General features: G+C 66.9%; 48 protein-coding genes, 1 tRNA gene, 1 pseudogene and 1 riboswitch (1 of these 51 cut by a window edge). Of the genes and pseudogenes, 32 read left to right on the top strand and 18 right to left on the bottom strand.

Translation table 11 applies throughout. The features are described from left to right. The first annotated feature begins 518 nt into the window (after positions 1-518). From AB0B25_RS14585 to AB0B25_RS14565, 5 genes are read left to right on the top strand one after another with little or no spacing between them, the layout of a single operon-like run. Positions 519-2,126, top strand: coding sequence for an ABC transporter substrate-binding protein (locus AB0B25_RS14585; RefSeq protein WP_357178581.1), 1,608 nt, complete (start codon positions 519-521; stop codon positions 2,124-2,126). Positions 2,127-2,184: 58 nt separating this feature from the next. Next, complete coding sequence (locus tag AB0B25_RS14580) at positions 2,185-3,111, top strand: ABC transporter permease (protein WP_357178578.1); 927 nt, start codon at positions 2,185-2,187, stop codon at positions 3,109-3,111. Then, positions 3,104-4,063 (top strand): ABC transporter permease, encoded by a 960-nt coding sequence (locus tag AB0B25_RS14575; RefSeq protein ID WP_357178575.1) that lies wholly within the window; start codon positions 3,104-3,106, stop codon positions 4,061-4,063. The genes AB0B25_RS14580 and AB0B25_RS14575 overlap by 8 nt, the downstream gene beginning before the upstream one ends. Further along, complete coding sequence (locus tag AB0B25_RS14570) at positions 4,060-5,760, top strand: ABC transporter ATP-binding protein (protein ID WP_357178572.1); 1,701 nt, start codon at positions 4,060-4,062, stop codon at positions 5,758-5,760. Before AB0B25_RS14575 ends, AB0B25_RS14570 begins: the two co-directional genes overlap by 4 nt. 44 nt (positions 5,761-5,804) lie before the next feature. Next, entirely contained in the window at positions 5,805-6,551 is a 747-nt protein-coding gene (locus AB0B25_RS14565; RefSeq protein ID WP_357178569.1) for an oxidoreductase, read from the top strand. A 480-nt stretch (positions 6,552-7,031) separates the two neighbouring features. On the opposite strand, the gene AB0B25_RS14560 is transcribed toward AB0B25_RS14565, so the two are convergent. Further along, on the bottom strand, positions 7,032-7,841 hold the full coding sequence (locus tag AB0B25_RS14560; RefSeq protein WP_357178566.1) for an HAD-IB family hydrolase: 810 nt from the start codon (positions 7,839-7,841) through the stop codon (positions 7,032-7,034). Between the two features lie 367 nt (positions 7,842-8,208). On the opposite strand from AB0B25_RS14560, the gene ssd reads away from it, so the two are divergent. The 7 genes from ssd (at position 8,209) to AB0B25_RS14525 (ending at position 13,727) form a co-directional block, all read left to right on the top strand. Then, a complete protein-coding gene (gene ssd / locus AB0B25_RS14555) occupies positions 8,209-9,318 on the top strand; it encodes a septum site-determining protein Ssd (RefSeq protein ID WP_357178563.1) in 1,110 nt (369 codons plus the stop codon). A 7-nt stretch (positions 9,319-9,325) separates the two neighbouring features. Continuing rightward, a complete protein-coding gene (locus AB0B25_RS14550) occupies positions 9,326-10,513 on the top strand; it encodes a TadA family conjugal transfer-associated ATPase (RefSeq protein ID WP_357178560.1) in 1,188 nt (395 codons plus the stop codon). Continuing rightward, positions 10,510-11,301 carry a type II secretion system F family protein gene (locus tag AB0B25_RS14545; protein WP_357178556.1) on the top strand — a complete coding sequence of 264 codons (792 nt, stop codon included), beginning with the start codon at positions 10,510-10,512 and terminating at the stop codon, positions 11,299-11,301. Before AB0B25_RS14550 ends, AB0B25_RS14545 begins: the two co-directional genes overlap by 4 nt. 256 nt (positions 11,302-11,557) lie before the next feature. Then, positions 11,558-12,187 (top strand): type II secretion system F family protein, encoded by a 630-nt coding sequence (locus AB0B25_RS14540; RefSeq protein WP_357178553.1) that lies wholly within the window; start codon positions 11,558-11,560, stop codon positions 12,185-12,187. A 126-nt stretch (positions 12,188-12,313) separates the two neighbouring features. Then, positions 12,314-12,499 carry a DUF4244 domain-containing protein gene (locus AB0B25_RS14535; protein ID WP_357178626.1) on the top strand — a complete coding sequence of 62 codons (186 nt, stop codon included), beginning with the start codon at positions 12,314-12,316 and terminating at the stop codon, positions 12,497-12,499. A gap of 62 nt (positions 12,500-12,561) precedes the next feature. Further along, positions 12,562-12,876, top strand: coding sequence for a TadE family type IV pilus minor pilin (locus tag AB0B25_RS14530; RefSeq protein ID WP_357178550.1), 315 nt, complete (start codon positions 12,562-12,564; stop codon positions 12,874-12,876). A 215-nt stretch (positions 12,877-13,091) separates the two neighbouring features. Further along, complete coding sequence (locus AB0B25_RS14525) at positions 13,092-13,727, top strand: Rv3654c family TadE-like protein (protein WP_357178548.1); 636 nt, start codon at positions 13,092-13,094, stop codon at positions 13,725-13,727. Positions 13,728-14,014: 287 nt separating this feature from the next. Here AB0B25_RS14525 and AB0B25_RS14520 read toward each other — a convergent pair whose 3' ends face one another. Continuing rightward, positions 14,015-16,399: a DEAD/DEAH box helicase gene (locus AB0B25_RS14520; protein WP_357178545.1), complete on the bottom strand. Its 2,385-nt coding sequence runs from the start codon at positions 16,397-16,399 to the stop codon at positions 14,015-14,017. Between the two features lie 436 nt (positions 16,400-16,835). Here AB0B25_RS14520 and AB0B25_RS14515 point away from each other — a divergent pair, with 436 nt between their 5' ends. The 5 genes from AB0B25_RS14515 (at position 16,836) to AB0B25_RS14495 (ending at position 23,344) form a co-directional block, all read left to right on the top strand. Then, the gene (locus tag AB0B25_RS14515) at positions 16,836-17,042 is read left to right on the top strand and encodes a cold-shock protein (protein ID WP_011206895.1); all 207 of its coding nucleotides are present in this window, start codon (positions 16,836-16,838) and stop codon (positions 17,040-17,042) included. Positions 17,043-17,422: 380 nt separating this feature from the next. Further along, positions 17,423-20,284, top strand: coding sequence for a type I DNA topoisomerase (topA, locus tag AB0B25_RS14510; RefSeq protein WP_357178623.1), 2,862 nt, complete (start codon positions 17,423-17,425; stop codon positions 20,282-20,284). A 225-nt stretch (positions 20,285-20,509) separates the two neighbouring features. Beyond that, a complete protein-coding gene (locus tag AB0B25_RS14505; protein WP_357178542.1) occupies positions 20,510-21,715 on the top strand; it encodes a DNA polymerase III subunit delta' in 1,206 nt (401 codons plus the stop codon). A 62-nt stretch (positions 21,716-21,777) separates the two neighbouring features. After that, positions 21,778-21,853 (top strand) — tRNA-Thr (locus AB0B25_RS14500). 894 nt (positions 21,854-22,747) lie between these two features. Continuing rightward, positions 22,748-23,344: a hypothetical protein gene (locus tag AB0B25_RS14495; protein ID WP_357178540.1), complete on the top strand. Its 597-nt coding sequence runs from the start codon at positions 22,748-22,750 to the stop codon at positions 23,342-23,344. 356 nt (positions 23,345-23,700) lie between these two features. On the opposite strand, the gene AB0B25_RS14490 is transcribed toward AB0B25_RS14495, so the two are convergent. From AB0B25_RS14490 to AB0B25_RS14480, 3 genes are read right to left on the bottom strand one after another with little or no spacing between them, the layout of a single operon-like run. Continuing rightward, on the bottom strand, positions 23,701-24,846 hold the full coding sequence (locus AB0B25_RS14490; RefSeq protein ID WP_357178537.1) for a DUF6596 domain-containing protein: 1,146 nt from the start codon (positions 24,844-24,846) through the stop codon (positions 23,701-23,703). Then, positions 24,843-25,250 carry a YciI family protein gene (locus tag AB0B25_RS14485; protein ID WP_357178534.1) on the bottom strand — a complete coding sequence of 136 codons (408 nt, stop codon included), beginning with the start codon at positions 25,248-25,250 and terminating at the stop codon, positions 24,843-24,845. Before AB0B25_RS14485 ends, AB0B25_RS14490 begins: the two co-directional genes overlap by 4 nt. Before the next feature lie 48 nt (positions 25,251-25,298). Beyond that, on the bottom strand, positions 25,299-25,796 hold the full coding sequence (locus tag AB0B25_RS14480; protein WP_357178531.1) for a pyridoxamine 5'-phosphate oxidase family protein: 498 nt from the start codon (positions 25,794-25,796) through the stop codon (positions 25,299-25,301). A 459-nt stretch (positions 25,797-26,255) separates the two neighbouring features. On the opposite strand from AB0B25_RS14480, the gene AB0B25_RS14475 reads away from it, so the two are divergent. The 3 genes from AB0B25_RS14475 to AB0B25_RS14465 all read left to right on the top strand — a co-directional run bounded on the left by AB0B25_RS14475 (position 26,256) and on the right by AB0B25_RS14465 (position 29,935). After that, positions 26,256-27,521, top strand: a complete 1,266-nt coding sequence (locus AB0B25_RS14475) for a peptidogalycan biosysnthesis protein (RefSeq protein WP_357178529.1) — start codon at positions 26,256-26,258, stop codon at positions 27,519-27,521. 23 nt (positions 27,522-27,544) lie between these two features. Beyond that, complete coding sequence (locus tag AB0B25_RS14470; RefSeq protein ID WP_357178526.1) at positions 27,545-28,429, top strand: pyridoxamine 5'-phosphate oxidase family protein; 885 nt, start codon at positions 27,545-27,547, stop codon at positions 28,427-28,429. Between the two features lie 204 nt (positions 28,430-28,633). Beyond that, positions 28,634-29,935, top strand: coding sequence for a PepSY-associated TM helix domain-containing protein (locus tag AB0B25_RS14465; RefSeq protein ID WP_357178523.1), 1,302 nt, complete (start codon positions 28,634-28,636; stop codon positions 29,933-29,935). Positions 29,936-29,962: 27 nt separating this feature from the next. Here AB0B25_RS14465 and AB0B25_RS14460 read toward each other — a convergent pair whose 3' ends face one another. The 5 genes from AB0B25_RS14460 to AB0B25_RS14440 all read right to left on the bottom strand — a co-directional run bounded on the left by AB0B25_RS14460 (position 29,963) and on the right by AB0B25_RS14440 (position 33,575). Further along, entirely contained in the window at positions 29,963-30,436 is a 474-nt protein-coding gene (locus AB0B25_RS14460; protein ID WP_357178520.1) for a nuclear transport factor 2 family protein, read from the bottom strand. A gap of 323 nt (positions 30,437-30,759) precedes the next feature. After that, entirely contained in the window at positions 30,760-31,182 is a 423-nt protein-coding gene (locus AB0B25_RS14455; RefSeq protein WP_357178518.1) for a PPOX class F420-dependent oxidoreductase, read from the bottom strand. Positions 31,183-31,367: 185 nt separating this feature from the next. Beyond that, positions 31,368-31,775: a hypothetical protein gene (locus tag AB0B25_RS14450; protein ID WP_357178514.1), complete on the bottom strand. Its 408-nt coding sequence runs from the start codon at positions 31,773-31,775 to the stop codon at positions 31,368-31,370. 259 nt (positions 31,776-32,034) lie between these two features. Next, positions 32,035-33,087, bottom strand: coding sequence for an alpha/beta hydrolase (locus AB0B25_RS14445; RefSeq protein WP_357178511.1), 1,053 nt, complete (start codon positions 33,085-33,087; stop codon positions 32,035-32,037). A gap of 203 nt (positions 33,088-33,290) precedes the next feature. After that, on the bottom strand, positions 33,291-33,575 hold the full coding sequence (locus AB0B25_RS14440; RefSeq protein WP_357178508.1) for a hypothetical protein: 285 nt from the start codon (positions 33,573-33,575) through the stop codon (positions 33,291-33,293). A 307-nt stretch (positions 33,576-33,882) separates the two neighbouring features. Here AB0B25_RS14440 and AB0B25_RS14435 point away from each other — a divergent pair, with 307 nt between their 5' ends. Beyond that, entirely contained in the window at positions 33,883-34,341 is a 459-nt protein-coding gene (locus AB0B25_RS14435) for a DUF2752 domain-containing protein (RefSeq protein WP_357178506.1), read from the top strand. A gap of 92 nt (positions 34,342-34,433) precedes the next feature. Next, positions 34,434-34,622: a hypothetical protein gene (locus AB0B25_RS14430; protein ID WP_357178503.1), complete on the top strand. Its 189-nt coding sequence runs from the start codon at positions 34,434-34,436 to the stop codon at positions 34,620-34,622. Between the two features lie 8 nt (positions 34,623-34,630). Here AB0B25_RS14430 and AB0B25_RS14425 read toward each other — a convergent pair whose 3' ends face one another. Then, positions 34,631-35,968 carry a M1 family metallopeptidase gene (locus AB0B25_RS14425; RefSeq protein ID WP_357178500.1) on the bottom strand — a complete coding sequence of 446 codons (1,338 nt, stop codon included), beginning with the start codon at positions 35,966-35,968 and terminating at the stop codon, positions 34,631-34,633. After that, positions 35,968-39,882 carry a Pls/PosA family non-ribosomal peptide synthetase gene (locus AB0B25_RS14420; protein WP_357178497.1) on the bottom strand — a complete coding sequence of 1,305 codons (3,915 nt, stop codon included), beginning with the start codon at positions 39,880-39,882 and terminating at the stop codon, positions 35,968-35,970. Before AB0B25_RS14420 ends, AB0B25_RS14425 begins: the two co-directional genes overlap by 1 nt. A 390-nt stretch (positions 39,883-40,272) precedes the next feature. Continuing rightward, positions 40,273-40,386: riboswitch (SAM riboswitch) on the top strand. Between the two features lie 44 nt (positions 40,387-40,430). Here AB0B25_RS14420 and AB0B25_RS14415 point away from each other — a divergent pair. The 3 genes from AB0B25_RS14415 (at position 40,431) to AB0B25_RS14405 (ending at position 42,437) form a co-directional block, all read left to right on the top strand. After that, positions 40,431-41,750, top strand: coding sequence for an aminotransferase class V-fold PLP-dependent enzyme (locus tag AB0B25_RS14415; protein ID WP_357178494.1), 1,320 nt, complete (start codon positions 40,431-40,433; stop codon positions 41,748-41,750). A 77-nt stretch (positions 41,751-41,827) separates the two neighbouring features. Next, positions 41,828-41,989, top strand: a complete 162-nt coding sequence (locus tag AB0B25_RS14410) for a hypothetical protein (RefSeq protein ID WP_357178491.1) — start codon at positions 41,828-41,830, stop codon at positions 41,987-41,989. Then, positions 41,976-42,437, top strand: a complete 462-nt coding sequence (locus tag AB0B25_RS14405) for a Uma2 family endonuclease (RefSeq protein WP_357178620.1) — start codon at positions 41,976-41,978, stop codon at positions 42,435-42,437. Before AB0B25_RS14410 ends, AB0B25_RS14405 begins: the two co-directional genes overlap by 14 nt. A 5-nt stretch (positions 42,438-42,442) precedes the next feature. On the opposite strand, the gene AB0B25_RS14400 is transcribed toward AB0B25_RS14405, so the two are convergent. The 3 genes from AB0B25_RS14400 to AB0B25_RS14390 form a co-directional block, all read right to left on the bottom strand. Next, positions 42,443-42,994 carry a flavin reductase family protein gene (locus tag AB0B25_RS14400; protein ID WP_357178488.1) on the bottom strand — a complete coding sequence of 184 codons (552 nt, stop codon included), beginning with the start codon at positions 42,992-42,994 and terminating at the stop codon, positions 42,443-42,445. Between the two features lie 75 nt (positions 42,995-43,069). After that, positions 43,070-43,546 (bottom strand): YbaK/EbsC family protein, encoded by a 477-nt coding sequence (locus AB0B25_RS14395; RefSeq protein WP_357178486.1) that lies wholly within the window; start codon positions 43,544-43,546, stop codon positions 43,070-43,072. Between the two features lie 53 nt (positions 43,547-43,599). Further along, positions 43,600-43,920 carry a 2-oxo-4-hydroxy-4-carboxy-5-ureidoimidazoline decarboxylase gene (locus AB0B25_RS14390; protein ID WP_357178483.1) on the bottom strand — a complete coding sequence of 107 codons (321 nt, stop codon included), beginning with the start codon at positions 43,918-43,920 and terminating at the stop codon, positions 43,600-43,602. A gap of 193 nt (positions 43,921-44,113) precedes the next feature. On the opposite strand from AB0B25_RS14390, the gene AB0B25_RS14385 reads away from it, so the two are divergent. From AB0B25_RS14385 to AB0B25_RS14375, 3 genes and pseudogenes are all read left to right on the top strand, one after another. Continuing rightward, complete coding sequence (locus AB0B25_RS14385; protein ID WP_357178480.1) at positions 44,114-44,935, top strand: crotonase/enoyl-CoA hydratase family protein; 822 nt, start codon at positions 44,114-44,116, stop codon at positions 44,933-44,935. A gap of 87 nt (positions 44,936-45,022) precedes the next feature. Continuing rightward, entirely contained in the window at positions 45,023-45,535 is a 513-nt protein-coding gene (locus tag AB0B25_RS14380; protein ID WP_357178477.1) for a MarR family transcriptional regulator, read from the top strand. Continuing rightward, positions 45,532-47,216: pseudogene (locus tag AB0B25_RS14375) on the top strand (MDR family MFS transporter). The gene AB0B25_RS14380 and the pseudogene AB0B25_RS14375 overlap by 4 nt, the downstream one beginning before the upstream one ends. 89 nt (positions 47,217-47,305) lie before the next feature. Here AB0B25_RS14375 and AB0B25_RS14370 read toward each other — a convergent pair. Beyond that, complete coding sequence (locus AB0B25_RS14370) at positions 47,306-47,797, bottom strand: inorganic diphosphatase (RefSeq protein ID WP_357178474.1); 492 nt, start codon at positions 47,795-47,797, stop codon at positions 47,306-47,308. Between the two features lie 215 nt (positions 47,798-48,012). Between AB0B25_RS14370 and dacB the strand changes: the two genes are divergently transcribed. The 4 genes from dacB to hpt all read left to right on the top strand — a co-directional run bounded on the left by dacB (position 48,013) and on the right by hpt (position 52,404). Continuing rightward, on the top strand, positions 48,013-49,452 hold the full coding sequence (gene dacB, locus AB0B25_RS14365) for a D-alanyl-D-alanine carboxypeptidase/D-alanyl-D-alanine-endopeptidase (protein ID WP_357178617.1): 1,440 nt from the start codon (positions 48,013-48,015) through the stop codon (positions 49,450-49,452). Between the two features lie 13 nt (positions 49,453-49,465). Beyond that, positions 49,466-50,575, top strand: coding sequence for a zinc-dependent metalloprotease (locus AB0B25_RS14360; protein ID WP_357178471.1), 1,110 nt, complete (start codon positions 49,466-49,468; stop codon positions 50,573-50,575). A gap of 127 nt (positions 50,576-50,702) precedes the next feature. Continuing rightward, positions 50,703-51,803, top strand: coding sequence for a tRNA lysidine(34) synthetase TilS (gene tilS, locus AB0B25_RS14355; protein WP_357178468.1), 1,101 nt, complete (start codon positions 50,703-50,705; stop codon positions 51,801-51,803). A gap of 43 nt (positions 51,804-51,846) precedes the next feature. Further along, the gene (hpt, locus tag AB0B25_RS14350) at positions 51,847-52,404 is read left to right on the top strand and encodes a hypoxanthine phosphoribosyltransferase (protein ID WP_357070244.1); all 558 of its coding nucleotides are present in this window, start codon (positions 51,847-51,849) and stop codon (positions 52,402-52,404) included. Here hpt and AB0B25_RS14345 read toward each other — a convergent pair. Further along, on the bottom strand, positions 52,362-53,123 hold the full coding sequence (locus AB0B25_RS14345; protein ID WP_357178466.1) for a cyclase family protein: 762 nt from the start codon (positions 53,121-53,123) through the stop codon (positions 52,362-52,364). The genes hpt and AB0B25_RS14345 overlap by 43 nt on opposite strands. Continuing rightward, positions 53,120-55,319, bottom strand: the 3' portion of a protein-coding gene (locus AB0B25_RS14340) for a protein kinase (RefSeq protein WP_357178463.1). It continues 335 nt past the right edge of the window; 2,200 of the gene's 2,535 nt are visible here — the last part of the coding sequence; its start codon lies off the right edge, out of view; the stop codon is at positions 53,120-53,122. Before AB0B25_RS14340 ends, AB0B25_RS14345 begins: the two co-directional genes overlap by 4 nt.

Here is a 55,319-nt window from a genome sequence, read left to right as displayed (position 1 = left end):
CTCGGCCCAGAACGCTTCTCGGTCCTGGGCCGCGCGCTGGTAGAGGGAGGCATCGGCATTCGCCGCGGCAGCGAACTCCGCACTCGGCGGGAAGGAGCCCCCGTGGTCGGCGGTGGTTTCGGTCATCTCATCTCTTCTTTCCACGTAGCCTGAGCACACGAATCAACGCAGCCACGTTCGACAGTAATCAACTCGAAGCTGGGCCGCGTTCGGCGTGTCCGCCGGTTTTCGATGCGGTCAGGTCGTCGCGCGATGCACATCCGGTGGTCGACGGTGGTGCCACCGTATGGCTCCGGTGCAGGCAATGCTGTGGTCAGTGGGGCATTTTTGTGCAAGATTTGGCGTGTTTCGGGGATGTTTCCGGACTGATACAAGTGGAACGAACTTGGGTCAGTTCAGTGACAGTTCCCGTTTCGATGGATACTCTGCGAACCATCTAAAGCGGATCGTGCCGGCGTGCGCTTGTGGATTTCGTGCGCGTGTCGGCAGGTCCCCCCTTCTCGGACCGGGAGAATGCGTTGAGATTCCGCAGAGCGACGGCGCTGACCGCTGCTGTACTTCTGGCGACAGGCCTCGGGCTTGCCGCCTGCTCCTCGAACGACGGCGCCGACGCCGACATCGTCACCGTGAACGGCGCCGAGCCACAGAATCCGCTGGTACCTACCAATACCAACGAGAACATGGGCGGGCGTGTGGTCGACCGACTGTTCGCGGGCCTGAAACACTACGATGCCAGCGGCACGGCGCACGACGAAGTGGCGGAGTCGATCCAGACCGCGGATCGGCAGAACTATCGCGTCACTCTGCGGCCGAACTGGAAGTTCAGCGACGGCACCCCGGTCACCGCCAAGTCGTTCGTCGACGCCTGGAACTACGGTGCGTTCGGTACCAACGCCCAGTTGCAGAGCTATGTCTTCGCCCCCATCGTCGGCTTCGACGAGGTGTCTGCGGAGAACCCGACGTCCCGGACGATGTCCGGCCTGAAAGTGATCGATGACCGTACCTTCACCATCGAGCTGAAGGCGCCGTCGATCGATTTCGAGTCCGAACTCGGGTTCACACCGTTCTATCCGCTGCCAGAGGCGGCATTCAAGGATATGAAGGCGTTCGGGGAGAACCCGATCGGAAACGGTCCGTACAAGTTCGCCCGTGCCGGGGCGTGGGAACACAACGTCAAGATCGATCTGGTGCCCAATCCGGACTACCACGGCGGCCGCCCGGCCAAGAACAAGGGCCTTCGGTTCGTGATGTACCAGTCCTTCGACACCGCCTACGCGGACCTGCAGTCCGGCAACCTCGACGCACTGGACACCGTGCCCGACAGCGCTCTCACCTCCTACCGGCAGGACCTCGGTGACCGAGCGATCACGAAACCGACGGCACAGAATCAGCACATCGGCATCCAGTCCAATGTCGCGCACTTCTCGGGAATGGAAGGGCTGCTGCGACGCAGGGCGATTTCGATGGCGATCAACCGAGAACAGATCTGCGAGAACATCTTCCACGGCACCAGGATTCCGGCCCGCGACTTCACCGCGAGTACGCTGCCCGGCTTCGACGGGAACCTGCCCGGCTCGGAGGTTTTGGTCTACAACCCCGACGAGGCCAGGAAGCTGTGGGCGCAAGCCGACACGATCGCACCCTGGTCGGGTCGCTACGAGATTGCCTACAACTCCGACGGCGGCCACCAGGCATGGATCGAGGCAGTGGCGAACAGCGTGAAGAACACCCTTGGCATCGATGCCGTCGGCACGCCGTACCCGACGTTCAAGAACGTTCGCGACGAGATCAACGCGCGCACCATCGGCAAAGCGTTCCGCTACGGCTGGCAGGGGGACTACCCCACCATGCTGCAATTCCTCACGTCGCAGTACTACAGCTATTCCGACACCAACAACGTCGACTACAAGAGCCCCGAGTTCGACCATCTGCTCGACGCCGCCCTTGCCGCGCCGACGCAGCAGGAGTCCTACCGGATCGTCGCGCAGGCGCAAGCCCTGCTGATCAGGGACATGGCCGACATCCCGGTGCTCGACTACGTCGCGGCCGCGGGCCGCTCGGACAAGGTGCGCAAGGCCGACCTCGCCTGGAACGGTCTGTTCGACTTCGAGAACATCGAGAAGTAGCCGCTCGGCGATCCGCGGCGCCTCGGGTCCGCGGATCGCCGCTCACCCAGGAGGCGAAATGGCCTGGTACGTCGTGCGGCGTCTGCTCCAGATGATCCCCGTGTTCCTCGGGGCAACGCTGCTCATCTACGCGCTGGTTTTCCTGATCCCCGGTGACCCGATTCACGCGCTGGCGGGCGACAAACCGATGACACCGGCGGTCGAAGCCCAGCTGCGGGCGCGTTATCACCTCGACCAGCCTTTTGTCGTGCAATACCTGCTGTATTTGAAAGGGATCGTCACCTTGGACTTCGGCACGGCCTTCTCCGGAAGACCAGTGCGCGATGAACTCGCTCGTGCCTTCCCGATCACCATCAGGCTCGGCGTGCTGGCGTTGCTGATCGAGGCCGTGTTCGGCGTGGTGTTCGGCCTGATCGCCGGGCTGCGCAAGGGAAAGCTGTTCGACTCGACGATGCTGGTGATCAGCCTGATCGTCATCGCGGTGCCGGTTTTCGTCGTCGGCTTCCTCGCGCAGTTTCTGCTCGGTGTGAAATGGGGGATCGCGCCGGTGACCGTGACCGGGAAGGCGAGCATCGGCGAGTTGCTGGTTCCCGCCTTCGTACTCGGTTCGCTGTCGTTCGCCTATGTGCTACGTCTGACGCGGAACTCGGTGGCGGAGAACATGTCTGCCGACTATGTCCGCACGGCGACTGCGAAGGGGCTCAGCAGACCTCGCGTAGTCACCGTACACATCCTGCGTAATTCGATGATCCCGGTGGTCACCTTCCTCGGCGCCGATCTCGGCGCACTGATGGGCGGTGCGATCGTCACCGAGGGCATCTTCAATATCCCTGGCGTCGGCGGCACGCTCTACCAGGCCATCACCAGGGGCGAGCCACCCACGGTGGTCTCGTTCGTCACGGTGCTGATCGTGATCTTCCTGATCTCGAACCTGGTAGTCGACCTGCTCTACGCCGCGCTCGACCCGAGGATTCGCTATGCCTGATCTGGATAACGGCGCCGGCCCGGAGCGCGGTGGGCAGCGGCACTTCGTCGCGCCACCCGACGAGGTCGAGGTGCTCGCGACCGACGTCGTGGTGGATTCCGGTGTGCCGACCAGCATCTGGCGAGATGCCTGGCGGCAGCTGCGGCGCAATCCGATCTTCGTCGTCGCGGCATTGCTGATCGCGTTCGTGCTGATCGTAGTGATCTGGCCGGGGTTGTTCACCGACCAGGACCCGAGATACTGCAACGGCGATTTCAGCATGGACCCACGCGGCGCGGGGCACCCATTCGGTTTCGACAAGCAGGGGTGCGATATCTACGCCCGAACCGTGTATGGCGCACGGGCTTCCGTCTTGGCGGGTGTCGGTGCGACGGCACTGTTCTTGCTGGTCGGTGGCACACTGGGCGCGCTTGCCGGCTTCTACGGCGGACTGCTCGACTCGATCGTGTCCCGGGTAGCCGAGGTCTTCTACGCGATCCCGCTGATGCTGGCCGCCATCGTGCTGATGCAGTTGCTGGATTCGCGCACGATTTGGACCGTCATCGTCATCCTCGCATCGTTCACCTGGCCCCAGGCGGCACGGATCGCTCGTAGCGCGGTGATTCAAGCGAAGAACAGCGATTACGTCACGGCGGCACAGGCTTTGGGTGTCTCCCGAATACAGACGCTGTTGCGTCACGTGCTGCCGAACGCGGCCGGCCCGCTGATCGTGGTCACCACGCTGTGGCTCGGGGTCTTCATCGTCACCGAGGCGACTCTGTCCTACCTGGGCGTCGGGCTGCCGCGCACGGTCGTGTCCTGGGGTGCGGATATCGCCTCCGGACAGAAGGAGATCCGCACCTCGGCGATCCTGTTCTATCCGGCAACGGCGCTGGCGCTCACCGTGCTGAGTTTCATCATGCTGGGCGACGCGGTGCGTGACGCCCTCGACCCGAAGGCGAGGAAGCGATGAGCGATGCGGCGCAGGCACCGCTGCTCGAGATCACCGACCTGAATGTGGCCTTCACGGCCGAGGGCAGGCAGGTCTCCGCCGTCCGCGATGTGAATCTGTCGGTGTATCCGGGGCAGACTGTTGCTATCGTCGGCGAATCGGGCTCCGGGAAGTCCACCACGGCGCACGCCATCATCGATTTGCTGCCCGGAACCGGTCGGGTCACCTCCGGCTCGATCAAGTTCGACGGCACGGATCTCGCCACGGCCTCGAAACGGGACATCGTCGCCGTACGCGGCAGCGGTATCGGTCTGGTGCCACAGGATCCGATGTCGAATCTCAACCCGGTATGGAAGGTCGGCTTCCAGATCCGGGAAACGTTGGAGGCCAACGGCATCGCGAAGGGTCGGGCGGCCAGGCAGCGGGCTGTCGAGCTGCTCGCGGAAGCGGGGATGCCCGATGCCGAGCGACGAATGAACCAGTACCCGCACGAGTTCTCCGGCGGAATGCGTCAGCGCGCGCTGATCGCGATCGGGCTGGCCTGTCGTCCCAAGTTGCTGATCGCCGACGAGCCGACCTCCGCGCTGGACGTCACCGTGCAACGGCAGATCCTTGATCACCTCGACGGGCTCACCGCCGAACTCGGCACCGCGGTCTTGCTGATCACGCACGACCTCGGCCTTGCCGCGGAGCGGGCGGAACACTTGGTCGTGATGTATCGCGGCAGGGTCGTGGAATCCGGTCCCGCCCTACGGATTCTGCGGGAACCGCAGCATCTGTACACCAAGCGGCTGGTGAACTCGGCGCCGTCTCTGGCTTCGCAGCGGCTGTCGTCGGTGCGGCGACGGGCCGAGATTCGCGCGCAGTCGGTGCAGGTCGCCGAACAGACGGCCGCGGCGGACGATGACTTCACAGTCGTTCCCGACGAGGTGGTGGTGGCCGAACACCTCACCAAAGTGTTCCGGATTCGCGGTGGCGCGCCGTGGAAGACGACCGATTTCGCCGCGGTCGACGATGTGTCGTTCCGGCTGCGGCGCGGTACCACCATGGCAATTGTCGGTGAGTCCGGGTCGGGAAAATCGACCGTCGCGCAGATGGTGCTCGGGCTGCTCGAGCCGACATCCGGGTCGGTCGGCTTCGACGGCAAGGAGGTGGCAACGCTGGATCGGCGCGGTGTCTTCGCTTTCCGGCGGCGGGTGCAGCCCATCTTCCAGGACCCTTACGGCTCGCTGGATCCGATGTACTCGATCTACCGCACGATCGAGGAGCCGCTGCGCACGCACAAGATCGGGACACCGGCGCAGCGCGCGGCGAAGGTCAGGGAACTGCTCGACAAGGTGTCGTTGCCGTCCACCGTGCTGCGGCGTTATCCCAATGAACTGTCCGGTGGACAGCGCCAGCGCGTGGCCATCGCGCGGGCCCTCGCGCTGCAGCCGGAGGTCGTCGTGTGCGACGAGGCCGTTTCCGCACTCGACGTGCTGGTGCAGGCCCAGATTCTGCGGCTGCTCAATGACCTGCAGGCCGAACTCGGATTGTCGTATCTGTTCATCACGCACGACTTGGCCGTTGTCCGGCAGATTGCCGACGATGTGCTGGTCATGCAGCGGGGGAAGGTGGTCGAGGCGGCGACGACGAACGAGGTGTTCGCCGATCCGAAGCAGGAGTACACCCGCCGGCTCTTGGACGCGATCCCAGGACGTGACCTGCTGGCCGGATAGGGCAGGCCATTCGGTGCGCGCGGCCGCAAGTAGCCTCGTATGCCGTGACCGATCCGCTCCAGCCCCTCGTCGATCTGCCAGGTGTCCAGGACGCGGCAGACCGTGCCCGCGACGCGCTCGCCGAGGTGCACCGGCACAAGGCGAACCGGCGCGGGTGGCCGACCACGGCGGCGGAAGCCGCGGTGCGCGCGGCCCGATCCTCAGCGGCCATCGACGGCGGCAGCACCGAACTGCCCGCCGACGGCCTAGTGGCTGATCCGGTTCTGGCCGGTGCCCTGCGGGTCGGGCAGGCATTGGACGGAGACGCGCTGCGGAACTTGGTCGGCACCTGGCAGCGGGCGCCGTTGCAGGCGCTGGCGCGGCTGCATCTGCTCGCCGCCGCCGACCTCGAGCCCGGGGCGGACTCACTCGGACGGCCGCGCAGCGACCCGGGAGTGGCGCAGCGGCTGGACCTGCTGGTGCAAACGGTGCTCGGATCGAGTGTCCCCGCGCCGGTGATCGCCGCAGTGGTACACGGTGAGCTACTGGCGTTGCGACCGTTCGGAACGGCCGACGGGGTGGTGGCGCGGGCGGCCTCGCGCCTGGTTGCGGTGTCGAGCGGACTTGACCCGCACAGCCTCGGGGTGCCAGAGGTCTTCTGGTTGCGCCGGCGACGAGAGTATGTCGAAGGGGCCGCCGCGTTCGGGACGGGTGATCCAGATGCGGTAGGCGGTTGGGTGATCCTGTGTTGCGCCGCGCTCGAGGACGGGGCGCGCGAAGCAAGCTCGATCGCCGATTCGGCGGCGGGATAACAAGTCCGCACACGTCAAAGCGGGCGGCGTTGTCTTTCGACCTCACCGCCCGCTGGCACGGACTACCGGGTTACCAAGCGTGCTGGGTGGGTTGTGTTCTGCGGCCTCGGCGACCATCCGGACATCGCCGGTTCATCCCCGCAACCTGTGCGAGGCCCTCGCCGTCGAATACCCGGATTTCGCAGGCCCACAACGCTGTTGCCCTTGTCGCGGCGCGCTCCGCGTGGGTGCCTGGTGTCCGTGCACGGAGGGATAGGATGGGAGACAGTACCTTCTCTTCCGGCGCTGCCTTGGCCTTCCGGCCTTCCGTAATTACAGTTCTACACTGTGACCGCACTCACATCAAGAGGTTGGGAAACATTCAATAACCGGCATGTCGTTCGGCGTTTCGTGGTTAAATCCCCTGGTCACGCGGCCCTTGTGTGATGTCGGCAAACACCCGGCTGACACTGTGCGGCGGGCCGATGGGCAGGTCCGCACTCAGCGCCGACGGCGCAGCAGCCGGTAGCTGATCGCACCGGCCAACACCGCGCTCGCGCCGAGCGCGACCGTCGCCGCCAGCGTGGTGGATGACGGGGCTTGGAAGCGTGCCCACAGCGATACCGGGTTGGAGAAGGTCAGAATCGGCCAGCCGCGTGCCGTGGCTTCGCGCCGGAGGTTGCGATCCGGATTGACCGCGGTGGGATGGCCTACGGCGCGCAGCATCGGCAGATCGGTGATCGAGTCGGAGTAGGCGTAGCAACGAGACAGGTCATAGCCCTCGTCGGCCGCGAGCTTTTCGATAGCGGCGACCTTGCCCTCGCCGTAGCAGTAGAAATCGACCGCGCCGGTGTACTTGCCGTCCGCCACGACCATTCGGGTGGCCGCGGTGCGGGTGGCGCCGAGTGCGTCCGCGATCGGGCCGACGACCTCTTCGCCGGACGCCGACACGATCACCACGTCGTGGCCGCGAATCCTGTGGTCGGCGATGAGGTCGGCCGCCTCGGCGTAGATCAGCGGATCGACCAGCGCGTGAAGCGTCTCGGCCACAATGGATTTCACCTGCTCGACATCCCAGCCTGCGCACATGTTGGTCAAATGGGCGCGCATCCGCTCCATCTGGTCGTGGTCGGCGCCCGACAGCAGGAACAGGAAGTGCGCATAGCTGCTCTCCAGAACGGCCCGACGATTCAGGAGTCCCTGCGCGTAGAAGGGCTTGCTGAACACGAACGTGCTCGACTTGGCGATCACAGTCTTGTCCAGATCGAAAAAGGCGGCAACGCGTCCGTCGGTGGTGGCTGGATTGTCCACCCGACCAGGATAGGCATCCGCGAAATCCGGCGGGGGATGGGCGGTGCTGAGCGGCCTCGGTGGCGCGTTTGCCCCGCAGACGCCGGGGCCCTGATGGCCGCAAACTCCGCCCACGGCAGACTTGCGTTGTGGGCGGTGCTTGGGTGTAGTATTGCTGACACCTGGACATAGTCCAGGCGCGTTCAGCCCGACCCCCCGGGGCTGAACCCGACGGCCCCAGCCTCCTCCCCCCCCGGCTGGGGCCGTCCTCTATTTCGGAGACGTTTCCGCGACCGGACGCGCGTCACGTTTTCCACAGGCCGCGAGTTATCCACATTCGGCGCTTCGCCCCTTTTTTCCTCGACCGTGTTCAGCCACGCTGACCTGCATGAATATCGATGCTGCACCGACCGACGGTCCCGAACCGGCGCTCGTGCTCATCCACGACGATCGTCTGCGCGACGAAGTCCGGAGTGTCGCTGCTGCGGCCGTGCGGACTCTCGACGAACGGCCACACCCCGTCGGCCGGCACGCGTGGACCGGGGCGCCGCTGGTGATCCTGGATACCAGCGCCGCGCGGGACGCCGTGGCGGCCGCCTACGCGCGCCGGGCCGGTGTGGTTTTGGTAACCGACGGTGAGCCAGGATTGCTCGATTGGCAGGCGGCGGCGGCGATCGGCGCGGAGCGGGTCATCGCGTTACCCGGTGCCGCGGTGGGCCTGATCGAGATGTTTGCTGAGTACGGCGAACGCCGGGCGGGCGACGGGATCGTCGTCGCCGTCGCGGGGGCGAGCGGCGGTGCTGGCGCGTCCACCCTGGCTGCCGCGACCGCGCTGCGCGCCGCCGCCGAAAGGTTCCGGCACGCGACGCTGCTGGTCGACGGCGCGCCTTTCGGGGGCGGTCTCGACCTGCTGCTCGGCATCGAGACCACGGCAGGGACACGCTGGTCCGACCTGGTCGTCGAGGACGGCCGTGTGTCCGCCGCCGCACTGCACAGCGCGCTGCCCGCCGCCGCTCCCGGCCTGGCGGTGCTGTCCTGTGGGCGCAGCGGTACGGGCAGGTTGCCACAGGAGCTCGGGTCGGCTGCTGTCCGCGCGGTGATCGAAGCAGGCCGCACGGCAGGTGACTTGGTGGTGTGCGATATTTCGGGCGAGCGCGGACCGCATGCCGACCAGATGCTCGATGCGGCGGATCTCGTCGTTCTGGTTGTTCCGGCGCGGCTGCGGGCGGTCGCGGCTGCCGAGGCGGTGTCCGCCTACATCACGCGGCGAAATCCCAACCAGGGTTTGATCGTGCGCGGACCTGCGCCCGGCGGTCTGCGCGGAGCCGAAGTCGCCGAGGTGCTCGATCGCCCGCTGCTCGCCGCCGTTCCCGGCCAGACCGGACTGGCGCACCACCTGGAGCGCGGTGGGCTCTCGGTGCGCCGCCGCGGACCATTGCGCGATGCCGCCGATGCTGTGCTCGCAGTGCTGAGCGCTCCGACGGTACAGCGGCGGTGAACAGACGATGACGAGCGCGTTGGTGACCTCCGAGCTGCTGGATCGGGTGCGGCAGCGATTGGCCACAGCGACAGGCGATCCGGATCCGGCGCAAGTTGCCGCTGCTATTCGGGCCGAAGCCGGCGGGGTGCTCGGCGACACCGACCTGCTGCGGGCGCTTCGGTTGTTGCAGACCGAGATGACCGGGGCGGGTGTACTCGAACCGCTGCTGCACGATCCGAACGTCGCGGATGTACTGGTGACGGGCCCGGATGCGGTATGGATCGATCGCGGTCACGGACTAGAGAAGACCTCGATCACGTTTTCGGACGAGAGCGCGGTCCGTCGGCTCGCGCAGCGGCTGGCACTGTCGGCGGGGCGGCGAATCGACGATGCGCAGCCATGGGTAGATGGGAGACTATCCGGAACCGGTGCGGCGCTGGGTGATTCGTTCGGAGTACGCCTGCATGCAGTGCTCGCCCCGATCGCCCACAGCGGCACGTGTCTGTCACTGCGCGTTCTCCGTCCGGCCACCCAAGGGCTTGCCGAACTAGCCGCGGCAGGTGCGGTGTCTTACGACGCGAAGCTGCTGCTGGAGCGAATTGTTCAGGCACGCTTGGCGTTTCTTGTGGTCGGTGGTACTGGAGCGGGCAAGACGACGCTCTTGTCCGGTCTGCTCGCCACGGTGGGGCCGACCGAACGGATCGTCTGTGTCGAGGACGCAGCCGAGCTCGCCCCTCCGCATCCGCATGTGGTCCGCCTGGTCGCCAGGACCGCGAACGTGGAGGGCGTCGGCGAGGTCACTGTCCGCGACCTGGTCCGGCAGGCGCTGCGCATGCGGCCCGATCGAATTGTGGTCGGCGAGGTGCGGGGAGCTGAGGTAGTCGACCTGCTGACCGCTTTGAACACCGGTCACGACGGTGGCGCGGGCACCGTGCACGCCAACTCGCCGCGCGAGGTGCCGGCACGACTCGAAGCCCTTGCGGCCCTGGGCGGAATGGACCGGTCGGCCCTGCACAGCCAACTCGCCGCGGCCGTGCAAGTCGTCCTGCATGTGCACCGCCGAGCGGATGGATCACGTGGGCTCCGCGAGATCGGCCTTGTGCACCGCGACGACGGCGACCGCGTGCGGATCATTCCCGCTTGGCACGCTACGGGCGAGGCCCCCGCTGCCGAGGAGTTGTCCCGGCTACTAGCCGAACGGCTCGACCGATGAGTGCGGCGATGGTGTGCCTGACACTCTCGGTGCTTGTGCTTCCGGCATCGCCTGCGCGCAGGCGGTTCGCGCGAATGTTCACCGCACGCGGCCAGCATCGAAAGCCGCTACAGCGCATGGTGTTCGGAACAGTTCTGCCCGTGTGCGGCGCGGCGTTACTTGCTTTCGGGCTGGGGCCGTTTCTCGCGGCAGGATTGGTTGTGGGGACCGTCGGCATTCGTGTCCACCGGGCGACGCGGGACCGGCGCACGCACGCCGAGCGCGGGTTCCTGCTCGATGCGCTGGAGGCCATGATCGGTGAGCTGCGGGTCGGTGCGCATCCGAGTGCCGCGGCGGAGGTGGCGGCGCGGGAATCACGGGGTGAATCCGCACGCATGTTCGCCGTCTGCGCCGCGCGCAGCAAGCTCGGCGGCTCGGCCGCAGCGGGGCTGCGGCAACCGAATTCGGCTGTTGCGGTGGAACTGTCCCGAATCGCCGATGCATGGCAGGTCGCCGAACGGCATGGTCTTGCCTTGGCGGAATTGCTGTCCGCGGCGCGCACCGATCTGGCGGGCCGCATTAGGTTTCGCGGTCGCACGATGGCGGCGTTGGCAGGTGCTCGCGCGACCGCGGCGGTTCTTGCGGGTCTGCCGTGTCTGGGAATCGCCCTGGGACAGCTGATGGGCGCGTCGCCTCTTCGTGTCCTTTTTGCCTCGCCGGCGGGGACGGTATTGCTGCCGCTCGGCGCCGGCCTGGCCTGCGCTGGTCTGCTGTGGACCGACATGATTGCTCGAAAGGTGCTGATATGAATACATGTTCACAGATGGCGTCATCCCAGGAGCTGATGGGCGTCGGGCAGGTGTGTGCGGTACCTCGTCGCCACCGAGCACGCACGCGGAACAGCGCAAGCCGATGCAAGTCGATATCGACGCGCCGATCACCGGTCAGGTCTGGTTTCGCCGGTGAGTTCGGCTGTCGGCCTCAACCGGGCACGGTCTGATCGATGGTCGATTGTGCAGTCGGCGAGGTGTTCTCGCACAGCGGTTCTCATGACGGGGGTTGGAGATGCAGTTCACCACGGAGAATTGGGCATGGCCGCTGCTGTTGGTGGCGGTCGCGTCGGCGCTCCTTCCTGGACGGGTTGCGGTGAGTCGCCGCCTTCATGCCCTCGGCCCTCCGGATACCGGACGGGACAAGTCGGCGTGCGCGGCAGTCCGGAAGACGGATGATCCGTTGACGATTGCATCGGTCTTCGACCTGCTGGCCGCCTGCCTACGGGCTGGGCTGCCGATGACAGCCGCGGCGCGAGCGGTGGCGCCCGTCGCGCCAGGATCACTGGGGGAGGCTTTGCGGCGGGCGGCGGATCTCCTCGCACTCGGCGCCGACGCGGCCACGGCGTGGGAACGGGTCGGCCGGGACGATGCCGGGCGCGCGGGAGCCGAGGAGGTCGAGTCGCTGGCCCGCATGGCACGGCGCTCAGCGCGATCCGGTGCCTCCCTGGCGGTCGCGGTGGCGGAGTTGGCGCAGCAGCGCCGGAGCGCGCTCGAAGACGTGGCCGCCGCGAAGGCAGCGCGGGCGGGGGTGTTGATCGGTGGTCCGCTCGGGTTGTGCTTCCTGCCCGCCTTCGTGTGCCTCGGCATCGTGCCCGTGGTGGTCGGACTGGCGGGCCGGGTGCTCGGAGGTGGTCTGCTGTGACGCCGCGGCGAAACTGCCGTACGGGAACGCGCTCGTGCGGAGGGACCGCGCGGGTCGGAGTGAGAGGGGAATCAAGTGCGAATCGATCGGGTCACGAGGTCCGAGCAGGGGTTGCGGGCTGCATATATGGGCTTGCGTTGGCGCGTTATGCGGGCTGTGGTCGCGGAGGACGGTATGAGCACAGCCGAATACGCGATCGGCACGATCGCGGCGGCGGCGTTCGGCGCGGTGCTTTACGGCGTGGTGACGGGCGACAGCATCGTGAACGCGTTGACGAAGATCATCGACCGGGCGCTCAACACGACGGTGTAGGCACCGGTGCGGGTGGCCGACAGCGCCGCGGTGGCTTCGAACTCGCCGAGGAGCGCGGGGCGGTGACAATCGAGGCTGCGATCGCGCTCACCGCGGTCGTCGCAGCGATCGTGTTGTGTCTCGGTGCGCTGCTGGCGGCGTCGACGCAGATCCGCTGTGTCGACGCCGCTCGCGAGGCGGCTCGCCTTGCCGCCCGAGGTGATCGGGTGAACGCCGTCCCGGCAGCACAACGCATCGCCCCACCCGACGCGGAGATCGCTGTCCGGATCGAGAGCACCCGTGCCGCTGCGGTGGTCTCGGCTCATACTCCATTGCTGCCGCTGCTCACACTTCGCGCCGAAGCCGTCGCAACTCTCGAGCCCGGGGTGACACAGTGAGCGCGGCATGCCGCGGCCGTTCGGCGGCGGGCAGGCACCGGAGAGGCGCCGCGAGTTGGATACCACGCGGCTGGATCGGTTCGCGGACGCGGTCGAGGCGCAGATGCGCGCGGGATCCGATGTGGTGGTGGCACATCACATCGATGGGCGGAGGCTCGGCTCGGCCGCGCGCCGATGTCGGTGATGGAGTGGATCGCCATAACGGCACCGTAAGGATGAACAACATCACGTCGATCGTGGGTGGTGTGGATGGCGGCTCGGTCGACCGAAGTGCTGACGCTGTGGACAACGACGCCGCTGGCCTCGTCGACGTCGACGTCGCTACCTCTGCTGCTGTCGCTGACCTCGCTGTCGTTGACGCCACCGCCACCGCCACCGCCACCGCCACCGCCACCGCCACCGCCGCCACTGACGCCGCCGCCGCCGCCGACGCCGACGCCGCCGCCGGCGGCGACCGCGCCGCTCAGCGGGCGCGACAGCGATTAACGGCGCGAGCTCGTGTGGTGTCCAGGGAGGACGGCGTGGCGACCGTATTCGTGTGTCTTGGGCTGGTGGCGCTGATCGCGGCGACGCTGGCGATCGGAAACGTCGGGACCGTGGTAGCGGCACGACATCGGTCGCAGGCGGCGGCGGACCTGGCGGCGCTGACGGCGGCGGGCGCATTGGTGGATGGCGTGGAGATCGCGTGCGCCGAGGCGGAACAGGTGGCGTTGCGGATGCAAACCCGAATCCGGGTCTGCGAGGCCACGGAGTGGGACGTGACGGTCACTGTGGAACGGAATATACCAATAGGTCTGTATAGCGATCGGGTCGTTCGCGCAGTTGCGCGAGCGGGGCCCAGCGAAGAGTGAACAGAGTGCGGTGCCTCTTCGGTAGGTCGGTGTCGAACTAGCGGAAATCGGGAATTGTGCTGGCTGAATAAATGCGGGTCACACAATTACCCCGGCGGGCGCAGATAGCTGAAACAAATGAATGCGCGTGTTCGCAAATGGCACCGTGGCAATAGCCTAGTTAACATGAATATATTCCTTTTTATTCGGAAGGGGTGAAGTGGTTCCATTCCACTCTGGAGTCCGGTCGAGTTATGTCGACGACATGCTGGTCGGATAGCAGCCGGCCGGGTGCGACGGTTGCGCCGTCACCCGCCGTATACAGCGGTTTCGCTCGACGGCAGCACGGACAGCACCGCCGTGAGCAGGCGCGCCGAGCCCGCCTTGTCCAGCGGATGGTTCCCGTTGCCGCACTTGGGCGATTGGACGCAGGAAGGGCACCCGGCCACACACCCGCACGACTCGATGGCCGCAAGCGTCGCCGAAAGCCAGTGCCGCAGTCGGGCGAATCCACGCTCGGCGAATCCCGCTCCCCCTGGCTGGCCGTCGTAGACGAAGACGGTGGGCAGTCCGGTGTCGGGGTGCTCGGCGGTGGAGACGCCACCGATGTCCCAGCGATCACAGGTCGCCACCAGGGGCAACAGACCGATTGCCGCGTGCTCGGCCGCGTGCAGTGCACCGGGGACGTCGTCGAATTCGATTCCGGCCTGCGCCAACAACTCCGGCGTCACGGTGTACATGACTGCTCTGGTGTGCAGCGTCTGCGCGGGCAGGTCGAGTTCGACCAAATCGAGTACCTCTCCGGTGACCAGCGTGCGCAGATAGCCGACCACCTGGCTGGTGACCCGCACCTGGACCAGTCCAGTCGTCACGTGACCGTGGCGGTGTTGCTCGACCACTGCGTCGATGGCGATCGAGGTGACCTGGCGGGCGCTGGTGGTCCATCCGGGTTGGGCTGCCCGCACGAAGGCGACGCCGTCTTCGAGATCGAGGTCGTCGACCACGTATGTGTCGCCTTGGTGCAGGTGAACGGCGCCTTGGTGCAGGGTCGCCGGTGCCCGTCCCGCGTCGGCGGTGCCGAGCAGCCTGCCGGTCTCGCCGTCCACGATGGCCACGGGAGTCCCGATGCCGCCGCGTACATCGACCGCGTCGTGTGGCTGCGTCTCGGCGGTCACATACCACCGTCCGCCTTTCTTCCCGGCTCGCCACCGGATCAACCCTTGCTCGGCCAGATCGTGCAGCACCGCACGTGCGCCGAGCTCGTCCGCCTCGGTGTCGGTGAGCGGCAGTTCCAATGCGGCGCAGAGCAGTTGCGGCCCGAGCACATAAGGATTGCGCGGATCGGTGATGGTGGCCTCGACCGGCTTGTCCAGCAGCGCCGCGGGGTGGTGCACCAGGTAGGTGTCCAGCGGATCGTCCCTGGCCACGAGCAGAACCAGCGATCCCTGGGTTCGGCGGCCGGCGCGGCCGGCCTGCTGCCAGAACGACGCGACGGTGCCGGGAAAACCGGCGATTACCACGGCGTCCAAGCCCGCGATATCGACGCCGAGTTCCAGGGCGGTGGTGGTCGCGGCGGCGAGCAGCGACCCGTTGGACAGTGCCGTCTCCAGATCGCGCCGATCCTCCGCCAGGTACCCCGCGCGATAGGACGCCACCCGCTCGGCCAGGGCTGGATCGACGTCGGCCAACAGCCTGCGAGCCTCCATCGCGGTGAGTTCGGCGGCCCGCCGCGAGCGCACGAACGTCAAGGTCCGTGCCCCTTCCGTCACCAGATCCGCCATGATCCCGGCCGCCTCCGCGGTGGCCGCCCGGCGCACCGGTGCACCGTTTTCGCCGGTAACCGTGGTGAGCAGTGGTGGTTCCCACAGCGCGACGGTCCGAGCTCCCCGTGGCGAGCCGTCTTCGGTGACCGCGGTGCAGGGCGCGCCGATCAGTCGCGACGCGGCCGCCGCCGGTTCGGCCGTGGTCGCCGAGCACAGCACGAACACCGGGTCGGCGCCGTAGCGTGCGGTGATCCGCCGTAGCCTGCGCAACACCAACGCCACGTGCGAGCCGAAAACTCCCCGGTAGGCATGGCATTCGTCGACGACCACGTAGCGCAATCCGCGTAATACGCGGGCCCAACGCTGATGCGACCGCAATATCCCCAGGTGGAGCATGTCGGGGTTGGTGCAGATCCAGCGCGCGTTGGCGCGCACCCACTGCCGGATCTCGGCCGGGGTGTCGCCGTCGTAGGTGGCCGGATGGATATCGCGCAACGGCCCTTCGCGGGTGAGTGTGCCGAGGGCCCGCAGCTGATCGGCACCAAGCGCTTTGGTCGGCGCCAGATACAGCGCGGTGGCCTTTGGATCCGCCTGCAGCGCGCTGAGCACGGGAAGTTGATAGCCGAGCGACTTTCCCGACGCGGTTCCGGTGCTGACGACCACATGCTTTCCCTCGAAAGCCAGGTTCGCTGTCTCGATCTGGTGAGTCCACGGTGCATCGACCCCGGTGTCTTTCATCGCCGCAACCACTTCGGGCGATGCCCAGGTGGGCCAGACAGTGACATCGGCGGCACGCGCGGCGAGTTCGACGACATGGGTCAGCCTCGGATCGTTATCCGGTAGCCCGGCTTGGACACGATTCAGCAACGATGTCCCGTAGCTGGGGTCGGTTCGGGGTTCGGATCGGGGCGCAGACTCCAGTGGATTCATGAGGCGGGCTCCGTGATGCACGCGGTTAGTGTGAAACGTGTGCGCTTGGGAAGTCCTACCTGCCATTTCGATACCCAATAGCGACCTGGGTCACAGCCTGTTTGCCGAACGTCGACTCGGTTATCAGGGGGCAAACGAACCCCAAGTCTGGATTCCGCCATTGTGTCCCTCACCTGCGCATTCGCAAGATCAACTTTTTTGCAAATTGTCGGTAACGCGACTGTTGAATTGCCGGAAGACATGGTTCACTGGTTCCTGGTCGCAAGCTTCTGTGTTCGAGGGACGGATCCAAAGTCCAAACCGTCAGCAGGATCGATGTTGCGAACGCTGTGCTTGGTGCTTTCCTGCAGGGGGAACCAACAGTACAACGGTCGGAACGGACCCGGTGGACGAACCCAGTTGTCCGCCGTTCCGGTAAGAAAAGAGAAGGAACAGAATGGCACAGGGAACTGTGAAGTGGTTCAACGCGGAGAAGGGGTTCGGCTTCATCGCGCCCGAGGACGGCTCCGCTGACGTCTTCGTCCACTACTCCGAGATCCAGGGTTCGGGCTTCCGCACCCTCGAGGAGAACCAGAAGGTCGAGTTCGAGGTCGGCCAGGGCACCAAGGGCCCACAGGCCACCGGAGTTCGCGCGCTCAGCTGAGCGACGCAACTATCTATTGCCCGTCCCTCACCACCGGCAACGGGGGTGAGGGACGAGCTATATCCGGGGTAGGAACACGACACGCGCAATCGGCGGTACCTCCCGCCGCGGACGCCGCGGCGTCGGTGTGGGCCACGCGACAAGGCATACTGACTCGAACCGACGCGCGTACGCTCAGTGGTTCGAGTCGCAAGCACTCGGCCGCATGCGGTGTCGAGGTATAAACGGTGTCTGGTGGCAACGTCCAGCCGTCGTAGCCGCTTGCCCCAGCCGCGCACAGCGCGAAACAACGCAGCGCGGGTCGATAAGGAAAGGTGTATTCGCCGGTGGCAACACGAGACCGCGGTGCAGCCGACCAGGGCCGTCCCCTGCGTCGTCTCGTGATCGTCGAGTCCCCGACCAAGGCCCGCAAGATCGCGCCCTACCTCGGTCGTAACTACACGGTCGAGGCGTCGGTCGGCCATATTCGGGATCTGCCGCGTGGCGCGGCGGATGTTCCGGCCAAGTACAAGGGGCAGTCCTGGGCGCGTCTCGGCGTGGACGTGGACAACGACTTCGAGCCCATCTACGTCGTGAGTCCGGACAAGAAGGCCAAGGTCACCGAGCTCAAAAGCCTGCTGAAGGACGCCGACGAGCTCTATCTGGCCACCGACCCCGACCGCGAGGGCGAGGCCATCGCCTGGCACCTGCTCGAGACGCTCAAGCCCAAGGTGCCGGTCCGGCGGATGGTGTTCCACGAGATCACCGAGCCCGCCATCCAAGCCGCCGCCGCGGACACTCGCGAACTCGACAGCGATCTGGTCGACGCGCAGGAGACCCGCCGCATCCTGGACCGGCTCTACGGCTACGAGGTCAGCCCGGTGCTGTGGAAGAAGGTCATGCCGCGATTGTCGGCGGGCCGCGTGCAGTCGGTCGCCACCCGCGTGATCGTGCGGCGCGAACGGGAGCGCATGGCGTTCCGCTCGGCCGAATACTGGGATATCGCCGCGAAGCTGGATGCGGGCAACGGCGCTGACAGTGCTACCACCAACCCGAGGACTTTCGGCGCGCGGCTGGTCACCATCGACGGCGCCAGGGTCGCCTCCGGCCGCGATTTCGGTTCCGATGGACAGCTCAAGGTCACCACCGGTGTCATCGTGCTGGACGAGGGGTACGCGCGGCGGCTCGCGGAGTCACTCGACGGCGCCGACCTGGTGGTCTCCTCCGCGGAGGCCAAGCCGTACACCCGCAAGCCGTATCCGCCGTTCATGACCTCGACGTTGCAGCAAGAGGCCGGGCGCAAGCTGCGCTTCACCTCCGAGCGGACCATGCGGGTCGCGCAGCGGCTGTATGAGAACGGCTACATCACCTACATGCGTACCGACTCGACCACGCTGTCGGAGTCGGCGATCGCCGCGGCGCGCGCGCAGGCGACGCAGCTCTACGGCGCCGAGTATGTGCACCCGACCGCGCGGCAATACAACCGCAAGGTGAAGAACGCCCAAGAAGCACACGAGGCGATTCGGCCCGCCGGCGATACATTCGCTACGCCAGGCCAGTTGCACTCACGGCTGGACAACGACGAGTTCCGCCTCTACGAACTCATCTGGCAGCGCACCGTCGCCTCGCAGATGGCCGACGCACGGGGCACCACGCTGACGTTGCGCATCACCGGCGTCGCGGCCACCGGCGAGGAGTGCGTGTTCTCCGCTTCCGGCCGCACCCTCACCTTCCCCGGCTTCCTGAAGGCCTACGTGGAGAGCGTGGACGAGGAGGCCGGCGGTCAGTCCGACGACGCCGAATCCCGCCTGCCCGCGCTGGCGGAGGGGCAGGGCGTCACCGCCGTCGAGCTGAATCCCGATGGGCACAGTACGAATCCGCCGGCGCGCTACACCGAGGCGTCGCTGATCAAGACACTCGAAGAGCTCGGCATCGGCCGTCCTTCGACTTATTCATCGATCATCAAGACGATCCTCGACCGCGGGTATGTGTACAAGCGCGGTAGCGCGCTGGTGCCGTCCTGGGTGGCCTTCGCGGTGATCGGCCTGCTGGAAGAACATTTCGGCAGGTTGGTCGACTTCGACTTCACCGCCGCGATGGAGGACGACCTCGACGCCATCGCCGGCGGACGCGAGCAGCGCGGAAACTGGTTGTCCAGCTTCTACTTCGGCGGCGAGCACGGCGTGGAGGGTTCGGTCGCGCGGTCGGGCGGACTGAAGAAGATGGTCGGCGAGCGGCTCGATGACATCGACGCGCGAGAAATCAACTCGATCAAGCTGTTCAGCGATTCCGAAGGACGCGATGTCGTCGTCCGGGTCGGCAAGTACGGACCGTATCTGGAGCGTCTGGTTGCCGATCCCAATGACCCCGAGGGGGATTCGGTATCGCAGCGGGCCAACCTGCCCGACGATCTTCCGCCGGACGAACTGACTCCCGAGGTAGCCGAGAAGCTGTTTTCGACGCCGCAGGAAGGGCGTTCACTCGGTGTCGATCCCGCGTCCGGGCACGAGATCGTGGCCAAGGAAGGGCGCTTCGGCCCGTACGTCACCGAAATCCTGCCCGAGGCTGCCGTCGAGGACAGCCCAGCGCCTGCCAAGAAGACCGCGAAGAAGGCCGCCGCGCCGAAACCCCGCACGGGCTCGCTGTTCAAATCGATGGACCTGGCGACCATCACACTCGACGACGCGCTCAAACTGCTGTCACTGCCACGCGTGGTCGGCGCCGACCCGGCGAACGGCGAGGAGATCACCGCGCAGAACGGTCGGTACGGACCGTATTTGAAGAAGGGTACCGACTCGCGGTCGCTGAACACCGAAGATCAAATCTTCACGGTGTCGCTGGAGGAGGCGCTGAAGATCTACTCCGAGCCGAAGCGGCGCGGCCGGCAGGCATCCAGTGCGGCTCCGTTGCGTGAACTCGGCGACGATTCGGCCACCGGCAAGCCGATGGTGATCAAGGACGGCCGTTTCGGCCCGTATGTCACCGACGGCGAGACCAATGCGACCCTGCGTAAGGGTGACGAAATCGAGTCGATCACGCCCGAGCGGGCGATGGAGCTGCTCGCTGATCGGCGGGCGCGCGGCCCGGTGAAGAAGGCGGCGAAGAAGACCGCGGCGAAGAAGACCGCGGCGAAGAAGACCGCCGCCAAGAAAGCCACCGCGAAGAAGACGGCCGCGACCAAGGCGACCACCACCAAGACGGTGGCCAAGAAGACCACGGCACAGAAGTCGGCGGCGAAGAAAACCGGGGTCGGAAAGTCGTAAGCACTCGGCTGGTGGCGTCGGCCATGACCTGATCGACTGGCAGTCGGTGCGCTGCACGGTACGGCATATCTCGCGCAGCCATTCCGGTCACGTCGACCTCACTCGCGCGGCGCTCGACTGCGCGAACAGCGCATATCAGATTGCCTCGTAAACCGCATATCGGGTGTTCGCAACCAGGGCGATGTGCGAACCGATGTGTCGGCGCAGACGGCTAGGGTGTACTGCGTGGCGGGTGTCTTCGATCGGTTGGTCGGCCAGGATGCGGTCGAGTCCGAGCTGACGGCTGCCGCGATCGCGGCCCGCAACGGCGTGGTCGAGGGTGCGATGACGCATTCGTGGCTGTTCACCGGCCCGCCGGGATCGGGCAGATCCGTTGCGGCACTGTGCTTTGCGGCCGCATTGCAATGCACCGACCCGGGAACGCCCGGGTGCGGCAGGTGCCACGCTTGCGCGACCACCATGGCCGCCACGCACGGCGATGTGCGTCGGGTGGTGCCAGAAGGGCTGAGCATCAGCACCAAGGAGATGCGCGAGATCGTGCAGGTCGCCTCGCGCAGGCCGAGCACCGGTCGCTGGCAGGTGGTGGTCATCGAGGATGCTGACCGGTTGACCGAGGCCGCAGGCAATGTGCTGCTCAAGGTGGTCGAGGAGCCGCCGGACCGGACGGTCTTCCTGCTGTGCGCGCCCTCGGTGGATCCGGAGGACATCTCGGTCACGCTGCGGTCCCGCTGTCGACATGTGCACCTGGTGACGCCGTCGGTACCCGCCATCGCCCGGGTGCTCCACGAACGCGACGAGTTGGACGAGGAGACCGCGAACTGGGCCGCCGCCATCAGCGGCGGACACATCGGTCGCGCCCGGCGGCTCGCCACCGACGAGGAGGCGCGGTCCCGCCGCCGACGGGCACTGGCTTTGGTCGCCGCGGTCGGCAACCCCGGGGCGGTCTATGCCGCCGCCGACGAACTGGTGCGCGCGGCCGACGACGAGGCCAAGCAGATGAGCGCCGCCCGGGACGAACGCGAACGCGAAGAACTCGCCACCGCGCTGGGTGCGGGTGGCACCGGCAAGGGCGCGGCCGGCGCCACCCGCGGTTCCGCGGGCGTACTCAAGGACCTGGAGCGACGGCAGAAATCTCGCGCCACGCGCACTGGACGCGATGCGCTCGATCGTGCCCTGATCGACGTGGCAGGCGTCTTCCGCGACGCCCTGGCCGTCCGGTTCGGCGCCGCTCGCGGCGGTTCCGGCGTCGCGCTCACCCACCCGGACCTGTCCGACCAGATCCACGACCTCGCCGCACGGATACCGCCCACCGGCCTACTCAGCTCCATCGAGGCCGTCCTCGCCTGTCGCGAAGCCCTCGATCTGAACGTCAAACCCCGCTTCGCCCTCGCCGCCATGGCCGCGGGCCTGTTAGCCGCCCAATCACGCTGACGGTGACCACCCGTTTTCGCGATCCGGCGACAAGACGATAGACTCGCGTGGCCGAGAGGCACGCCGCCTTAGCTCAGTCGGTAGAGCGCTTCACTCGTAATGAAAAGGTCGGGGGTTCGATTCCCCCAGGCGGCTCCACAAGAAATCAGCTCTAACCAGCCGATTTCCCTTTGCGTCGACGCTTCCGGCGCGGTGACGGGCCACCCGTCTTGTCACGGTTTGTCACAACGGCCTCCAACCTGCCCGCTGCGGAGGCCAGCGCATCGCTCTGGGAGTGCACGTAGGTGCGCATCGTGAACGCGCTGTCAGCGTGCCCCAGCCACTCCGATATCACCGCGATCGGCACCCCTCAAGAGCGCCTGCGGCGCCGCTTACGCGGCGCCGCAGGCGTTTCGACGCGCAACGCTCGCTCGAAAAGGCCCCGCTCGCGGCGCGTCGGCGCGTCGGCACCGCGTTAGCGACATGGCAGAACGTTCCCTGATTCTGTCTGGCCACTTTCTCAACCTCCTCGCAGGGCTGGGCACGACGAGAGCCGTACCCGGCTGACCTCCCGCAGCCGATCACGAATCGGCCGGCACTCTGCCCAGTCAACCGGCTGTGGTCCCGATCGACCAGGACCAGCACACGACGGAACTTGCGATTCGAGAGGACATCCAGGGTTGGGTGTCCCTGCCTCCTCCTTGGCCCGATTCTCTGACTTCAGTCCGGCGAGTAAAGGGCGCTTCGCGTCACTGCGTGATGCCTGCGGCACCCTTGACTAGCCCTCCTTCAGCACAGGACGGCCAGTATGAGGAAGCAGGGGAAGAGAAGTTGCCGGGCGGATAGGCGATCTATCCGCGAACAGGGCAATGCCCGGTGTCGGTTGCCACCGTTGTGGGACCACCACGTTGCCAGTCATGGGACCACTGGCAGCGGTACAGGAGTGGAACGGGTTATCGCGCTGTTGATTGGCGGACCCCGCGTTCCCGAACGACCTATATGCGGCTACTTACAGTGCGTTGTCGTTGGTCGCCCGAATGGCATAGTGAGCGGGTGCCGAATCTCGACTTCTACGCCGTGGACGAGGACTGGTCGGAGGTCCTTGAAGTTGTTTTCGAGTTCGACCTGTTTCGCGTCTTCGAGTCCTACTCCGAACCGGGTCACGAGTTGCGGGAGTTTTCTGCTGCTGTTGAAGTCCCCGATACCTGGCTAGGTAGGCGGCTGATGTTGGTCGTAGCAGGGGCGGGGCCGGAACCCTTGGCAAGACGGATCGACTTTGCCCCGGATGTGGTCAGCGACGCCCCATTTCGCTACATCTGCGAGGGTTGGGGACTGATCCAGCTCGATTACGGCGGCCCTTTCGGCGACCAGGAGTTGCGCTGGACCCACACCAATCACAACACAGCCAAGCGTGCTGCGGCGTGGGCGGCAACCCTGCCTCGGCTGGGTAACCCCGCTGCCTGGGACTGGGCTGCGGTAACGAAGGCTTCGAGCAGACTCAACCGGGTGATCCGGCGGATGGCAGTCGGCAAGATCGGTTCGCATCCGGTACTGCCTCACGCGCAGCAATTCATCGCGCACGGCGGGTTGCGGTACGAGTACGGCACCGGTATCCGCGCAACCCCTGTCACTGGAACGAGCATCCGGTAACGACCAATTCCGCGGCCCGTTGTCACCGAGTTGTCACAAGTCACCCGGACAACCCCGGACACTGCGGAACTCCCACGGAGGCGTATCACCACCTCACGCAGGAGCACGGACATCAGCGAGACCAGCACGGACACGACGTATTCGACTCGTAATGAAAAGGTCGGGGGTTCGATTCCCCCAGGCGGCTCCATTTGAAGGGCCTCTGACATGCGTAATCGTGTGGAGGGGCTGTTTCTCAGGTCCACCTATGGCAGGATCTGGTTGGTCAGAAGGTTGGCGAGGTCTGTCGCGACCGCTCGGGTAATGCCGAATGGCGGGTGTTTCCTTGCGGGCATCTCTGGCGAGTTGGAGACCGATCACGAACGCAGCAACTTCCGTACCCGCGCTGCCTCGCGGGTGAGGTGGTCGCGCTCCGGCACGCTGGTGGCCGCGCTGGATGCCGCCGCATACAGCGCGGCGGCCTGTTCGTGGTCGCCGGCGCGTTCGAGGAGGTAGGCGCGAACCGCGGTGTACCGGGGCAGGTCGGGATCCGACTTGCTCAGTTCCGCCAATCCGGCCTGCGGACCATCGGCCTCGCCGACCGCGACCGCGCGGTTGAGTCGCACCACCGGGCTGCCCGTGAGGTGCAGCAGTTCGTCGTACCACTCCACGATCTGGACCCAGTCCGTCTCGGCGGTGCTCGGGGCATCAGCGTGCAGGGCGGCGATCGCGGCTTGGGCCTGGTATTCACCCAGCCGGTCGCGAGCCAACGCCGCTTGCAGAACTGCCACTCCTTCGGCGATAAGGGTGGTGTCCCAACGGGATCGGTCCTGTTCGGCGAGCGGCACCAGGCGCCCGCCCGGACCCGTGCGCGACGCACGGCGAGCATGATGCAGCAGCATCAGCGCGAGCAGCCCCGCGACCTCGGGCTCGTCGGTCGAGGCGGCGAGCTGACGGGTGAGGCGGATCGCTTCGGCCGCCAGGTCGATGGCACCGCTGTAGCCTTCGTTGAAGACGAGGTAGAGCACGCGCAGCACCGTTGTCAGATCGCCGGGTTGGTCGAGTTGCCGCCCCGCGATACGCCGCTTGGCCCGGCTGATCCGTTGTGCCATGGTCGCTTCGGGCACCAGGTATGCCGTCGCGATCTGCCGCGTCGTCAAGCCGCCGACTGCGCGCAGTGTCAACGCCACGGCCGAACCAGGGGGCAGCGACGGGTGCGTGCACAGGAAATAGAGCCACAGTGAGTCGTCGGCGCCTGGCACCGGACCTCTCGGCGGCTCGACCTTTACGGCGAGTTCCCGTTCCCGCCGTGCGGCATCGGCCCGGGCGGCGTCGAGGAACTTGCGCCAGGCGGCCGCGACGAGCCAGGCTTTCGCATCGCGCGGTGGATCGTCCGGCCAGCTCTCCAACGCGCGAATCAGGGCCTCCTGCACGGCATCCTCGGCCGCGGTGAAGTCGGCTCCGCGGCGGACGAGGACACCGATCACCGCAGGTACGAGTTCGCGCAGCAGCGACTCGTTCACTCGGTCACGGTGGGCATCGCGGTGAGGAACGGTCGTATCTCGAGCCACTCCTGGACCGGCTTCCCGCCCGCACCGGGCGCCGCGGACAGTTCGGCGGCCAGCCCGAGCGCCCGCTCGTAGGTCTCGACGTCGATGATCATCCAGCCGGCGATCAAGTCCTTGGTCTCCGCGAACGGACCGTCGGTGACCGGCGGGCGGCCCTCGCCGTCCGAGCGGACGAACGTGCCCTGCGGGGAGAGCGCCTGACTGTCGACGAACTCGCCGGTAGCCTCGAGTCGCGCGGCGAGATCCACCATGTACTGCACGTGGGCCGTCAGCTCGTCCGGCGTCCACTGGTCCATCGGCACCTCGTTGACGGGCGCAGGCGCGCCCCGGTAGTGCTTGAGCAGCAGGTATTTGGCCATGATGTTCTCCTCGCTTCGGTACGGCCCATTCTGGCCGCGTTGATAGGTTCAGGAGCGCTGACGCTCGGCTCGCTGCCGGACCAACTCCTCGACCGCGGTGGGGAGGGTGGTTTCGAAGTCGATCAGCTTGACCCAGGTCGGGGTGATGACTATCCGGACCATGCCGTCGTAGAGCGAGCGGACCTCGGCCTCCCACTCGACGCGCTGCTCGGGGGTCATTTCGTAGCTGCCGTTCATCCGCAGGTACTCCGCCGGGATGCCGTCCACCACGTCCAGCTCCGCTCGACCGCGGATGAGCAGGATCTTCGGCGGGTGGACAACGGTGTCGATCGTCAGCGCGACCTGGGGGTTGTGCCGCAGGGAGGGAAGTTTCGGGGCGTTTTTCGTGGTGCAGAGCACGATCTGCGAGCCGTTCCAGGTGAACCCGATCGGGATGTTGCGGGGTGTGCCGTCCTTGGCGACGTAGGCCAACCGGGTCAGGTCGAGGGCCAGCAGCTCCTGGCTGATCGGGCGGTTGAGGATCTCGGTGATCGCATGCTGTTCCATTACTGTCTCCTGTGTCGGTGTCCGGGAGCGGTCCGTTCTCGACTGCTCCTCCCCCTGGGACGGAGCCGGTCCTACGTTCTCGACATCCGCAGCGAAGAATTCTCCGGCTTTTTTCGGACCAACGGGGGGCGGCCACCTGAGGTCAACCGAGATGGCGCCAGGGAAGCACAGTCGCAACGCTGATTCGGAACAAGCTGACCATGGCTGACCAGTGTGCGCGCACCTGCAGGATTCCGCCGCGATTGCTTCGAATTCGCCGAGGTCCGTGGCCGGACCCGGTCGCTTGCGACGATCTGATGATGAAAAACGTTGCACCGCAACATTTCTCACGAACTCCGGACTGCGCGATACTCGCGCGGCGACAACACCTCGATGCGCAGACCGGGCTTTCGGCGTGATGGACGGAAGCGACTGCCGGCGGATGCTGACGCCCATCATCGCCGCAGGTGGCGATTCGGGATGAATCGTTCGGTAGACCTGTGCGATTCCCATGGCGCGCAGGCCCGCGAGCTGGGCGTCCGGCATAGACTGCTTGATTGTTCTACGATCCTGGTACGGGCTAGTACATCAGGAAGAGTGATGCGCGGGACATCTATCGGCACGCGGCTGGTCGAAGCTGTCGACGCGATCGGTGCGGTGGAATGGGATGGCCTGGTTCCGGCTGGTGAACTGTTCTGCAGTCATGCCTGGTTACGCCATCTCGATGAGGTGGCGGGCCCGCATCCGGTCCTGACGATCGGTACCGGTGAGCGGATTACGGGCGCGACGGCGATCTGGGATGGTGAGCGAGCTCCCGGGTTGTTCTATTTGCCAGATTTCTTTCCCGAACTCGCCGGTCCTTGGCAGCGCCCGTTCGTCTGGCTCGGCGCCCGTCGCTCGGTGCGCAACGGCCTGATCTGCACGACCGGGCCACAACGGTCGGCGTCGTTGTCCGGCCTGCTCGCCGGCACGCTCGATTACGCCAGGGACAATGGGCGTGCCGGGGTGGTGATGCCCTATCTCCCGATAAGTGCCGCACGAGAATTCGGGCGTGCGCATCCCGCCGCGCACGTGCTGCTGCATTCGGCCGAGGCTACGGTAGCGGTCCCTGCTCGGGGAACCGCAGACCTGCTCACACAGTCGAGCGGGCACAACCGCAAGCGCCGACGCCGAGAACTCCGGGATTTCACCGCCGCCGGCTTCATCCTGGAATGGGTCGACCTCACACCCGAGATCGAGGCGGCGATCGCACCATTGATCGCGGCCAACCGCCGCAGATACGGTAATAGCGACGGTGCTTCGTGGATACATCGTGTTTTTGCCGCCCAGCGGCAAGTTGGCCTGCTCGACGATGCCAAGGTGTTGCTGTGCTCTCGGGACGGCGCGCCGGTCACCGTCGCGGTATGTTACCGGCATGGCGACAGCCTGCACGGCCGGTATTTCGGCTCGGATGGATCGGTGAGCAGGGACGGCTACCCGTATTTCGTTACCACCTGTTATGCCCCCATCGATTACGCCGCGCGGAACGGGTTCCGTCGACTCTTCCTGTCGACGTCCGCGCTGGAAGCGAAGATCCGCCGTGGCGCGGTGGTGGAACCGCTCGCCGCTGTGGTGCTGCTTGATGATGCCGAACTCGACGTCGAACGCGTGCGTACGCACAACCGGGACCTGGCGCGCGGTTACTACGACCGATTTCCCGGGTACCTGTCCTCGTTGAGCCACGACTGGCTCGAATTCCTGTTCTGACTTCGAACGAAAGGCCCGGCGAAATGCTCCATCTGGTCTACCGGTTTCGGCCGACCGCAAAGGCCCGAGCTGATCTGCCAGGGTTCTGGCGGTGGATCGCAGACCGCCAGCTCTGGTTCTATGCCGACCTGGACATGGTGCTCGGCACCCGGTGGTTCACGGTGACCATCGGTGACGACGTGCACTGCCTCGAGCATCACGTCACGTTCGCCGACGAAGCCGAATGGGGCCGCTACCGTCGCGAAATCAGCGCACGGTCGCGAGATCCGGAATGGGAGAAGCGGCGGACCGGCCAGGACGAGTGGTATGAGATCCTCGACGCGCGAATCCTCACCGACCCGCCGCATCCGATCCCACTCCCCGCACTCGAGCAACCCGGCCCGCGATCGGATGCGGCGGTTCTCGCGCAGCGCAGCCGTGTCCTGCTCGATCGGGCCCGGTTCGTCACCCTCGCCACCAGCGGGCCGGCCGGTCCGTGGTCGTCCACCGTCAACTACGTCGTGCTGTACCAGCCGCTGCGGCTGCTCTGGTATTCGTTGCGCGACGCCCGGCACTCGACGAATATCGCCCGCTCGCCGCAGGTCGCGGGATCGATTTTTCGCACCGGGCTGACCGGCTCCGACGCACCGTCGGGCATACCGATCGACGGAGCCCAGTTCACCGGCGAGTGCCGCGAAGTCACGGCCGAGGAGCTGCCCGCCTATTACGACCGATACTACGAATCGAACTTCCCGGATCCCACGGTCCGGGCCGAGTGGATGCTGCCGCTCGAGGAATTCCGCACCGACGGTCCGCGCCGGTTTTATCGCCTCGACATCGACCGGTGGTGGCTCTACGACGCGCAGCGCTGGACTGAGGACAAGCACGACACCAGGATCGAAGTCCCGGTCGCCGCCATCGACCGGTGACCGCCTCGGCATCGGGCTGACCGGATCGCGCAGTGCGCCGACGCGCCTCCGGTGGTCGAGCGTCGCCGCACCGCCCCGTGTTGAAGTTGATGGTGTCATCACCGTCACGAAGGTGACATCGTCCGGTTGTTCGGCCGCGATGCCGTCCGGGGTGCTCAGTAGCGGCTCGACAAACCGAAAGGAATTTAGGTTAGCCTGTCCTGTGTGACGGGAGGGGATGCGCGCGACGTGAGCCGTGTCGAGGCGCGCCGGGATTCGCCGCCGCAGACGCCGATCGTCGGCCGCGCGGAGTCGAACCGTCCCGTTCGTCGTCGGCCGCGCGCACCGTTCCGTCGCACCCTGATCGTGGTCCACCGCTGGTCCGCACTGACTCTCGGTGTGCTGTTGGTTGTCCAGTGCACCTCCGGCGCGATACTGCTCTATCACGGGGAACTCTTCCGGGCCAGCCACCGATCCTTCTATCAGCACACCGACGCCCAGACGGTCATCACGACCGAGCAAGCCGTCGACATCGTGCGCACGGCGGACCCCGACTTCGACGTCGGATGGGTCGGCTCCGACGGTGGTGTCATCGCCGTCGGTGATCGCGCTCGCAGAACCGCCTATTCGGTGGACCCGGGCACCGGTCGAATCAACACGTATGCGGGAATTACCGAGGGCCCACTCGGCCTGCTCGTCAACCTGCACGACTGCGCGTTCGGCTGCCCGCGCTATGCGGGGCTGGTGCCATTGGTCAATGCGAAGGTGCCGGTCCTCGGCCTTACCTGGGCGCACTTGATTCTCGGCGCCGTCGGATTGTTGCTGGTACTGCTCGCGGTATCCGGCGCCTTCGTATGGTGGCCCGCGCTGAAGCGTTGGCGTCACGGCTTTCGTGTCCGGACGAACAAAGGCCGCTACGCCCGTGACCGCGACCTACACAATGTCATCGGCATCATCAGCGTCCCGTTCCTGCTCATGTGGGGGGTCACCGGTGCCGCGTTCGAATTCCCCGTCGTGGAGCGGGTCTGGCTCGCTCTCACCGGCGGCGAAGCAGTGAACGCGATGCCCCAGGACTCGTTCACGCCCCGGCCGACGTCAGGGCAGCAGCCGCCGGTGTCAGTGAGTGCCGCGAGCACTATTGCACTACAACATGTCCCAGGTCGACTCGCCTATTTGATGCTGCCGAGCGCCGACGCGGACTACTATCGGGCCGCGGTAGCGGGCGCGTATTCGCCCTACGAAAACCGTGCCTTCTACAGCGGTGACATCTTCGTCTACATCAACGCCGAAGACAGCGCCGATGTCGAGGTCGTCGACTCCAGCCACGGCCGGCCGGTGGCGAACACCTTCTACGACAAAGTCTTCCGTCCCGCGCATTTCGGTTGGCTGGTCAACGGCTGGTGGCGAATACTTTGGTTCCTTCTCGCCCTCACGCCATTGATGCTTGCTATCACCGGCGTTTCGACCTGGTTCGTCACCCTGAGAACTCGACGAAAAGCACGTACCCGCCGGGGACCAGCGGCGTAGGCCGGCCGCCGGGTCCGCTCAGCGAACTTACAGTCCGAGTTCGCTCAGGCCGGGATGGTCATCGGGGCGGCGCCCCTGTGTCCAGTGGTATTTGCGTTCGACTTCCTTGATCGGGAGATCGTTGATGCACGCGTAGCGGACGCGCATCAGCCCGTTGTCATCGAATTCCCAGTTCTCGTTGCCATAGGAGCGGTACCAGTTGCCGGAATCGTCGTGGCACTCGTATGCGAAGCGCACCGCGATGCGGTTGCCGTCGAACGCCCAGAGTTCCTTGATGAGTCGGTAGTCGAGTTCCCGACGCCATTTGCGGGTGAGGAAGGCGACGATCTCGTCGCGTCCGTTGACGAATTCCGCACGGTTACGCCAACGCGAGTCCACGGTGTAGGCGAGGGCGACCTTTTCCGGATCGCGGGAGTTCCAGCCGTCTTCTGCCTGCCGAACCTTTTCGATGGCGGTTTCTCTGGTGAAGGGGGGAAGTGGGGGGCGGGCTTCGTCGGTCATGTCAACTCCTTGGTCGGTCCTTTCGCCGTGGTATGACCAAGGCGAGGAGCATCATGCGTGGTCGAGGGCCACCTGCACCGAAGCGGGGGACAACCATTCGATACACGCCCGCGGGGCTGGCCGGGATCGGGGTGATGCGCGGAACACTTCCGTGAATATATTCCGGAGATATTTACCCGGCTTTGAATTGTCATGTGACGTTTGCTGGTACGGGTATATGCGTTGATGGCGTACCCGCCGCTCGAATAGACAAACGATGCCGTGTGGCAACTCCTCGCCGCACGGCATTCCAGGGCCGGCGTAGCTTGTCGAGCAGCCGCTCGTCACGACGTCCAGGGACCGATGCCGCCGATTTTGTCGATGCGGATACGGGTGAGCAGGCCAGGGGGTGATCCGGCAGGGGGAAACTCGACGTTCGGGCCGGTCAGGGTTTTGGCCAGTTCCGCGAGGAGTTCGGGTGCGCCGCCTTCGACGATGCGTGCGGTGCCGGTGACCGACAGGTAGGGCCGCATCAACTCGCCGCGTTCGGGCGCGAGGATCGTTGCCGCGACGCGGGGGTCGCGGCGGATATTGCGGACTTTCTGGTATTCGGCGAGGTGGGCGGAGACGAGTTCGTCGCCGTCGGGTGTTGATTGCAGCGCTACCCACACGACGGACACCTGCGGGCTACCGTCGGGGTTGATCGTCACCAGCGTGGCTTCGGCACCGGCGCCGATGAGTGCGCGAGCTGCATCGTCGAGTTCCATGTTTTGTTCTACCGCAGGGATGGCACTTTCATTCCCGGTAGGCGTCTGATCGCCGACCCGGTCGCGACCCACTCCGGTCCGCTTTTGTTCCTGCCGGTAGACCTCGTCGCCACCCGTTGTTCGACAACGGCCCGGCTTTTCACCGGGTCCGCGCTCCGCGTCGTCCTCCGCCCAGCTGGGGCTGACTACACGTCGATAAAGGTTCCCTTGCCGGGAACGTGTAGGAAGTTCGTCGCGAGCAATACCTCGAGTCGCCCATGACCGGCATCGATCGTGATCGGCACCCACTGGCCGTCGGTGTTCTCGCTGGCGGCGGTGTTGTCGCCCACCGAGACGGGGCTCGCGGCGGCAGTGCCGATCACACCGGTGTCATTGTTGCGCCAGTACAGGGTGACGTCCACGCTGCAGTAGCCGCCCGGGACGGTGGGAACGAAGGTGAATTCCGGACGGATCCAGATGGTCGTCGTGCCGTCCAGGTCGCGGGCCGGGTCGAAATACGCCGCCACCGTTCCGCCGCCGAAACCGCCGCCGCCGCAGAGCGTCCGCGCCGGTGGGATTCCGATCGGCAGGGCGGACGCCGAGGTGGTAGTCACTGCCAGCGCGCCCAAGGCCAGAAGCAGGGCCGATACACCGCGAAATACGTGCACTGTGCTCCGTTCGAAGAAACCGATCCGTCTGTCGGATCATCGGTTCACGGTAACTCTGTGTTAGTGCCACGCGAATGGGCGCAGCTCGATCCGTTGGCCGGCGACCTCCGCCGAGTTCGACGAGACCGGATTCGGATGGTCGGCGGCAGGCCGGGCGATTGTCCCTGAGCTGGAGGTCGATCACCGACTCGAAGCGTTTACGCGGTCAACTCGCAGCAGTGTCGTGCCGGTCGGCGCATCCGGCGATGCGCGCCAACTCTCGGTTGAAGCGGTCGGCGGCTTCGATGTTGCCGAGGTGACCGGTGGGCCATACGTGGTAGGCGGCAAGCCGACCGGTGTCGCTGAGTACGTTGGCGATGCGGCGCGACATGCGTTCGGGCAAGAGACGATCGCACGAGCCCGCGATCACCGTCGTCGGCACGGTGAGGTGTGCGGCGGCGCCGGTGAGATCCATGTCGGCGAGCGCGGCGGCGTGCCTGCCGCGGGTGAAGGGGCGACAGGACCGCACGATCCCGAGCGCGAAGTTCACCTCATCCGCCGTCGCCTTCGCGGACATCATGCGCGCTTTGAACAGTGTGCGCACCGGCCAGCCTCCCGGCACCGGCACTGGGGCGGTGAGAATGGTCTCGCCGACGATCACCGGCATTCGTACGGTGGCTCCGAGCAGCGTGATCGGCCGATTCGCCAGGGTCAGCGGTTTGTTCAGCAGCGGAAGCAGGTCGGTGTCGTAGCGTATGTTGCCCGAGGTGGTGTTCAGCAGGACGACCGAGGCGGCGCGCTGGGGCACCTGCTCCGGATATCGATCGGCCCACGCCTGCAGCGTGATTCCGCCCATGCTGTGACCCACGAGCACCGCGCGCTGTCCGGGGCGGAGTGTGGCGTCCAGAACGGCCGACAGGTCCTCGGCCAGTGTCTGCTTGCTCGGGACGAGACTGCCGAGTTCGCTGGCACCGTGCCCGCGCTGGTCGTAGCAGACCACCCGATACCGGTCGGCGAAGGCGTTGATCTGGGGATTCCAGTATTCGATACTGCAACTCCAGCCATGGATCAAGACGATGACGTCACCGTCGGCTGGACCGTAGGCGTGCACCCGCAGGCGGGCGCCGTCCGAGGTGGTGACCGGAATGACCGCACACGGGGCGGTGGGGGCGTTCAATGACGTGGTCCGGTAAGTGCGAGATCGCAATCCGGCGCGGTATGCGGCAGTCAGCGCGCCATTACGCGCGTCGGCCAGCGTCCTCATCGACTTCACCAGCATCGAGCACTCCTTTGTGTCCACCGCCACACTACGTCGCAAGCTCGGGTGCTTGCTAGTGCAAGCACCCGTGGGTGGAATCCTGGTCTATACCTGGATACCCCGAAATCAATCCGGTCAAAGATCGAATCGGGAACCTCGGTGCGGGAGGAGTGCTGCCCCGCCGATATGCGGCGCGACATGGTCGAGACGGCTATCGCCGTGGGTCAACTCGCCGGGTAGTGCGCTGCGACGATATCGGGCATCACCAGGCAGACTTCATCGTTGGGATGGAAATCGCCGGGCACGTCCCGACGATTGGGGACGCGAACGAAGACGACCAGCGACGATCCATCGCCGGGGTCGATCTCCACCGCGACGGTTCGCGCGGTGTCGTCGACCGCGTGATCACCGTCCTGGGGTGTACACCAGTGGCCCACCTGCCCGTACTGGAGCTTGCGAGCCGCACTGATCCCGAATCCGTCGAGCCAGGTACCACCAGCGGCATCCACATCGACAAATTTTACGCTGCCAGCGAAAACGGCGGATGCTTTCGATCTTGTCAGAGGCTGGAGCCACGACCGTGGCGTGGCCACCGACGCAATCGGTTTCGCGTCACCGATGCCCGCGCAGCGCAGGCGCGATGTCGCGCCGCCTGGTTCCTGACCCAGCCCCTCGGTTCGTCGGCGCCGGACGTGGCGGGGCCACAGGAGCGGACCGGGAACCCGAACGCGGTGGCGGACCCGCATCGCGATCCAGGTTCATGGCAGGGCGTGCGAGCGTGGCGGCACCGACCGGCCCGCGGTTACGGTTGATCCTGTGGAATTCGCGCATACTGTCCCCGGCCCCGCGGCCGATCCGAAGACGGAATCGAGGTCCGGGTGGCGCGGCGTGGCAGTGCCATTGCTGGTCGCGGGTGCCGGGGTAGGGATCGGCATGCTGCTGCACCTGCGGGATCCCCATGTCGACGGTTCGTACGGAACCTGTCCGGTCTACGCGCTGACCGGCTGGTATTGCCCTGGCTGCGGTGGCATGCGTGCGGTGCACAACCTCACCGACGGGCAACTCGTCGATGCGCTGCATAGCAATCTGCTGGCGATTCCGCTGGTTCTCGCGTTTGTGCTGTGGGTGGGGGACTGGACCATCCGGGCGTGGCATGGTCGGTCGATGCGGCTGCCCACTATCAGCCGCACCACGATGTGGACGTTCTTCGCGCTGCTGACGGTCTACACCGTGCTGCGCAATACGCCGTGGGGAACGCTGTTGACCCCGGTCTAGCGGCACCCGCGAATTCCGCACCGCACCAATGCTCGACCGAATTCGGCGGGCCCGCGCGATCCGCCCTGTCGTGGACCCGGCAAGCTGCCACTATGAGCGATTCACTGAAGGACAGGGTGCGGGCGAAGTTGCTGCGCCAGCTCGAAGAGGATGGCACTCCCGACTCCGAGCACGACGACCCACGGCAGATCGCCGTCGAAACCGATCTGGACACGCTGGCCAACGTCGCCGACGACGACCCGCTGGTCGAAGAACTCGCCGTGCGTTATCTGGTGTTCTGATCAGCCGGCTACCCGCCGCCGTACGGCGGCAGCTGGGGTAACGGCTCGGCGAGTAGCCAGGAATCCCAGAGCGGGCGTAGCGGCATCAGGCTGTAGTGCCCGGCCAGATCAGTGAATTCCTCCGTGGTCACCAGAGCGTGGCGATAGCGCATCGTCCACTCCCGTAGCAGCTCGAAGAACGCGGTATCGCCCAGTTCCAGCCGCAATGCGTGCAAGGTCAGCGCGCCACGCTTGTACACGCGGTCATCGAACATTCGCAGCGGTCCCGGGTCGCCGACCACGATGTCCTGCGGCTCGCGCGCCAAATTGTGCCGCGCGGCCCTGGCCAACTGATCGGCGCTCGGTCCGCCCGCCGCCTCCGACCAGATCCACTCCGCGTAACAGGCGAAGCCTTCGTGCAGCCAGATGTCGCGCCACTGCCGGATGGTCAGGCTGTTTCCGAACCACTGGTGGGCCAGCTCGTGCGCGACCAGCCGCTCGGCGCCGCGACGACCGTCGCAATGGTTGGCGCCGAAGACGGAGATACCTTGCGCTTCGATCGGGATCTCCAGCTCGTCATCGGTCACCACCACGGTGTATCCCTCGAACGGGTAGGGACCGAACTTTTCGGTGAAGACCTCGAGCATCTGCGGCTGACGGGCGAAGTCGTGGTCGAAGTTGGCGCGCAACCGGGGCGGAATGACCGCCTGCATCGGCACCGAGTCGTGCGGGGGGTCGATGCGATGCTTGCGGTAGGGGCCGATCTGGATAGTCGCCAGATAGCTCGACATCGGCTCGGACTGTTCGTACACCCACGTGGTTTGGCTGGCCTTGGCCTGCTTGCGCAGCAGGATGCCGTTGGCCAGCGCGTAGTACGGCGAGTCGGTGGTGATCGAAATCCGATAGGTCGCTTTGGAACTCGGGTGGTCGTCGCAAGGAAACCAGGAGGCGGCGCCGTTGGGCTGATTGGCCACGAGCACCCCCTCGGTCAACTCCTCCCAGCCGACCTCTCCCCATGGGCCGCGCACCGGTCGTGGGATGCCGCCGTACCGCACCACCAGCGACAGCACGCCACCCGCCGGAATCCGTTGCTGCGGTGTGACCACCAGCTTGCTGTGCTGGTGGATGTATTTCGCCGCCTTGACCCCGTTGACGAACACCTTCGAGACGACCAGCGACTGAGCAAGGTCGAAGGCGAACCTCGGGCGCACGGCGGTGGTCACCGCGGTGATCGTGGCCCGGCCGGTCAGTCGGTTGCTGGCTACCTTGTAGATCAACTCGAGTTCGTACCGGGATACGCGATAGCCCCGATTGCCGTTCTGCGGTAGGTACTCATCGATGGGGGCCTCGTAGAACTTGCCCGGCATCAGCGTGCCCCGGGATCGCCTGTGAACCAGGGCGCGATCGGGTTGCCCCACCAGCGCGTCGAGGCAGGCACCGCGTCGCCGCGCATGACCAGGGACGCAGGACCGATGGTCGCGCCGTCGCCGAGGGCGGACGCGGGCAGCGCGACGCAGTGTGGACCGAGCGTTGCGCCAGCACCCAGACTGACGGCGTCCATGGCCATGATTCGATCGTGAAACAGGTGGGTCTGCACCACGCAACCGCGTTCCACGGTCGCGCCGTCGCCGAGAGTCACCAGGTCCGCCTCCGGTAGCCAATAGGACTCGCACCATACCCCGCGGCCGATCTGCGCGCCGAGACCGCGAAGCCAGAGGTTCAGCACGGGAGTTCCGGTCGCGGCGCGCGCGAACCACGGCGCGGCAACGGTTTCCACGAAGGTGTCGGAGACCTCGTTGCGCCACACGAATGAACTCCACAGCGGATGCTCCTCGGCGCGAATGCGCCCGACCAGCAGCCATTTCGCGGTTATCGCGCTCGCCCCGGCGACCGCGCCCGCGGTAAGCAGCACCAGTCCGCTCAGTAGCCCGGCGGCCAGGTGGCCGAGGGCCTGCGCGAGCCAGGCCAGGGTGAACAGCACTCCGAGGCCGATGGCGAAGGTGACCAGAACCGGGATCAAGCGGCAGGTTTCGATGATGCCGCGGGCGACCCGCAGCCGCGCGGGCGGGTTGAACGTGCGCGCGGCGTCGGTGTTCTCCGTCGCGCGTCGTAGCCGGACCGGTGGGCTGCCCAGCCAGGACGAGCCTGCCTTCGCCTTGGATGGCGCCGCCGACAACACCGCCACCAGTCCGTTCTTCGGAACTCGGCGGCCAGGCGCGGTCATCCCGGAGTTGCCGAGGAAGGCGCGCTTGCCGACTTTCGCCTCACCGATGCGCAGCCAGCCACCGCCGAGTTCGTAGCTGGCGATCATGGTGTCGTCCGCGAGGAACGCCCCGTCGGCGACCGTGGTGAATTTCGGTAGCAGCAGCACCGTGGACACCTCGACGCTCTTGCCGATCTTCGCGCCGAGCAAACGCAGCCACAGCGGCGTGAGCAGGCTCGCGTACAGCGGAAACAGGAATGTGCGCGCGGAATCGAGCAGCCGCTCGGTAGCCCAGGCCTGCCAGCCGACGCGGCTACGCACCGGGTGATACCCCTCGGCCAGGCCGATACCGAGCAGTCGGACGGCGATGATGGTCGCCGCCGCGTAGACGCCGAGGCTGAGCAGGGTCGCGATCGGCAGAATCGCGAAGGCGCGCACCGAACCGTCCGCCAAGGTACGGGTATCCCGGATGAACCAGGCGATGAACGCACCGCCCGCGCCGAGGCCGAGGATCGGCACCGCGGCCAGCAGTACCGACGTGACGCCGAAGATGCCGACCCAATGCGCGGCGCGGTCCGGCGTGGTCGGCGGCCAGCGATGCCGGGCCCTACCGACCTTCACGGCGGGCGAGCCGGCCCACTCCTGTTCGGCTTTCACCTTGCCCGACACCGCCGAGCCGGGTGCGATCTCGGCGTTCTTACCGATCTTCGTGCCGGGCAACAGGATCGATCGGGAACCGACGACCGCGCCTGGGCCGATGACGATCGGACCGAGATGGACCACATCGCCATCGATCCAGTAACCGGACAGGTCGACTTCCGGTTCCACGCTGCATCCGTCGCCGAGTTGGAGCATGCCGGTCACCGGTGGAAGGGTGTGCAGGTCTACGCCTTTGCCGATCGTCGCGCCGAGCGCACGCGCGAACGGCACCATCCACGGCGCGCCGGAGAGATTCTCGGCGCCGCTGGCCTCCGACAGCCGGACCGCCGCCCAGAGCCGCAGATGGACCGAGCCGCCCCGACGATAACGGCCGGGTCGGACGCCACGCAGCAGCAGCCGGGCGCCGCCCACACAGATCGCCATGCGGCCGGGCGGCGAGATGAACAGCAGGAACGCCGCCAGCGTCCACCACCAGGACAGCTGCGGCAGCCAGGGCAGCGAGTCGGACCAGCCCGCGATGTTGCCGACGATCGCGAGCCAGGTGAGCCACTGCAGACCGGTGAGGGTGGTCAGCGGGACGGTGGCCAATACCTGCGCTGTCTGAGCGAGTAGCGGTGTCGGGCGTACGACGCGCTCCGCGACGGCGACCGCGGGTGTGGTCTGCTCGAGCAGCTCGACGAGCGCACCGAGGCGAGGATGGTCATAGAGGTCGGCAACGGTGACCTGGGGATACCGTTCGCGCAGGGCGGTGACCAACTGGGCCGCCGCGAGCGAGCCGCCACCCAGGTCGAAGAAGTCTGTGTCGAGGTCGCCGACCTCGGCCCCGAGAACCGAATCCCACAGCCCGGCGACCCAGTGAGCGGTACCGGTCAGGTCGTTGTCGTCATCGTTGTCGTCAGCGTTGGGCAACGGCCACGGCAGTGCGTCGCGATCGACCTTGCCGGAGGTCCGGGTGGGTAACTCGTCGACCACGACGAGTCTCGGGACCAGTGCGGCCGGAAGCTGTTCGGTGAGTACGGCTCGGGCGGCTTTGCCGTCGAAGTCCGATCCTGGCCCGGTCAGGTAGCCGACCAGGAGCTGGTTGCCCGCCTTGGTGGTGCGGATCGCGGCGGCGGCGCCGGTGACGCCGGGCAGATGCTGCAACGCGCTGTCGATCTCGCCGAGTTCGATTCGGCGGCCGCCGAGTTTGATCTGATCGTCGGCGCGGCCGAGAAAGACGAGCCCGGCGCTGTCGTTGCGGACCAGGTCGCCGCTGCGGTAGGCGCGATCCCAACCGACCGACGGTAGCGCGGCATACTTCTGCGCATCCTTGGCCGGATCGAGATAGCGCGCCAGGCCGACGCCGCCGATGACCAGCTCGCCGGATTCGCCCTCCGCCACGGGGTTTCCCGACGCGTCCACGACGACCAGGTCCCAGCCGTTGAGCGGCAGCCCGATCCGAATCGGCCACCGACCGTTCAACAGCGCCGCACAGGCGACCACCGTTGTCTCGGTGGGGCCGTAGGTGTTCCACACCTCTCGGGGCGAATCACCGCTGCCAACCAGGCGTTCGGCGAGTTCGGGCGGGACGGCCTCGCCGCCGAAGATCAACAGACGCACCGCGTCCAGCGCCTCGACCGGCCAGGTTGCGGCCAGCGTCGGTACGGTCGAAACGATGCTGATCTCCCGCCGGAGCAGCCAGGGGCCGAGATCGGCGCCGGTGCGGACCAGTTCACGCGGGGCGGGCACAAGGCAGGCGCCGTTGCGCCAGGCCAGCCACATTTCCTCGCAGGAGGCGTCGAACGCTACCGAGAGACCGGCGAGGACCCGGTCACCCGGACCGATCGGTGCGCCGCGCAGGAACAGCTCGGCTTCGGCGTCGACGAACGCGGCGGCGTTGCGGTGGGTGACCGCAACGCCTTTCGGTGTTCCGGTGGAGCCCGAGGTGAAGATGATCCATGCGTCGTCGCCGGGGGCGGGCAGCGTGGTCCAGCTGTCCTCGCGCGCGGTCTGTTCCGCGGCCCGGATGCCCGCCGCCGTGGTCTCGATGCCCTCGGTGGTCACGATCGCGGTGACTCCCGCTTCGCGGAAGACCAGTTGGGCGCGCTCGTCCGGGTCGTCGGCGTCGACCGGCACATAGGCGGCGCCGGTGTACAAGACGGCGAGGATGGTGACATAGAGTCCGCGGGCGCCCGACGGCATCCGCACGCCTACCCGGTCGCCCGCGCGCACGCCCGCTGTGGCGAGCCTTGCCATGATCTTCTCGATCTCGACGACCAACTCGAGGTAGGACAGCACCACCTGACCGTCGTCGATGGCGGGGGCGTCGGGGTATGCGAGCGCCGTGGCGGTCAGGATGTCGACGAGCGTGCGGACCTCGCAAGCATGGTCGCCCCGCAGCAGCGGGCTCGCCGTCGCGTCAACCTGTGGCTGGAGCATGGCGCTCTGCCCACCTCCCATCGACCTGCCTCGCACTTCCGGTAGTTGTGTCATAGCGGGGTTACCAAAGGGCAAACACCACGGTGGCCAGTTGTCCACGGTACCCGCGGTTGTTGTCGTCGGTAGTTCACCGAACCGGTCGTGGGACCGTCTGGTGCCGTGTGCGGTCGGATCGAGTTTCGACCCGCGCGGCCCGGTAAACGCCTGGTCGCCGCAGTTCACGTAGAGTTTGCCGAATGATCGCTGGATGTGTGGACAGCGCACCCGATTCCGCCTCGATCGCCGCCGCGCGGCGGCGATCGAGGTCGGTTGCCCCGCGAACAGCGCGCGCCGCACGTCGATGGCGAACCCAGTTGACAGTTCGGGGGCGCGTCTGCCAATCTCGGGTCAGGTCATGAGTGCCAGCGTGAAGCCCCGGCTTGCTGGCCGGCAACCCTCCTCCGCGGTGGGGTGCTCCGGGTGACGACCGGGCCGACGCCTGACTGGGTGCGGCAAGCGCGGACTCGACGAACACGATCGCGGGTCCCAGAGCCGACGGGATTTACGTGATGACCTCTGCTGTCGACAACACTTGTGCCGCACTCGCCCGGGTCTCCGGTGACGACCTCCAGGTGCCGCTAGTGCAGGGCGGGACGACCACCTACGCCAACTTCGACTACGCGGCGAGCGCGCCCGCGCTGGCGCAGGTCACCGATCGGGTGCAGCAGCTGCTGCCGTTCTACGCGAGTGTGCACCGCGGCGCGGGCTACGCCTCGCGGATCACCACCGAGTGCTATGAGGCTGCTCGCGGTTCGGTGACCAGGTTCCTCGACGCTGCCGACGATCAGGTCGTGGTATTCACCCGCAATACGACCGACTCGCTGAACCTGCTCGCCGCGTGCGTTCCCGGCGAGACGGTGGTGTTGGACATCGAGCACCACGCCAATTTCCTGCCCTGGACCGAACACGGCCGCCGCGTCGTTCGGGCCGCCGACACCGTCGAAGAGACCATCGGCAGGCTGGTCGCCGAGCTGTGCAGCAGGCCGGCCGCGTTGCTCGCGGTGACGGGCGCGTCCAACGTGACCGGTGAGGTGCTTCCGCTGGACCGGCTGGCCATCATCGCGCACCAGTGCGGTGCCCGGATTCTGGTCGACGCAGCGCAGTTGGCGCCGCACCGGCGAATCAGTCTGCGCGAGAGCAGCATCGACTATCTGGCTTTTTCCGGACACAAGCTGTACGCGCCGTTCGGGGCGGGTGTGCTGGTCGGCCGCCGCGACTGGCTCGATGCGGCCGAACCGTACCTGGCCGGAGGCGGGGCGGTGCTCGAGGTGAGTGCGACCCGCGCCGAGTGGGCTTCGGCTCCACAGCGGCACGAGGCGGGATCGCCGAACGTTCTCGGCGCCGCCGCGCTGGCTGCCGCCTGTGACACGTTCTGCACGATCGACGCCGAAACCCTTGCCGCCCAAGAGGATCGGCTCGCCGACCGCCTCCGCGACGGCCTTGCCGCGATCGATGGTGTGCGCTTGCTGCGTATCTGGACCGATAGTCCCGACGTTGTCGGCATTGTCGCTTTCACCCTGGACGGATTCGTGCCAGGCCACGTCGCCGCCTACCTCTCCGCCGAACACGGTATCGGTGTCCGGGACGGACGCTTCTGCGCGCACCCACTGCTCACCCGCCTCGGGCTGGATGGGGCCCTGCGCGCCAGCATCGGTCTCGGTACCACCGCCGCCGATGTGGATCGGCTCGTCGGGGCCGTCGCCGCTCTCGTTCGCACCGGCCCTGCCTGGGAGTACGCCGCCACCAACGGTTTGTGGAACCCCACCCCCGAAACGCGCCCCTTCCGCTCCACCGCCCCTGCCGGCGCCGCCCCCTGCCTGATCGGCTGAGGGCCGCGGTGTCCCGATCAGGGCAATGCGAGCGGATATTCTCGGCGTACTGAAGTACCCGACCTCGAGGTGGACGCATGAGCACGCTCCCTGCCTGGGCCGTCGACCCGGGTGCGCTTCTGATCACCGAGGAGGGCTACGCGGCTCTTCCGGACGACATCCAACGGCAGATCGAGGTGGTCGACGGCCACGTAATCGTATGCCGCGGCGGAACCTTCCAGCACAATAACGTCGAATAACGTCGCCCGGCGACTGGCGAATGCCCTGGAGCGGGCAAGCCCGGCCGAGCCGTGCACCGGCGTCGTCACCGATTTCGAGATGCACTACCTCCGGAGTCGCCCGGCGAGCCCCGGGTTCTCGTTCCGCCGTCCGGATGTCGCGCTACATCGCCGCATCGAGGGTGACCGGAAGTTGACGACCGCGGACGTACTGCTGGTGGTCGAGGTGGTCTCGTCGGGATCCGAGTACGCCGACTCGGTGGACAAGTGTGCGGAATACGCGAACGAGGGAATTCCGATTTACCTGATCGCGCACTTGGACGCCGATCGAAAAGTGAAGATTATCCAGGAATACCGCCTGGATTGGGCCAGTCGCAGTTACCGGCTTTCGGAAACGCATCAGGACGTGCTCGGACTGACCGACCCATTTCCGGTCGAGGTCGACTTCGCCGCCTTGGACGGCGCCTGAGTCGGTCAGTCACCCAGCGACGTCGGGCGGTAATAGCGCCCGTCGTAGTAGAGCAGCGGGGCGGCGGCGGGCTTCTGATCGGTGTTGTCGTGCACTCGGGTGACCAGGCCGGCGACCACGGTGTGGTCGCCGATGGGGATGAGTCGGTGCACGGTGGCGCGCAACCAGATGGGAGTGCCGTGCAGGACCGGTTCGCCGGTGTCCAGCGTGGTCCACAGCGAGTGGTCGCTGAAGCGCTCGTCGGCGTTGCTGGAAAAGCGGTGGGCCAGGTGCTGCTGGTGTTCGCCCAGGAAGTGAATGACCACGGACTCGGCGTCCAGCAGTGCGGACAGGCTGGAGGAGGTGTGTGCGATGTTGAACGAGACCAGCGGGGGCGCCAGTGACAGCGAGGCGAACGACGTCGCGGTGAAGCCGATCGGCCCCCGCGGCGAGGACAGTGTGACGACGGTGACGCCCGCGGGGTAGTGGCGCATGGAGGTGCGGTACTGCTCAGCGGTGATTCCGCTCAGATCATCGGGGATCCGGAATTCCGTCTCGGGCCGGGGTGCTTCGGTCACATGACGAAACTACGCGTGGACCAGGCGTGGTGGGCCGAGTACATGGTCGTTCGGTGTCGCGGCCCGCTCGCCGACTCAATCCATGTCGATCGCGAGGCCCGCGGTGATCCGCACCAATTCGCGGAACGACGTGCGGAAAATGGTGTTCGGATGCCCGCCGGCGGCCCAGACCTCGCGGTGCGCGGACAGCGCGTTGTCCACCCAGGTCGGCAGGTTGGTCGGATGGCCGACCGGTGCGACTCCGCCGATCGGCTGTCCGGTGACCGCACGGACCAGGTCTGCGGGCGCGCGAGTCAGCTTTCCTTCCAGGCGCGCGCCGGTGTTCGACACGTCGACCTGGTGTGCGCCGGAGACCAGCAACAGCACCGGTTCGTCATCGAGCAGAAAAACCAGCGATTTCGTGATGGCCCCCACATCGACGCCGAGCGCCCGCGCCGCGTCGAGGGCGGTATGCGTCGGCGTGGACTGGGTGAGAATGAGGCCGTGATGCCCACGGGCGATGAGGGTGTCCGCGACCCGGCAGGCTACCGGTGACAACAACGACCTGCGCATGGAACCAGGGTAGAGCGATTGCGTGCGGTCCGTCGGGTGAGCCGGAATGCCGATCAGTAATCCGGGTAGCCCTCGACCGGACCGAGCATTCCCCCGATCCGGGTGCGGGTGATTCGTGCGAGCTCGGTCAGGTTGTGCTCCGAGACCCGTTCGTGCACAACCGCTTCGAAGGCGTGGTCGATGTCCCGCTGGGACAGTGCGAGCAGTTCGACGTCGGCCTTGCTCAACAGCGCGTCTCGGTTGGCGTAGGGACGGGCGTCGGCCAGCGTCGCCGCCCACGTCACATTGCTGCAGCACTCGTAGAGCGCGTGCACCGCGCGACCGCGCGATATCTCGTTGAACCGGTCGAGACCGATTCCCTGGTGCAGCAGCATGGTCGTCTCCGAACCTCAGAATCGCGGTGTTTTGACATGACCATGATCCGTCGCGCCGTGAACCTGGAACCAGTGCGTTGCTACGAATTTGCGCAGGATTTACACGCTCCGCGGTCTTCTTGGCGAGTTCGATACGACGGACGGTCCCGGTGGCCGGGGTACCGGTGCCGCGCCGTCTCGATACGCTGTACGAATGACTGACTGGCAGGCTTTCACCGTTGAAGCGAAGGATCACGTCGCGCAGGTCACGTTGCTCGGTCCCGGCAAGGGGAACGCGATGGGCCCGGATTTCTGGCGGGAGTTGCCGGAGGTGTTCCACGCGCTCGACGCCGACCCCGGGGTTCGCGCGGTTGTGTTGACCGGATCGGGCAAGAACTTCTCTTACGGGCTCGACCTGCCCGCGATGAGCGGCACGTTCGGGCCGGTGCTCGCCGACCGGGCTCTGGCCGAGCCACGCACCGCCTTGCTGCGCGACGTGCGCACGATGCAAGCGGCGGTCACGGCGGTCGCGGACTGCCGCAAGCCGGTGATCGCGGCGGTGTCCGGCTGGTGCATCGGTGGCGGCCTCGACCTGATCGCGGCCGCCGACGTCCGCTACGCGAGCGCGGACGCCAAGTTCAGCTTGCGGGAGGCCAAGGTCGCGATCGTTGCCGATATCGGGTCGCTGCATCGGCTGCCCGGCATCATCGGGGAGGGGCACTTGCGCGAGCTCGCCTACACCGCCAAGGACATCGACGCCGTGCGCGCGGAGAAGATCGGTTTGGTCAACGACGTCTTCCCGGACCAGGAAGCGGTACTGGACGCGGCGCACGCGACCGCGCGCGAGATCGCGGCGAACCCACCGCTGGTGGTGCAGGGCGTCAAGGATGTGCTGGATCAGCGGCGTAAGGACGAGGTCGCCGCCGGCCTGCGCTACGTCTCCGCCTGGAATGCCGCGTTCCTTCCCTCCGAGGACCTCACCGAGGCGATCAAGGCCGTGTTCGAGAAGCGCGCGCCAGAATTCAAGGGCCAGTAAGCCGTCTGCAGAGTTGCCCCGGAACTGACCCCCTCGCATACTTGCGTCGCGCAACTAATTGATGGATGCAAATAAAGGTGTGATGACGTGGATGCTGTGGATGATCAGTCGATCGACACGATCGCTGCTCAACTCATCCGGTTGGGTCGGATCCGTGACCGCACGGCGGCACAGCTCAGCGGGCTGACCAAGGGGGGTCTCGACCCGGCCGCATTCGAGACCCTCTTCCGGCTGCTGTGCGACGGGCCGATGCGCTCGGGAGCGCTGGCCGAAGCGCTGTACTCCGACGCGTCGACGATCAGCCGTCAGGTCGCCCAGCTGGTCGAACGTCGGCTGGTCGAGCGGCTGGCCGACCCGGCCGACGGCCGCGCCACCGTGCTCGCCGTGACCGATCACGGTCGCGCGGTCGCCGAACAGATCCGTCGCCGCCGCACCGAGAGCCTCGCCACGGTGCTGGCGGCCTGGACTCCGGAGTCCACAGCGGCCTTCGCCGATCTGCTGCGGCAGTTCGTCGACGATTTCGAGCTCGCCCGCCCCGGAATGGTGGCCGCGATGCGCCGCCGTTGGGCCGACCCCACCCGGACGGAGCACGACTCATGACCGGGTCGGACACCACGCCGGCGCCTGCCGCTTTCACCCATCGCCAGATCCTGGCGATCCTCGGCGGCCTGATGCTGGGCCTGCTGCTGGCCGCGCTGGACCAGACGATCGTGTCGACCGCAATCCGCACCATCGCCGACGACCTCGACGGCTACGCGTTGCAGGCGTGGGCCACCACCGCCTACCTGATCACCGCGACGTTGGCGACACCGCTGTAGGGCAAGTTGTCCGACATGTACGGCCGCAAGCCGTTCTTCATGGCGGCCATCGCGATTTCGTGCTCGGCTCGCTGCTGTGCAGTTTCGCGGAGTCGATGTACCAGCTCGCGGCGTTCCGCGCGTTTCAGGGGCTCGGTGCCGGCGGGCTGATGTCGCTGGCGCTGACCATCATCGGCGATATCGTCGCGCCGCGCGAGCGAGCCAAGTACCAGGGTTACTTCCTCGCGGTGTTCGGCACCTCGAGCGTGATCGGCCCGGTGCTCGGCGGCCTGTTCGCGGGGCAGGACAGCATCCTCGGCGTGAGCGGCTGGCGCTGGGTATTCCTGGTGAACGTGCCGATCGGCCTGATCGCCCTCGCGGTCGTGTCCCGAGTGCTGACATTGCCGGAACGAGCACGGTCCACCGACCGGGTGGACTGGTGGGGCACGGTGGTTTTGGCGATCGGTCTTGTCCCGCTGCTCATCGTCGCCGAACAGGGGCGTGTGTGGGCTGGGACAGTGAGCGGTCGGTCGCCTGCTATCTGATCGGTGGCGCTCGGTGTCCTCGGCTTCGTTCTGGTGGAGAAGAGGTTGGGGGACGCGGCGCTGATCCCGCTACGGATCTTCGGTAACACGACGTTCGCGCTCGGCGTGGTGATCTCGTTCGTGGTCGGTGCGGCGATGTTCGGCGGCATCTCGCTGCTGCCGCAGTATCTGCAGGTGGTGCGCGGCGCAGGCCCGACGCTGGCCGGTCTGGAGATGCTGCCGATGGTGCTCGGACTGATGACGGGCTCGGTCGTTTCTGGCCAGCTGATCTCGCGTACCGGACGCTACCGTGCTTTCCCGCTGATCGGTGCGACGATGCTGACGCTCGGACTGTTCCTGCTGCACTACCTGGACGCCGACAGCCCACTGTGGCTGGTCATGATCTTCATGGTGTGTACCGGCTTCGGGCTCGGCAATCTCATGCAGCCGCTGACCCTGGCGCTGCAGAACGCGTTGCCGCCCAAGGACATGGGCGTATCGACCGCGGCCGCCACTTTCTTCCGGCAGATCGGTGGCACGCTCGGCGTAGCGGTGTTCCTTTCGATCCTTTTCGCGCAGCTGACCGCGAACATTTCCGCCGAGATGCGGTCGGCGGCCACCGACCCGACCTTCCAGTACGCCGTGCTCGCGGGCGCGCGCAGCGCGAACCCCGCTGATGCCGCACTGTCCAAAGGGCTACTGGCGCAAGACACTTCGGCGGCCGGGGAGGTACTGCACGACAGCTCGATCATCCAGGAGCTGAACCCGGATCTGGCTCGGCCGTTCGAGGTCGGTTTCGCCGAGTCGATGTCCACGGTGTTCCTGTCGGCGACCGGTGTCGCGCTGCTCGCGCTGATTCTGGTGGTGTTCTGGCGGGAGGTGCCGTTGCGCAAGGTCGGTGGGATCCAGGCGGCGAACGATGATGCCGACACGGGGCAGGACGGCGAGGTCGAAAGCTGATCGAGAGCGGTCGGGCGCGGTGCGCCCGGAAACGCCGGCGCGGGGTAGCCGGAAAGTACCGGACTACCCCGCCGCGCAGTTCGGGACGGTCAGTGTCCGCCGTGCTCCTTCAGCCGTTGGATCGATGCCTCGACCTCGGCCTCGGCCTCGGCGCGGCCCACCCACTCCGAGCCCTTGACGAATTTGCCGGGCTCGAGGTCCTTGTAGCGCTCGAAGAAGTGCTTGATCGCGGCCAGTTCGAACTCCGGGACGTCCTTCAGATCCTGGATGTGATCCCAGCGCGGGTCGCCCGCGGGCACGCACAGGATCTTGTCGTCACCGCCTGCCTCGTCGGTCATCTTGTACATCGCGACCGGACGGGCCTCCACGATCACGCCGGGGAACACCGAGTCGGGCAGCAGGACCAGCGCGTCCAACGGGTCGCCGTCTTCGCCGAGGGTGTTCTCGATGTAACCGTAGTCGGCGGGATAGACCATGGACGTGTACAGGAACCGGTCGAGCCGGACCCGCCCGGTTTCGTGATCGACCTCGTACTTGTTACGGGAACCTTTGGGGATCTCGATAGTGACGTCGAACTCCACGCCATCTCCTTCAATGCATCGGTGCCGAGTCCCGACGACTCGACTTCTCATCGGCGGCTGTCGACTCGGCCGCTGTGGAGTGTGCCGACTCGCCAGGTTGTTCGGGGGAACAGTTGCGCAACGAGGATAGTGTGATCGGCGGGGACATGGGTGCGGCAGGCGGCTGCCGCGGAAATCAGGAGAGCAACGTCGACGTGTCTGGTCGGAACAAGAACATCGGTGGGCTGGCCGCCCGGCGGCGACGGAAGACCTGGATCGCAGGAGCGACCGTGTTGGCGGTGGTGCTCGGGGGCGGCATCGGGGCGTTACTCGCGCTGCGGCCGTGGACCGACGAGTTCCGCCACGGCGGGCTGACCATTTCCGCGCCGCCCGCGGCGGTCGAGTCGTCTCCACAAGTCGGCCCGGCCCGCTCGAACGCGCCCGCACCGAGCCCCGCGGGTATCGCGGCCGCGCTCGCCCCCGTGGTCGGCAACCCGGACCTCGGCGTGTTCGCGGGCCAGGTGACCGATGCCGCCAGCGCTACGGTGCTGTGGAGTGGTGACGCGAACACGCCGATGATCCCGTCGTCGACAGCCAAGATCCTCACGACCGCGGCCGCGCTGCTGGCGCTGCCCGCCGATCACCGGGTGACCACTGCGGTGGTCACCGGATCGGCGCCGAACGAGTTGGTGCTGGTCGGTGGTGGCGATCCGACGCTCACCGCGGAGCCCGACGGCAAGGGCTACTACCCGAACGGCCCACGGCTGTCCGATCTGGTGGCGCAGATCAGGTCCGCGGGCCGCCCGGTGGACACGATCGTGGTCGACACTTCCGCCTACGAGGGCCCGACCATGGCGCAAGGGTGGGACCCGGTCGACATCGGTGACGGGTCTATCGCTCCGATGGAGTCGGTGATGATCGACGGTGGCCGCCTGCAGCCGCTCGTGGAATACTCCCCGCGCACCGTGACGCCCGCCTTGGATGCCGGGCGGCGACTGGCCGGTGACCTTGGTCTCGACCCGGCCCGGGTCAGGGTGGGGACCGCACCGCCCGGCGCGGCCGAGGTCGCGAGCGTGCGGTCGGCGCCCCTGCGCGACCGACTGCACGACACGATGGTTCATTCCGACAATGTGCTCGCAGAGGCGATCGGCCGGGAGATCGCGCAGGCGACCGGCGGCGAGGCGTCGTTCAGCGGCGCGGTCGCCGCGACGAGCGCGGCGCTGAGCAAAGCCGGATTCGACCTGACCGGTCTGGTCATGCACGACAGCAGCGGGCTCTCGGTCGACGATCGGACTCCCGCGCGGTTGCTCGATCGGATCATCGCGACCGCGGCCGAGCCGAACGGCGCCACCGCGGTGCAACCGGTCGGTACAAAGGCCAAGCCGCAGAGCGACCGGCTCGCGATCACGCTGGCCCCGCTGCTCGACGACCTGCCGGTCGCCGGCGGCACGGGCTCGCTGACCAGCCGTTATGTCACCCAGAATCGCAATGGCGCCGGGTGGGTGCGCGCCAAGACCGGAACTCTGTCGGTGTCCAGCGCGTTGGTCGGATATGTGCTGGACGCCGATGGGCGGGTGCTGACCTTCGCTCTGATGTCGAACGATAGGCCGCCGGAGGCGAGCAGGCCCGCGCTGGACGCGATCGCAAGCACGTTGCGTAACTGTGGATGCTCATGACGGGTGGATGATCATGGACCAAGAAGGTTCCGACACAGCCGAATCCGGTCCCGTGGCCGCGCTGGAGCGGCACAAGGGACGGTCGGTGCTGTCCGGGGTGATCGACTGGCAAGTGGCCGCGAAAACCGGCTCGGCGCTGGTGCCCTCGGGGCCGCGCACCTCGCGCTATTCGGCCGAGCGGGTTGTCGCGGAACTGGCGGTCGCCTCCGAACGCGCCGAAGGACCTGTCCGTGCGGTGACCGGGCTACTGGACGACCGACCGGTGCCCACTGCCAGGATCGTCGACCGACCCGGCTGGATCGGGGCCGCCGCCGACTCCATGGCCCAGCTCACCGGAAGCGACACGGCGTCGGCCACCCGCAAGCGGTTTGCGGGCAAACCAGCGGGTGTGCAGGCGGGCGCGATGCTCGCCTTCCTGTCCACCGCGATCCTCGGCCAGTACGACCCGTTCACCGGGCCGGACGGCACGCTGCTGCTGGTCGCGCCGAACATCGTGGCCGTGGAGCGCGCGCTCGGAGTGTCGCCGAGCGATTTTCGACTCTGGGTCTGTCTTCACGAGGTGACCCATCGGGTGCAGTTCTCCTCGGCGCCTTGGCTTGCCGAGTACATGCGCGCCAATGTCGAGGTGCTCGGCGAAGTGGGTGACGAACCACTGACTGAGATGCTTTCTCGGCTGGTCGCCGAAGTGCGCGACCGACGCCACAGCGCTATCCCCGACGATCCGGCGGCGCGCGGCGTAGTCGGCCTGCTGCGCGCCACTCAGGCGCCGCCGCAGCGCGAGGCGCTGGATCGCCTGCTCATGCTGGGCACGCTGTTGGAAGGGCACGCCGATCACGTCATGGACGCGGTCGGTCCGTCGGTCGTCCCGTCGGTCGAGCAGATCCGAACCGCCTTCGATCAGCGGCGCAAGCGTCCGACAAACCCGGTGCAGCGGATCCTGCGCGCCTTACTCGGTGTGGATGCGAAGGTCGCGCAGTACGTGCGTGGCAAGGCCTTCGTGGACGAGGTGGTCGGCAGCGTCGGCATGGCCCGGTTCAACACCGTGTGGACCGATGCCGAGACGCTGCCCAGGGTCGACGAGATCGAGGATCCGCAGCGCTGGATCGGCCGGGTACTGGGGTAGCGGCAGGTAGCAGGGCCGCTGAGCAGGATTCCCCGAACGCCTTCGCCGAAGTCGAGCGGAGGCAGGGTCATACGGCATCGCCGAGTGCGGGTACTCGGGGCGCCGGCCGGTCGGTAGGCTTCGGCGCATGGGTCGTGCGCCAGGAACCACACCCGGGCGCTTCGGATCGGAGGCCGGGTCGACGGGATCGGCGCCGCGGTCGGCCCGTAGTGCGGAAGGCGTCAGCCGCCTGCCCGAGACCGCGGCGGTGCTCGCGGTGCGCAGGGCGGTGCGCGATTGGCTGACCCGGTTCGGACCGGACGATCCCGACCCGCCCGTGGTCGCGGTGGCGCTGTCGGGCGGGGCCGATTCGTTGGCACTCACGGCTGCGGCCGTCGTCGAGGCCGCCGCGGTCGACGCGCTGGTGGTCGATCACCGATTGCAGCCGGCTTCCGCCGCGGTCGCCGCCGAAGCCGCGGCGCGGGCACTGGCTCTGGGGTGTCGGTCAGCACGAGTGCTCGCGGTCGACGTCGGCACCGACGGAGGCGTGGAGGCGGCCGCGCGCCGGGCCCGATACGCCGCACTGGACGCGGCGCGCGACGGACTGCCGGTGCTGCTCGGGCACACCCTCGACGACCAGGCCGAAACGGTCTTGCTCGGGCTGGCCCGCGGGTCGGGTGGCCGCTCGATCCATGGGATGGCGCCGTTCACCGAGCCGTGGGGCAGGCCGTTGCTCGGGGTGCGCAGGGCGACGACCGGGCAGCTGTGTGCCGACCTCGGCCTGGCGCCACATGCGGACCCGCACAACATTGCGCCGGAGTTCACCAGGGTGCGGTTGCGCACCGAGGTATTGCCGCTGCTGGAGGAGGTCCTCGGTGGTGGCGTGGCCCCGGCGTTGGCTCGCACGGCCGAACAGTTGCGCGAGGATTCGATCGTGTTGGACACGCTCGCCGACGAACTGCTGCGCGGCGCGACCGATGGCAGCATGCTCGTCGTCGAGACCCTCGCCACTGCCCCCGCGGCTCTGCGGAAACGGGCAATTCGGACATGGCTCTTGTCGGGTGGCGCGAAAGCGCTGACCAACAAGCACTTACAGGCGGTCGACGCGTTGATTACCGGATGGCGCGGTCAGGGCGGCGTCGCGGTCGGCGGCGGAAGGCCGGGCAGCAGGTTGGTCGCCGGGCGGGAACGTGGCAGGCTGACACTGCGGCTGGGTAATGACTGTCATCGGACCGATGACACATCCTGAGCCGGCCCACCGGGCTCACCACCCAGGAAGGAATTCAGCTGACGTGTACGGGGACGACATCGCGTCGGTGCTGATCACCGAGGACCAGATCGCCACGAAGACCCAGGAGCTGGCCGAACTCATCGCCAAGCGCTATCCCGCCGATGCGCCCGAGGGCGACCTACTGCTGGTCGGTGTGCTCAAGGGCGCGATTTTCTTCATGACCGATCTGGCCAAAGCCCTGCCCATTCCGACCCAGTTGGAGTTCATGGCGGTCTCCTCTTATGGCTCGTCCACCTCATCCTCCGGTGTCGTGCGCATCATGAAGGACTTGGACCGGGACATCGCGGGCCGCAATGTTCTGATCGTCGAGGACATCATCGACTCCGGGCTCACCCTGTCCTGGCTCAAGCGCAACCTGTCGACCCGCAACCCGGCGTCGCTCGAGGTGGTAACCCTGCTGCGCAAGCCGGACGCGCTGCGCACGCCGGTGGACGTCGCGCACGTCGGTTTCGACATCCCGAACGAATTCGTCGTCGGCTACGGCCTCGACTACGCGGAGCGGTACCGCGACTTGCCCTACATCGGGACCCTCGACCCCAAGGTGTACGGCGGCGCCTGAGCCTGGTCGGGCAGTATGCCGAAAATCGTTGCGGGCGAACCCGAACCGCCGCGGTAGAGCGGTCCGCCCACCAGGATCCACGCGCCGGCGCCGGGCAGCGCGGCCAAGCCGGCCAGGCACTCCAGGCTGATTCGGTGGTCGTGGTAGAGCAGTTTCGATACCGCGTACGTGTCGTCACTGCCCAGGTCCGGACCGAACGTGTCGATGCCGAGTGCGCCGCGCCGGCCGAGCCTGCCGGTGCGCAGCAACCACTGCACCGTGTCCACCGCGAAACCCGGCTGACGGCCCGCGGATTCGCCCGTGCCGACGAAATCCGCGGTGCCCCACTTGGCGTCCCAGCCGGTCCAGGCGATCACCGCGGCGCCGTCCGGGATTCGGCCGTGCCGGTTCTCCCACTGCCGTAGGTCGGCGACCGTGATCGCGTAGTCGCGATCGTCCGCGCACTGCTGCCGAACGTCGATCTTCACCGCGGGCAGCAGTAGGTCATCCAGATCCAGCTCGTCTGCGGCGAGCCCGTCGGAATGGAAGTGAATCGGTGCTCCCCAATGTGTCCCGGTGTGCTCGCCCTGCTGGAGGTAGCGCAGCTGGTAGCCATCGTTCGCGATCGTGGCGACGAGGTCGGTTCGGAATGTCGGGTCGCCCGGGTACAGCGGCGTGGTGGCCGGATCGTGTACATGCGACAGGCTCACCAGCCGCCCGAGCGGGCGCGGCGATGTCATCGCTTCCGCTGTGGAATCGCCCTGGCGAGTGCGAGCAGATCGGCCTCTAACAGCCGGAACATTCGGTAGGAGAGCACGAAGGCCAGAATGCCACCCACGCTGAGTATGCGTACCGGAACGATCACCAACTCCAGATCGGCGGCGTTCACGAACGTCGCGCTCGCCACGCCGAGCAGCGGAACCGAGGCCGCGACACCGAGATAGAAGTTTCCCCGCCTGGCCAGGGCACGCAGCTGACGCTCGTCGTCGAGGCCGATGCCGCCGCGCACCAGTAGCTGTGGATATACCGACCGCACCGAGTACACCATGATCGGGAAGAACGGATAGGCGAGCGCGATCGCCGCGCACACCACCTGCGCGGCGAAGAAATGCAGGAACGTCCCGGACGGGAGGTCCACGCCGGAAGACGCCAGTCCCAGCGGCCAGATGATGCCCGCGACCAGCCAGAAGCCGAATGGCACCCATACCGCCCAGTCACCCATCAGCAGGGTGTCGCGGCGCGCCCTGGCCAGCGTGCGCGCGGAGAACTCGTGGCCGCGGTTCAGCCGGTAACCGACGGTGAGGGGCCGTCGGGTGAGGAACAGCAGCAGCAGCGCGGCCACCGGAAACGCGATCAGATTGTTGATCAGGCCGACCGCGGCGAACTTGTGCTGGTCGGCGGTCGACATCCGATCGATGATCAAGGCCTGGTTCAACTGGATGTTATAGAAGCTCGCGAGCACGTTCGGCACACCGATACACAGCGTGGCGAACGGGAGCAGCCAGCCGCGGGCCCGGTAGGCGAGACTGCGCGGCGAGGGATCGACCAGGCCCCGCGCGCGCGGATCGAGACAGAGGTCGAGTTGCGCCGCTAGTTCGGCGCCATTGCGCCAGCGCTGTTTCGGGTCGATACGCAGGCATTCTCGCAGCACCCGGAGCAGCGCGGCCGGTGTGTCCTCGGGCAGATGCGACAGCGCCGCCGAGACGCCGCGGCGGCGCACCGCGAGCGCGCCGGCGAATGCCTCGACGGCGGCGCCGTGCTCGGCGGAAGGAGGATCGTCGAACGGTCCGGCACCGGTCAGCATTTCCCAGAGCAGCACCCCGAGCGAGTAGATGTCGCTGCTGGCGCCGGGCGTGGGCGCGGCGGGATCGAGCAGCTGTGCCAACTGCTCCGGTGAGTGGTAGCGCAGCGAATCCGCTTCTACGGCGGTATGTTTCGGAGTGGCCGTTAGCGCACCCGCTTCATGGATGGCGAAATCCGCCAGTTTGGGTATGCCCTCGGCGGTGAACAGGACGTTCGTCGGCTTGATGTCGTGATGCAGCACGCCGTGGTGCTCGGCGTAGTCCAGCGCGTCGGCGAGTCGCCTGCCCACCCAGGCCACTGTTTCGGGCCAACTCAACCGCGCGATCTCGGCACGCACACTCGAATCCGAGGGGCGGATTTCGCCCCTGGCTTCCATGGCGGCGTCCACCGCGCGCAGCAGCAGCGCACCACCATCGGTGACCGGTCCACGGCGACGCTGTTCGAGTACGCCGGAGGCGGTGCCCCCGGGCAGATACTGCATGTAGATCAAGCGGGGGAGTCGGGCGCCCACAGTGGGTACAGCCGAGATATCCGTGTGCCGCCGGGGTGTCTGCGCAATGGTCCGTTCGTCGGCGAGGCTGCCGGTGGCGGTCGCGGATCGGTTGCCAAACGGGGTCTGGATGGTGGCGGCGGGATCGTGTGGTGTCGCAATTTCGGTGTCGGAGTCGTCGGGTGCCCGCGCGATGGTGGCGGCGAGGTCGGGTGGTGTGGCGATTGTGGTGTCGGAGTTGTCTGGTGTCCGCGCGATGGTGGTGTCTGTGTTTTCGTGCATGGTCGGCGCGCCGCGGTGGCCGGTCGAACTCGAAACGGCGGGGGACTGCGTGTCATCGGCATGGAACACCAACTGGTCGAAAACCCGGACGATGTGTGGGTGGTCCAACTGCGCCATAGTGCGTGGCGCACCGGCGCGTCCCGCTGAAAACCGTACGGCGACAAGTCGTTGCATGGAACGTTGCCTGGCCAGGAAGACGCGGCCGAGTACGCCGCTGCCCAGGTCGGTGAGCAGATCGAAGTCATCGAGACGTTGCCCTGGCGCCAGGTCGGCCACCGCGGCGACGGCTTCGCTCGACTCCGCGGTCCCGATGTCCTCGGCTTCCGCGTCGGTGAATTCGGTGAGGCGCGCCCGGATCTCA

It is taken from the genome of Nocardia sp. NPDC049190 (assembly GCF_040648115.1).
In the GTDB taxonomy this organism is placed as follows: Bacteria; Actinomycetota; Actinomycetes; order Mycobacteriales; family Mycobacteriaceae; genus Nocardia.
This window is presented reverse-complemented; position numbering and strand designations above follow the sequence as displayed.

What these genes read in the sequence shown, in the direction of transcription:
- AB0B25_RS14390 (WP_357178483.1), bottom strand. Translation starts at nt 43,920, where the DNA reads ATGCTGCTGCACCAGGGAATCGGTCTCGACCGGTTCAACGAGATATCG.
- AB0B25_RS14515 (WP_011206895.1), top strand. Translation starts at nt 16,836, where the DNA reads ATGGCACAGGGAACTGTGAAGTGGTTCAACGCGGAGAAGGGGTTCGGC.
- AB0B25_RS14550 (WP_357178560.1), top strand. Translation starts at nt 9,326, where the DNA reads ATGACGAGCGCGTTGGTGACCTCCGAGCTGCTGGATCGGGTGCGGCAG.
- AB0B25_RS14460 (WP_357178520.1), bottom strand. Translation starts at nt 30,436, where the DNA reads ATGACCGACGAAGCCCGCCCCCCACTTCCCCCCTTCACCAGAGAAACC.
- AB0B25_RS14535 (WP_357178626.1), top strand. Translation starts at nt 12,314, where the DNA reads ATGGGCTTGCGTTGGCGCGTTATGCGGGCTGTGGTCGCGGAGGACGGT.
- AB0B25_RS14540 (WP_357178553.1), top strand. Translation starts at nt 11,558, where the DNA reads ATGCAGTTCACCACGGAGAATTGGGCATGGCCGCTGCTGTTGGTGGCG.
- AB0B25_RS14545 (WP_357178556.1), top strand. Translation starts at nt 10,510, where the DNA reads ATGAGTGCGGCGATGGTGTGCCTGACACTCTCGGTGCTTGTGCTTCCG.
- tilS (WP_357178468.1), top strand. Translation starts at nt 50,703, where the DNA reads ATGGGTCGTGCGCCAGGAACCACACCCGGGCGCTTCGGATCGGAGGCC.
- AB0B25_RS14525 (WP_357178548.1), top strand. Translation starts at nt 13,092, where the DNA reads ATGAACAACATCACGTCGATCGTGGGTGGTGTGGATGGCGGCTCGGTC.
- AB0B25_RS14410 (WP_357178491.1), top strand. Translation starts at nt 41,828, where the DNA reads ATGAGCACGCTCCCTGCCTGGGCCGTCGACCCGGGTGCGCTTCTGATC.
- AB0B25_RS14385 (WP_357178480.1), top strand. Translation starts at nt 44,114, where the DNA reads ATGACTGACTGGCAGGCTTTCACCGTTGAAGCGAAGGATCACGTCGCG.
- AB0B25_RS14480 (WP_357178531.1), bottom strand. Translation starts at nt 25,796, where the DNA reads ATGGAACAGCATGCGATCACCGAGATCCTCAACCGCCCGATCAGCCAG.
- AB0B25_RS14475 (WP_357178529.1), top strand. Translation starts at nt 26,256, where the DNA reads ATGAATCGTTCGGTAGACCTGTGCGATTCCCATGGCGCGCAGGCCCGC.
- AB0B25_RS14415 (WP_357178494.1), top strand. Translation starts at nt 40,431, where the DNA reads ATGACCTCTGCTGTCGACAACACTTGTGCCGCACTCGCCCGGGTCTCC.
- AB0B25_RS14485 (WP_357178534.1), bottom strand. Translation starts at nt 25,250, where the DNA reads ATGGCCAAATACCTGCTGCTCAAGCACTACCGGGGCGCGCCTGCGCCC.
- AB0B25_RS14345 (WP_357178466.1), bottom strand. Translation starts at nt 53,123, where the DNA reads ATGACATCGCCGCGCCCGCTCGGGCGGCTGGTGAGCCTGTCGCATGTA.
- AB0B25_RS14360 (WP_357178471.1), top strand. Translation starts at nt 49,466, where the DNA reads ATGGACCAAGAAGGTTCCGACACAGCCGAATCCGGTCCCGTGGCCGCG.
- AB0B25_RS14575 (WP_357178575.1), top strand. Translation starts at nt 3,104, where the DNA reads ATGCCTGATCTGGATAACGGCGCCGGCCCGGAGCGCGGTGGGCAGCGG.
- AB0B25_RS14455 (WP_357178518.1), bottom strand. Translation starts at nt 31,182, where the DNA reads ATGGAACTCGACGATGCAGCTCGCGCACTCATCGGCGCCGGTGCCGAA.
- AB0B25_RS14430 (WP_357178503.1), top strand. Translation starts at nt 34,434, where the DNA reads ATGAGCGATTCACTGAAGGACAGGGTGCGGGCGAAGTTGCTGCGCCAG.
- AB0B25_RS14395 (WP_357178486.1), bottom strand. Translation starts at nt 43,546, where the DNA reads ATGCGCAGGTCGTTGTTGTCACCGGTAGCCTGCCGGGTCGCGGACACC.
- AB0B25_RS14420 (WP_357178497.1), bottom strand. Translation starts at nt 39,882, where the DNA reads ATGCTCCAGCCACAGGTTGACGCGACGGCGAGCCCGCTGCTGCGGGGC.
- AB0B25_RS14570 (WP_357178572.1), top strand. Translation starts at nt 4,060, where the DNA reads ATGAGCGATGCGGCGCAGGCACCGCTGCTCGAGATCACCGACCTGAAT.
- ssd (WP_357178563.1), top strand. Translation starts at nt 8,209, where the DNA reads ATGAATATCGATGCTGCACCGACCGACGGTCCCGAACCGGCGCTCGTG.
- AB0B25_RS14470 (WP_357178526.1), top strand. Translation starts at nt 27,545, where the DNA reads ATGCTCCATCTGGTCTACCGGTTTCGGCCGACCGCAAAGGCCCGAGCT.
- AB0B25_RS14580 (WP_357178578.1), top strand. Translation starts at nt 2,185, where the DNA reads ATGGCCTGGTACGTCGTGCGGCGTCTGCTCCAGATGATCCCCGTGTTC.
- AB0B25_RS14520 (WP_357178545.1), bottom strand. Translation starts at nt 16,399, where the DNA reads ATGAATCCACTGGAGTCTGCGCCCCGATCCGAACCCCGAACCGACCCC.
- AB0B25_RS14445 (WP_357178511.1), bottom strand. Translation starts at nt 33,087, where the DNA reads ATGCTGGTGAAGTCGATGAGGACGCTGGCCGACGCGCGTAATGGCGCG.
- AB0B25_RS14425 (WP_357178500.1), bottom strand. Translation starts at nt 35,968, where the DNA reads ATGCCGGGCAAGTTCTACGAGGCCCCCATCGATGAGTACCTACCGCAG.